The following is a 57,671-nucleotide window of genomic DNA, read 5'->3' as shown; positions in this document are numbered from 1 at the left end:
CGTGCAGTAAATGCTGATTATATTAAAAAGCTTCCGGGGCGCTCAGATAGCCGGTTGTATTAGTCGCGACATGTTTTCTGCCATTGTCAGGTCTTGGACACGCATCACCCGCTTCGCGTCGGCACAGAAGCGTGGCCACGGACGTCTCGACATAGGGACGAACACATGGACATCATAACTGCGTTGGCTAGCGCCAGCCACGTCATCATCGTCCGCCTCAAGCCTTGCTTGAGCTTCTTGCCGTTCCGGTCGCTCAGCGGAACGCCATTGCGATTGCAGGGGCCGCTCCCTCCGAGCATCGCCTCTGCCCTACCTCTTCCGCGTTGCGCTTTCCTGGCTCGCAACGCCGGAGTTTCACGACGAAGCCGGTCATGTCCGGCTGCGGGTCGCGAATAACGCCAGATTGACGATGATGATCGTGGCCAAGAGAGCCGGGATGTGTGCCGGCATGTGCCAGGCCGGTGAACTCTCCCGGATTCCCGCTTTTTTTGTTCTATATCCCCGTGCACAGGTCCTACAGGGACCGCCTGGTGCGAATGTGAGCGTTGTGGGAATTGACCGGCCTCAAGGCCGCTCGGTCGCCACGCGGTGGGCCGGGCAGACTGAAAACGCCGAAGATGCGGCGCCCTCGCCGCTGACCCGGCTACCATCCCAGGCGATGACACGTGATTGATGCCACCGTTCGCCCGGAGGGCCGGCAAGAGCCCGACCGTCGGACTCGAAGGTCGGTGCCTTGGGCGCTGCACGGTCGTGGCCGTGTTCAGTTCCCCGCCAGTGGTGAGGGAAATCGTGATATCGCTGATACGATGAGGCTACGGTCCGAACGCGGCCTGCCGCGCTGAAACGACTCTCTTTCTCGACCTGACGCCGGCTCGAGTATTGGTGTTTTGAGCGCATTGAGGACGTCTGGGCTTCTGCCCGGCCGTTTGTCTGCGCGTTACGGGTTGTCTCGGCGAGCAGACACCGAGCGCGTTAGAGGCGTCCGGGGAATGTTCTTCGCGACGGCGCTTGCAAGTTGCTCATGAGCTTCGCGAAACCTGCTCGTTTGCGGCGACCTTGCTCCGACTTGGTATCAGGGTAGGTGATCAGCGGAGTAGAGCTTGGAACAGCATCGGTGCTACTTCAGAACCGGTCAGCGGGCCAAAAACAGCGGCAAAGACGGCTTGCCAACTATCCATCTCGTCACGCTTCCGAAGAGCCGCTCGCGCAGCCGGCGGCTGCCATAAGCGCCCATGACGATCAGGTCGGCAGACGTGTCGATTGCGTGCTGCCCTAGCACCGTGGCCACCGGTTTGCCACGGCTCGCCAGCCGGTCGACCGACACCCGAGCACCGTGCCGAGTGAGATAGGCAGCGATGTCGGCTCCCGGCTCGGCGCCGTTTCCGGTGCAGGTCGCCTCCGGATCGACGAGTGCGACGCGAACTTCCTCAGCACCGGATAGCAGGTCCAGCGCTTCCCGAACCGAACGGGACGCCTCGACTCGCGAATCCCAGCCGACCAGAACGCGCCGTGGAGACAGAGTCGCCTCAGCGCCCTCTGGCACGACAAGAACCGGCTTTCCGCTGTCGAACAGGCTGCCGTTGATAACAAGGGGACCGACGTTAATGTCGTTGAGAAGTGCGGGGCCGACGATTGTCAGGTCATTGCAGATGGCCCGCTGTCGCACCGCGTCACCGATGCTGGCCTGATCGCAGTTGGCAATATCGACATCATAGCACCGCCACGTGGCTCTCAGCAGTTTGTGAATTTCCCTAGAAGTTTTTTCCAGACTGGTCGCGTCCTGCGAAAATCTCTCGATTTGCCTGTACCGTCTTTCCAGTCTGGCAATGGCCTGTGCGCGTTGCGTAGGCCACGCGGGGATGCCATCGCCTAGCAGCGGAGGCGACATAACGAGCGGCGGAGGCGACACGATCAGGACGGACAAATGTGCGCCGACCTCGGCGCACAAGCTTGCAGCTGTTCTGACGTCCCGATCGGAGTGGTCAGCTCCCGCTACACTGAGTAGGCTTTTGAAGGCCATCTGACTGCTTTCCCCTGAGTATGTCGCGCCCGTAGCGCGTTTCGAAGCCGCAAGACTTGCCTTCCAACGAAGATGGAGAGTGGCACACCAACGTCCGCTATTCAGTCGTCCGGCTTCTCGAGCGAGTAGCCGGCAGACCTGACAGTACGAATGACGCTACCTGGCGAGGCCGCCTTCAGCGCCTTTCTGATCCGGCTGATATGGACGTCGACAGTGCGTTCACCGATATGGATATTGTCCGGCCAGGCCGCGTCGATCAGCTCGTCTCGGCTGAAGACCTTGCCGGGAGCCTCAAGAAATTGCCGCAGCAGGTTGAATTCGAGAGGTCCGAGATGGATGTCGTGGCCATTGCCGCGAACTCGGTGGGCATCGAGCTTCATCTCAAGGCTGCCGCAACAGAGCCAGCTGCCGTTTTTTATCCCGTTTGAACCCGGCTGTGGCAGCGCCAGCTTCATCCGTAGACAGTCAAGCAGCTTGGCCGGCGCGAAGGGCCGCACAAAGCTCTCGTCAATCCCAGCCTTCAAGAGATCGAGGTGCTGGTTCTCGGCGCCGGGCGCGATCAGCGCAATTACGGGCAGGCCGCCGGTCCGGGGCTCCCCCTTGAACCGGGCGCAGATTGTGGAGCCTGTCGCGCTTGCCGGCCCGCAGTCCAGCACTACCGCCTGGAGCTCCCGTTGATCGGCCAATGCAAGTGCTTCCTTCACCCCGCCTGCCGGCTCACTCGTGAAGCCGTCCACTCCCAGAATGTGGCTGAGGAACAGATACAACTCAGCATCTTGCGAACAGATCAGGACCAGTGGCTTCATCAGCGCTACCCCAAGAACCAAATCGGCATCGACCGCCTCGGTTGAGTGGGCTGGCCATCGCATGTCCTCAAGGCCTGACATGATCCCCTTGATCGAAAATCGGTTCCATCACGCCCGCGCCAACTCGGGATAAGCCTCAATGGCTGCGGTGGCATCCCCGGCCAGTTGGGTACCGGCGGCGGCGAGTTTCCAGAACGTCTCGAAGCCGAACCGATGGACGTCGCGCAGGGTCTTTGACAGAACGACCAACCGCCCGGCCGTGAAGAGCACGCGCCCGAAGCCCTCATGGCTCATCTCAATCATCGGCGATGCCATCAGGCCGGAGCGTTCCTCAATCGCAAGCCCGACGGCGGTGTAGAACTTATCGAGCCTCCACAGCACGTCCGGATCGGGATCGCCGATGATTGGAATTGCACGGCGCTGTTCCCTGGTGATGATGAAGTCGCCCAGCAGCTCGGCGTCCGATTTGCCTTCCCACGACCCGTGGGAATCATTGGCACGGATCAGCCGCACGAGGCATTTGACGAACGGGGTGGCAAGGGCCGCCTCGTCCTCGGTGGCGGCAGGGCTACCAGCGCCTTCAAACATTTCGCCCACTCCTCATTTCAGCTTTCGTCCTCGAAGTACGGTTTCTGTTCGGCGACACCTGCCTGCGCCAGCACCTTGCGCAGCCAAGGGGGAGGACACGTCCTGAGCATCATCTGCGTGCGCAAGAGCACCTCTTGGATGGTTTCGGGGTGCGGCACTTTGATCGGATGAATTTTTGCCGAAACAAGTTTGGCTGCCGAAGGTCCGCCGATCGCCAGACAAAACAGGAGATGACAGCCCTTCAGCGCCTCCACCTTCGGGGTGACGCGGTCGTCGCCCTCAGTTCGATGCTTCCCGCTCTCGTCGGAAACGTCATCGAAGGCCACGGCCTCGACGAGATTCCACTCCTCGCGCATCACGTCGTAGACAGCAAAGCGCCTGGCCGATCCGAAATGGGCGTTGAGGTTCTTCATGTCCTGCGTGGCGATGGCCACGCGCAATGCGCCGGCTTGGCGTTCCGGCTTCGGTGCGTGAACCTCGTCAGTGACGAGCGAGAGGCGACGAACGGAGCGCATCTGGCATTTCTCGCTTACGGAGTGGATCAAGCGCCTCAGGCGTCGGCGCGTGCCCGTTGGCTTCGAAAATGTTGGCAATCTCGAAGATCAGGTCGCGGGTCCCTTGGTAGAGGATTGTGAGCTTGTGCTGAGCCCCGAGCCGGTCGAAGATCGGGAAGCCGACCCGCATGAGCGGAATGCCGAGGCGCTGCGCCGACTGGCGGCCGTGGGAATGAGTAACGAGAAGATCAGCGCCGGCGCTAAGCGCTTCCAAATCGCCGAGATCGCCGATTTGAACCGACTGCGCCGGCACTTCCTCCAGAATTTTCGACATAGCGGCCGTTGTGACCGCCGCCGCGATTTCGGAGCCCATGGCGATGAAGAAGCTCGCGAGTTGGTAGAGTTGGTCTGGTTCAGCAGCGATCGCAATTTTCTTACCTCCAAAGTGGAAATGTCCGTCGAGCAAGGCGTCCTGCAACTGCGCCCGGCGACGGCGTACCCCAGCCGGCGCCGCCGCGCCCGAAACCGCCGATAGGTGCGAGACGAACCGGTCTGCGTCCTTCAATCCAGTCAGCGACCGAAACAGCACGTAAGGTACGCCGGTTAACCTGTGCAGCAGCTCGGCCGGGCGGCGCATATGCTCACCGATGGCGACGCATTGCACAGCCGTGCCAAGCTCGCGGATATCCTCGACGCTGGTGCCGCCATAGGTGGTCGTGACCCAGCGGTCGGGCACCGTACCGTCGAGCGAGCCGGAGATGTCCGGCAGAATCACCGGTTTGAGTCCAAAGCTTTCAATCATCTCACGCAAATGCTCGATATCAGCCACAGTGAGGTTCCAGCCAGGCAGGATCACGATCTTGTTGGACTGCCGCGCCTGCTCGCCGGGCCGCGTAATCCTTTCGATCATCGCGGTGACAGCCTTGGCCCAGCCCTCTTCGATCGCGCCGTCGAAATCCGGTGTGTTGGCTAGCACCACCTCCGTACCCGCGAGTTCTTCCATGCGCTCCAGCCTGATATTGGCGATATCTCCTGCGCAGTCTTCGCCCCGGGTTTCCACCAGCGCCGTGGTGCAGACCCCGATCAGCGTTGGCTTTGTGCGGGCCTTGAGGTTGAGTATCGCCTGTTCCAGATGGTCCGCCCCGCCAAGGATCGTCGCCACCTCGTCCATCGCCGTCGTCTGCAAGGGAATGGCTTCCTTGAAATGTCGCACGAAGAGCACGAGGGCGAAGCTGGTGCACCCCTGGCTGCCGTGGAACAACGGCATCGCGCCGTCGACGCCAAGAAAGGCCAAGGCGGCACCCAATGGCTGCGATGACTTCAGCGGATTGACCGCCGCCGCTTTGGTCAGGGGAAGGATGCGGACCATCGACTCTCCTCAACACTCGCCGAAATTGCCGGCCGTCGTGCCTGCGAATTCCTGGACAACATGCAAGGTCGCGGTCTCGCTTTTCGTGCGCGGCAGTTCCTGCCTCACCGCAGGCTGGCAATCCCATGGTGCCGGTTCCCGCACCTGGCGCCAGATCGGGTTATGAATAGCGAGGTCGATCTGGCGTACGAGTTCCACCATGCCGTGATAGCCGGCGTAAGGATGTTGGCGCTCCTGGTTGATATCGAGCCAGGGTGTCTTGGCCTTCAGGGCGATGAACTGCGTGCGCCCGCCCGACAGCATGATATCGGCCTTGTGTTCCGAGAGCATGGCGTAAAGCTCGCGCGCCGCCATCTGGTCGAATATGTGGTTGTCGTCCTTGAGGATCTGCTTGATGCGTTCCTTGTCTTCGACGGTCGACTTCTTGACAGAGGTGCCGACGATCTCGATGCCGATCTCCATCAGCGCATGGACGACCGACCAGGACTTCACACCGCCGGTGTTGAGCAGCACGCGCTTGCCTTCGAGCCTCGGCCGGTAGGCGGCGAGCTTCTTCCAAGCGATCGCCTCTTCCTCGGCAATCAACGCCTCGGTGCGGCCGAGGATCTCCGGATCGGCACCCTTCTTCACCAGCAGCTGAGAGATCTGTCGGAGCGCTTCCGAGGTGTCGGTGATGCCGTAGAAGGAGCCCTCGAAAAACGGGATGCCCCAGCGCTTCTCCATCTTGCTGGCGAGATTGATGAGCGCGGTCGAGCACACCATCATAGCCGCCTGGGCGCGGTGCGCGCCGGCAATGTCGACGTAACGTGCGTCACCCGGAATGCAGGCGCGCACCCGGATCCCGAGCCGATCCAGCAGCGGCTTCACCAGCCAGAATTCGCCGGAGAGGTTGAATTCGCCAAGGATGTTGATGTCGTAAGGACCGGCATCGTCGGGCTCGGCCGTGCCGATGACATGCTCGAGCAACGCCTCGCCGGCAAGCTTGTTGCCAAGATTCTTGGAGCCGACGAAGCCCGGCGCATTGACCGGCACAACGGCCAAGCCGAACTTTTCCGCCGCGCGCTTGCAGACAGCCTCGATGTCGTCGCCGATCAGCGCCGTCACGCAGGTCGAATAGACGAAGATCGCCGGCGGCCCATACGCTTCCTTGATCTCGCGGATCGCTTTGAAGAGCTTCCGCTCGCCCTGCCCCATCACAACATTGAGTTCGGTGAGGTCGGTCGTGAAGCTTGTGCGCCACAGGGTTGGCCCGGACGAAGCCGCACCGCGGTTGTCCCAGGAATTGCCCTCGCAGGCGAGCGGCCCATGGACCAGGTGTGCGACGTCGGTGATCGGCTGCAGTACGATCTTGGCGCCATCGAAGGCACAGCCACCGGCCGCCGCTCCGGGGGTCAGTGGCTTCGAACAGCCCTTTTTGCGCGCCTTGGCAACCTTGTCGCGGTTCTGCTCGCAGGCGGGCTCATTGAAGACATCCTGGATTTTGGCTCTGAGCGAGGACATTGCTTCGGTCTCCAAAGTCCCTCGGGAAGACGATCGGCCAAAGCCGACCGTCAAGCTTAGCGGGTGAGGTCATACGAATAGTCCGTCACGCCCGTCTCGCTTGTCTCGCGATCGAGCTTGTCGAAGATCTTGTCCAGGATCGTCGTCAGTACGCGCAGCCCGCCTTGGTAGCCCATCAGCGCAAACCGATGGTGATGGTGGCGATCGAAGATCGGAAACGTCAGCCGGATCAGCGGCGTGCCCGTGTCACGCTCCAGATACTTGCCATAGGAGTTGCCGATCAGCAGGTCCACCGGCTCGGTGAAGAGCAGCGAGCGCAATGCCCAGAGGTCCTTGCCCGCCCAGACTTGAGCACCCTTGCCGAAGGGCGATGATGCAAGCAGCTCCTTCAACTCTGCTTCCCACGCCGACGTGCCGTTGGTGGCGAGGCAATGGGTCGGCTCGCCGCCCGTTTCCATGATGAAGCGGGCCATGCCGTAGACAAAGTCTGGATCGCCGTAGATGGCGTATTTCTTGCCGTGCAGCCAGGATTGGCTGTCGGCCATGGCGTCAACAAGTCGGCCGCGCTCGAGGCGGATTGCCTCGGGGATTTGCTTGCCGGAAATCGCGGAGACCTCCATCAGGAAGTCGTCGGTCGCCTGGACGCCGAGCGGGTAATGGAACGAGGCCGTCGCCTGCCCTACCCCCTGGCAATACTCGAGTGTTTTTCGGGTGTTGTAACGCTGCAGCGACAGCGTCGCCTCGGCGTTGAGTGCCTTACTCACCTCTTCGATCTTCGTGCCGCCGTCGTACATGCGGTATTCGCCGTCGGACGGCGTGTCGAACTGGTCAGAGGCGTCTTGGATGAAAGTATAGGACACGCCTATTAGATCGAGCAGGCGCTTGAGTTCCCGGTTGTTGCCGACACAGAAGCCGTCGAAGCCCGGAATGATGTTGATGGTTCCCTCGGCTTCCGTTCGCTCCTCGCCCTTCCAGAAATGCTCCAAAATGCCCTTGACCGCAACGTCATAGCCGTCGACATGGCTGCCGACAAAGGCCGGCGTGTGGGCGAAAGGCACGTCGAAGTCGCGCGGGACCGAGCCTTCGTCCTTGGCGTTCTCGATGAAGCTGTGCAGGTCGTCGCCAATGACCTCCGCCATACAAGTGGTCGAGACGGCGATCATCTTTGGGTCGTAAAGTTGGTACGTGTTGGCGAGCCCGTCGACCATGTTCTTCAGGCCGCCGAACACTGCCGCGTCCTCGGTCATCGAGGAGGAAACCGCCGAAGCAGGCTCCTTGAAATGGCGCGACAAGTGCGAGCGGTAATAGGCGACGCAGCCCTGGCTGCCATGGACGAAGGACATGGTTCGCTCGAAGCCTGCGGCCGCGAACACCGCGCCGAGCGGCTGGCAGGCCTTGGCGGGGTTCACGACAAGCGCTTCGCGAGCAAGGTTCTTTTCGCGGTATTCCCACGTCTTGGTGAATTCGCCTTGGTCGGTAACGATCTGGTCCGGGTGAGGACATTCGAAATTCAGCCTCTTCTCGGCGAGCATCTGCCTGTATTCCGGCTCGCGGAACAGGGGCGCGTGGTCGAGAACTTTTTCAGCCGACTGCGGCATGGGTGGTTACCTCTTTCCATCTGGCCCGCCATAGGGCGGCACAGGGACGTCGAAACGTTTCAGGTCTCCCGCGGACAAGCGGCCACAGGCGTTCACTGCCTCCCGGCTTCCGGGAGGCCAGGGTTTCATTCGGCTGCGATAGCCGCCGACGGCTCGGCTTTTTTCTTCCAGGGAGCGTCGTAGAGGTTCCAGACCGGGTTGTTGATGGCCAGATCCATATCGCGGGCGAAGATGGCGAACCCGTCGTAGCCATGGTACGGGCCGGAATAATCCCAGGAATGCATTTGACGGAACGGTATGCCCATCTTCTGGACCGGGTACTTTTCTTTGATGCCGGAGCCCACGAGATCAGGACGGATCCCCTCGATGAACTTCTCCAGCTCGTAACCAGTCACGTCGTCATAGATCAGTGTGCCCTTCTTCACGTAGTGGCCGGTGCGCTGATAGTCGTCGTTATGGCCAAATTCGTAGCCAGTGCCGACGATCACCATGCCCAGGTCCTCGTATGCCGTGACGACGTGACGGGGGCGCAGCCCGCCGACATAGAGCATCACCGTCCTGCCTTCGAGGCGCGGCCGGTACTTGGCTATCACCGCCTCGACCAGCGGCCGGTATTTGGCGATGACCGCCTCGGCCTTGGCCTCAATTTCCGGCCCGAAGTGCTTGGCTATCTTGCGCAGAGAGGCTTCAGTCTGGGAGGGGCCGAAGAAATTATACTCCATCCAGGCGATGCCATACTTTTCCTCCATGTGCCGGCAGATGTAGTTCATCGACCTGTAGCAATGGATGAGATTGAGTTTCGCCTTTGGCGCTCGCTCTATTTCGGCCAGCGTAGCGTCGCCCGACCAGTTGCCGACCACGCGCAGACCCATCTCCTCGAGCAGGATGCGCGAAGCCCAGGCGTCGCCGCCGATGTTGTAGTCGCCGACCACATTGACATCGTACGGGCCGGCCTCGAACTCGAGGTCCTTCTTCTCGAACACCCAGTCGCGGATCGAGTCGTTGGCGATGTGGTGGCCGAGGGATTGCGAGACGCCGCGGAAGCCCTCGCAGCGCACCGGCACGATTGTCTTTTCGTGCTCCTTGGCCTTGTTGCGGGACACAGCTTCGGTGTCGTCGCCAATCAGGCCGATCGGGCATTCGGATTGCACAGTCATGCCCTTGTTCAGCGGAAACAGTTCCTCGATCTCGTCGATGATCCGTTCGAGCTTCTTGTCGCCGCCGAAAACAATGTCCTTCTCCTGGAAATCGGAGGTGAACTGCATGGTGACGAACGTGTCGATGCCGGTCGTGCCGACGTAGTAGTTGCGGCGTTGAGACCAGGAATATTGCCCGCAGCCGACTGGGCCGTGCGAGATATGGACCATATCCTTGACTGGACCCCACACCACGCCTTTCGAGCCGGCATAGGCGCAGCCGCGAATCGTCATCACGCCGGGGATGGACTTGATGTTCGATTTGACCTCGCATTCGGAAAGGACCTCGCTTTCCTCGCCAGCCTCGTCGCCGCTTTTTGCGACGCTGAGGTGCTTTTTGCGGCGCTTCGCCGACTTGTCAGGATATTGCGACAGCACTTCCTCGATAAGCCTCGCATGGAGGCCACCGTCATTCTCGTATTCCAGGCTCATGGGACCCCTTTCAAGGTTCAGGGTGACGCCTCACCGACGAGGCGCCGTTCTTTGAAAGACGCACCAGGTCAGGCGGCGCCTCATGTCGGCAGCGGTCGCTACTGTGCGGCCGCCTTAGCCGCTTCCTTGACCTGAAGCTCGGCAAGCATCTGCTCGTCCGTCTTCATGATGCCGAAGTCGAGCAGCATGTCCTCGAGCTCCTCCATGGTGATCGGGGTGGGGATGGTGCCCTGGCCCGAATTCCCGTGGATCTTCTCGGCCAGCGCCCTGTATTCCCCGGCCTGCTTGGAATCCGGCGCATACTGGATCACAGACATCTTCCTGAGCTCGGCGTGCTGGACGATGTTGTCGCGCGGCACGAAGTGGATAAGCTTGGAATTGAGCCTGGAAGCCAGCGCTTCGGCGAGGTCGAGCTCGCGGTCGGTTTGGCGCTCGTTGCAAATCAGGCCGCCGAGCCGCACGCCGCCCGAATGGGCGTATTTCAGAATGCCCTTGGCGATGTTATTGGCGGCATAGAGCGCCATCATCTCGCCGGACATGACGATATAGATTTCCTGGGCCTTGTTCTCGCGGATCGGCATCGCGAAACCGCCACACACCACATCCCCGAGCACGTCGTAGGAGACATAGTCGACGTCGTCGTAGGCGCCGTTCTCCTCGAGGAAGTTGATCGAGGTGATCACGCCGCGGCCAGCGCAGCCGACACCTGGCTCAGGGCCGCCCGACTCCACGCATTTGATGCCTTTGTAGCCGACCTTGAGTACGTCCGCGAGCTCCAGGTCTTCCACCGAACCTTCCTCTGCCGCGAGATGCAGGACGGTATCCTGCGCCTTCGCGTTCAGGATCAGGCGGGTGGAGTCGGCTTTGGGGTCGCAGCCGACGATGAGGATTCTCTGCCCGAGGTCGACAAGGGCGGCGAGCGTATTTTGGGAGGTGGTGGACTTGCCGATGCCGCCCTTGCCGTAAAAGGCGATCTGACGCAAACCTGACATGTAGCTTTCCTTCCTTCGTTCCATTCATCGCGGCTGCCGCGATATGAATGCCGGTCGGGCAGCTGTAGCCGCCTCGCACCTAAGGTTCTCAAGACTCGTGCCAATTTGGCTGATCGAACCAAAGAATAATTTCACGGTTGCTTTTCAGTGGTTTAGCTTGAGTTCCAAGAAAGGATCGTCGGAACAGCCCGTGTAGCGGACGCGACATTGGCGACACAAAGCGTCGGATCGCGATCCTCAGTCACCGCATTCGTTTGAACCGCATCGTTGTTTTGAGGTGGACGAACAGCATCTCGACCCTCTGCGGGATGCTGCGAACTCTTCTGTGCCCGCGAGCTGACGTGCTTGCTCAACGCGTGTCCAAGTGGACACTCCGCCGACTTTGCGCGCGATCCTAGCATACCACCGATCCACGGCCACTCATCCGGGGCACGGGCGAATAGTTCCGCTATATCAACCCGAGGGACTCGGTTTACTTCTCGGCGCAGGAGTTCAGTATCGGCGTCATCGCCTTCACATGTCCGTCGATCCGCTCGAGCACTTTCGCTGCGACAAGGTCGCGCTCAGGCAGATGCCACCAGTACTCGTTGACGAGTTTGACCGTCTCGACCACTGCTTTCAGGACTGCTGGCTCCGGAAGCCGTGCACGGTTCGCAAATGCTTTCCATCGCGGTGCTGCTAGCGCCTTGAACGAGCGCTCTCCTCCAAGCGACAGCGCCATGGCGTCGGCGGGAATATATGGCACGGTGGACAGGAGGTCGTAGATTGGTGCAAGCGCCGGCTTGTCGCCGTTACCGGGATAGATCAAAGACCAGTTCTTCAGGTGCATGTCGCCATTGCCGGTGATGACGGTCAGTGCCAGGCGGCGGACGAACTCGAGAGCCGCCGTAGGCGAGACGGCCACGCCAAGAGCCAAGGCTATGTCGTGATAAGCAGCCCCCTCATATTTGCGCGAGGGAAAGACACCGAAGACCTGAGCGAAATCCTCGATGTGTATCCTCTCGCCACCGGCGCCGCGATCGAAGCGTTTGACGAGAAGGACCTTGCCGTCAGACAGCGTGTTGAATTCTTCGGGAACGCCCTCAAAATCGGACTTCTCGACCAGTTCGCATTCAGGAACGTCCATGCCGATTGCTGCTGCCAGCGCCAGGTTGGCGAATTCGTTCTCGGAAACGCCCGGAAAGGCCGTCGAAGGGAACTTGGCAATGTACCGGCCCTGCTCGTCGTCCATCGGCAAGGTAAGGCCGCCGCCTTTTCCAATGTTCTTCATGACCGACAGCTTCATCTGCACGCCGGCAAGCGAGAACCGTGCCTTGGGCTGATCCTTTGAAGCATCCTGCGAAACCGCTATCGCGCCGTCACTGGGCAACGCCCGTACGGCTCCCGGCAGATCGGCGCCTAGTGCCGCTAAAAGATCGAAGTCATTGCCTGGCCGCACATTGCCTTCGTGGTGCCTTTCCATCGCCTCCCGCAATTTCTCCTCCGGCAGGAGGTTCGCGAAAAAAGCGGGCAAGGCGCTTGCCAGAGGCTTCGGATCTTTCCGCAATCCTCCCGTCGCTGCCCGGAACGACAGGCTGAGAACCGGAAAGCCGCCCGTCGCGCGGTAGGCCTCATCGAAGTTGAATGCATTGAAATCGCCCGGCGTCCTGACGATTGTGCCGATCTTCACTGCGTTCAAGAGCACGTCCAGCGACGGGATCGTCTTAGGTGCGCGAAAGACTGGAGGCATGATCGTCATCGTCAGGTTGAGAAACAAAGGCGGGTCGATCGTCATCATCATGCGGACGCAATAGAGCCTGGACAGCCGGCACCATGACTTGCGGAACCAGCATCATTTCCAGGCCGAGCGCGCGAGCGACATTCATGAGCGTCGTTGCACGCGCGGCTGCTGCTCCCTTTTCGATGTCGCGATATCGGGGACGGGATATACCCGACAAATCAGCGACCTGCTCTTGCGTCATCGCAGCTGCCAGCCTCGCCTGCCTGAACAGCCCACCGATTTCGCGCAGAATTTCCGATTGAGAGTCCATATGATACGTCAACGATCCATTTCAATGCTAGATGAGATGGGAGGGTATCTTATCCAGCGATCGAGTCAACGACCTCTGATCTGTTAGCGTATCTTCCATAGGTAGAGTGATACGCAAAGAGATCAATCTTCCTGCCTTGGCGTCCCGACGGTGAACGCGGTCCGAAACTAACCCCCGATCAGCGCTCCGAACCCATCGGCATGTTAAATCAAGGCAGTCCGGCAGATGAAGGCGCTCGTCTCTTCGCGTCCATACGACCGACCGGCGCATGACTCGGGATCAATGTGGATCGCTACTCGTTCATTGCAATGGCTTTGTACCATGTACTCCCTGCCGGTCTCCCGCCGCACCTGGTGTTCCGACCTGTCAGGGGCTCAGCTCGGTCGGCGTGACCAATCCCCGTCGAAGCATCGACATAGGAGTCGAATGCGGCTTCACTCTCTGCTGTCCAGTCGGGCGTGGCGGGGCGCTTCCCTCATCACGAAGCAGCACCCTAACAAATCCGCGGCCAGCGCGATTCCCCCCGCATCCGCGACTTTCTGACTCACAGTAAGACTAGGCTCCCGCCGCCACGGGCGCGCGACGGCGGCAATCAACCAGCGGGCAGATGCGCCGAGGGCAACAAGCGGGCCTGACGCAACGCCGCCAGATCAGCCGAGCCGGTGCAGAAGCAGGCGACGGCCAACTCGCGGATGACGATCTCGAAATGCGCGACAACCGCCTCGGTGGATACCGTAGCCGCGCGCAGCACGCCGGCCGCTTGCCCCGCGATGTCCGCGCCGAGGCGGATAGCCTTGGCCATGTCGACGCCGTCGCTGATCCCGCCCGACGCGATCAGCTTCACCGCTGGCAGCGCCCGACGTACCGCCTGCACGCTGGCTGGGGTCGGAATCCCCCAATCGGCGAACGCCATCGCCACTGCGCGGTCGGCGGCATCGCGGGCGCGCTCGCCCTCCACCGCGGCCCAACTGGTGCCGCCGGCGCCGGCGACATCGATCACCGCCACGCCCGCCTCGACGAGCGCACAGGCCACCGAGGCGGACAGGCCCGACCCCACTTCCTTGGCCACGATCGGCACGCCAACGCTGCGTGCGGCGCGAGCGATCTGCGCCAGGACGCCGCGCCAGTCGCGGTCGCCCTCCGGCTGTACCGCTTCCTGCAGCGGATTGAGATGGACGATGAGTCCATCGGCCTCCAGTGCATCCACCGCCCGGCGGGCAAGGTCCAGGCCGTCGGGCTGGCGCAGTTGCGCGGCGCCGATATTGGCCAGCAAGGGAACGTCTGGGGCGAGGCGGCGCAGCGCGCGCGTCAGCCCATGGGAGTTGGGGGATTGCAGGCTCACGCGCTGCGAACCGACGCACATGGCGATCCCCAAGGCTTGCGCTGCCTCGCTCAGATGCCGGTTGATGGACTCCGCGCGTGGCATGCCGCCGGTCATGGAGCTGATCAGCAGCGGCGCGCGCATGGTCTTGCCAACCAGCGAGGCGCTCAGGTCGATCTGCGTCAGGTCCAACTCGGGCAATGCGCAGTGTTCGAAGCGAATGTACTCCCAGCCGGCGGCCTTGGCCCGTGCCGTTCGACTATCCAGCACGATGTCCAGGTGGTCGTCCTTGCGCCGGCTCAGGTTGGTGTCGCTGATGCTCGCTCCATCCGCCGCATCGGGCGACGGCGTTGCGTCGGATCGGACCGACGGCAGCGCGCGCACGCCGGCGTTTCCCGCGCGTTCAGGCCGGCGCACGCTCGCCTCCCCCCGCAGCGTCGCTGCGGTAGCGGCTGGTTGAGGTCTGGTAGTACTGCGCGCGGATGGCCGCCATGGCTTCGATCAACGGTCCCCACGGCGGTGGAAAGGGTTCTTGCGCCATCACCCGGTGCAGCATGCGCGTATGGCCGGCCAGCTCGTCGTTGAGGAACTCCACCACAGGCATAGCCGGATAGCGCTGCAGCAGCAGGATCGCCGCGTTAGCTCCCTCGCCGGCCGACTTATCCTTTTCGCGTCCATGCAGATCGTTCTGCAAGCGCCCTATCGCGGAGATGAGCCGCAGGACCTGGCGAAACGCCGGATGCGCGCGCAAGGTCGCCATGTCCAGCCCCCACAGCAAGGACAGGCAACAGAACACGTTCGTGTAGGCGATCGAATCCACGCCGTTCTGCAAGTACTCGGCGTAGGACCAGCGCTCTGCCCCTGCCGCCTGCGCGTGTCCGGCACGCAGCGCCGCGCAGTAGCACCGGGTATGGTAGAGAAGCTGAGCATAGTCGCGACGATCGTAGGCGAGCGCGGCGAGCGAAGCGCGCAGCACAGCACAGCCCTCGAATCCGGGGAGCGCGCACGGCACGCCTTGCCCGAGCGCCTGCTCCACCGCGGCGAGCTGCTCCGGCGCGATCAGGTCAAGGTCGTTGCAATCGTCGAGCCAGAACAGCAGCGCCAGTTCTCGATAGAACGCCACGATCAGCGTCTCGTCCAGCGGATCGCGGCCGGTGCGGGCGCTGGTGTCGCACAGGCTCGGGTGGATGCGCTGCAGGATGTACTGGCCGCCCCTGACTGCTTCCAGGCCGTGCTCGTCGGTGAACCCAGTCAGGGAACGCCCCCATTCCAGCACCTGCTGCAGCGCGCGATCGGTCGGGATCATGGCCCGGCTCCTGCTCCCTCGGCCGAGACGCGCCGCCCCCAACGAAGCGCCAGCCACAACCCGGCGAGTTCGGCCACGCGCACCACCCGCGTGGGGCAATACAGTTCCTTGCCGATCCACAGCGGCGTCTGGGGCAATACATGCGCCGCGTGGCGAGCGAGCATCCACTTCAGCGCACCCGCCACCGCCTGCGCGATGCGCCGACGCCCTGCCGGCTCTTCGCTCCCGTCCATCACGTGCAACGCGAACAGCGCATAGGCGGTTTCCTCGAATGAGGACGCGCGACCGGCGCCCCAGCCGCCGTCGTCGCGCTGCGCCTGCAGCAGCGCTGCCAGCGCGCGCTCGTCGCGCCACTGGGGCTTGCCTTGCGCGAGCGCAGCAATCGCATGCGCGGTGGGATACAGCCACGAAACGTGCCATTTTTCGTTGTCCCATAGACCATGCGGGTTGCGATTGGCCTCGACGTAGGCGCTGGTGCCGGCGGCGGGCTTTCCCAACATTCGCAACGCATGCAGGGCATGGATGTTGGTCGACACCGAGGCATTGCGCTCGCCGGGGAAGGTGACGAACAGCTCGCCGACTTCGAACTGGCGCAACGCGTCGACCGCCGGGTCGCGGCCTGCAAGGCGAAGGACGCACAATGCAACGGCGGTGTCGTCCGCATCGGCCGCGAAGTGCAAGGCCGGGCCCAGACCGCGCACGCCGAGGCGGGCGTCGAGCTGCGCGATGATCACTTGCACCGCCTCGGCGAGCGCGGGATGCGCGAGCAGACCGGCCAGATGCAGGGTGTACAGCGACCAGCATGGCTCGAACACATTGATCGGCCAGACGTTGGGAACGACACCTTCGATGCCGGTGCGCGTCGCCCGCGATGCCGCCTGCAGATACCCGTCGGTGCGCCCGACCTGCGGCGTTCTTCCCTGTGTCACGGCTTGCGCACGCCACGCCGCGGTGGCGGCCGGACTAATGCCGATGCTGCCGTCGTCGTCCGGGCATGCGGTGGCCGGCGACGTCCCCCAGGCTTCCCAGGAGTGCAGCAACGGATGGCCTCTCGGCAACGTCGCCACAGCCCCCAGCTTGACCAGGCGTGCTTGCCGCAACGGCAACAGCGCCGGGTGGCGCGGAAACGCCAAGCCGCCCAGCAAGGATGCGGCCTCGTCGCACAACTGCGGCAGGATCAGCTCCGCGCCGATGGGCGCGTCTTCCGGCACGGCATGCGCGTAGGGATCGGGCTGGCGCTCGATGAATTGGGTTGCAGCCTCGACTGCGTCGGCAGCGCCGGGAAGAGGCTCGGCACGCTGCAATGCCAACATCGCCGCCCAGGTGGGCGCATGGCGAAACAGCGGGAAGTCCGCACTTCCCCATCCGCCATCGGCCTGTTGCTGCGCGATGAGCCACGTGTACGCGTCCTGCCGACCGGTGACGTTGCCGTGGAACTGCAGAGCTCGCGCCGTGTCGTAGATGGACGGGCCGACGCTGCCGTCGTCGCTCATCTCGTTCAGCAGGTGGCGCAATTCGGAAAGGATCTGTTCGGACAGCGCGTTCACGCGGGATGTTCCTTCTGCAGAGGGCTAACGAGAACAGAAACGGGCAGACGCCGCGCACGTCGCCGCCGACACGGACACAGTGCAGCATGCAGCGCCCGCCGGCCGATCGCACCAGCACAGGGGCGAGTCCTCACGGATGGGCGCGCTCATGCGTATGGCGCGGACAGATAGACGTTGGCCCGCTGCAGCATCTGAGCCAACCCTTCCGCACGCGGCCCCAGAGGGGCGATGGCCTCCCCGGCGTCGTGCAACAAATACAGCGCGAACTGGCGCGCTGCCTGCAGCCCCATGATTGACGCGCAGGTCGGCTTCTGCGCCGCCGCGTCCTTACCGGGGGTCTTGCCAAGAGTCGCGGTATCCGCCGTCGCGTCGAGAATGTCGTCGGCCACCTGCAAGGCCAGGCCAAAACAGGCGGTGTAGCGATCGAGCGCACAGTACAGCGCAGCGTGCGCGGCATCCTCCGTGATGGAGTATAGCGCGCCCATGCGAACCGACGCGCGCACTAGCGCTCCGGTTTTCATCCGGTGCATCGCTAGGATCCTGTCCAGCCCGGCGTGCTTTCCGACCAGGGACAGATCCATGGCCTGCCCGCCTGCGGCACCCTCGGCGGACACCGCCTGCGCCAGTTCGCGCACGAGCGCGATACGGTTGTCGCCCGGCGCATCCAGGCTCGCCAGCGTCAGGAAGGCGTGGGCCTGCAGCGCATCGCCGACCAGGATCGCAGTGGCTTCGCCGAACTTTACGTGCACGGTCGGAAGGCCGCGGCGAAGCACGTCGTCGTCCATCGCGGGCAGGTCGTCGTGGACCAGGGTAGAGGCGTGCATCATCTCGATGGCGGCGCCAACGTCGTCGAGCATGTGCGCCGGCGTGCCCGCCAGTGCGCCGGCAGCCAGACAGAGCAAGGCGCGGGTGCGCTTCCCGCCATGCAAGGTGGCGTAGCGCATGGCCGCCATCAGCTCTGTCTTGCCGTCGTCTTCGGCGCAGAGCAGACGCGCCAGCGCCTGTTCGACCCGCTTTGCGCCGTCCTGCATCCAGATCTCCGGGAGCAGCCCGCCAGATGCGCCGCGCGCCTGCGCGCCCAATCCGCCGAATGCGGAAACGCCAATTCGGTCGCGTGGAGTGGAACCGGTCTGCATGTTGTTGATGTCCTTGTAGCTGAGACGGCCACGGCGAGCGCAAGTCGTCACGGTGTTGCCGGCGTCACACGAGTGCGTGCGCTGAGTGCCGCAATGCCGCGCCCCGCCGGCGCCGCTGCCTTGCCACACAGCGCATGCGATGCCAGCTCATGAAAAGCCTATTCGAATTTTCATTGACGGATGTGCGGTCGGGTAATAGCGCCGGCCTTTTGCGACGTCGCTCAGCAACTGCGGCCGCACCCCGGCCTTGTGCATGGTCAGCGCCAAGGCGATGCAGAACTGCACCATTTCCAGCCATACCAGGTGGTAGCCGATGCAGACGTGTGGGCCGGTACCGAACTGCAGCATGTCCACGGGCCGGATCGGCTCCGTGCGTAGCAGCCACCGCGCCAGGCGGAACTGATCAGGCGCCTCGTGCAGCAGCGCCGAGGTCGAGAAATGCAGCAGCGGGATGCATAGATGGGTGCCCGCGGGAATGCGCCGTTGGCCGAGTTGCAATTCCTGCAGCGCGCGACGCGGCAGGAGCGTGGTCGCCGGATGCAGGCGCAGTGTCTCGCGGAACAGCGCCTCGGCGACCGGACACTGCGCCAGGTCCGCGTGCCGGGTTGGCACCGCGCCCACGCGTTGCGCCTCCTTAACCAGGGCGTCCCACAGCACAGGCTGCCGCGCCAGCTCGATCACAATCCAGGCCATCGTCGAGGCAGTGGTGTCGTGACCGGCAAGCAGCAGCAAGCGAATATTCGCGACCAGGACGTCATCGGAGAGCGGACCGTCGCTGCGGTCGAAGGCGCTCACCATGTCGTTGATCAGCCCGGTGCGCGCGGCATGCGCGCGCGCGTCGCGGACGAACCGGCGCAACTGCGCGTCGATCCAGTCGCGGGCGGCGCGGCCGCGCCGCAAAGGCAGTCCGGGCAGGTCGACCGGTGGCGCGACGATCAACTGCAGCAATTGCCGGTACTTGCGATGCCATCCCGGCAGGTCCTGCGCGGGGATTCCCATGAGGCTGAAGATGAGCTTCAGCATCAGGTCGCCGGTTTCGCGCAGGATGGTTACCTCGCCGCGGGCGCGCCACGCCTGCACCCGCGCCTGGATGACGGGCGCGAACAGGTCGCCGATCCCGGCCTGGGTCAACCCCTTGGGCAAGAACGCTGCCTTGATGGCATCGCGCGCCTGCCGGTGCGCGCCGCCGTCCAGGGCAACCAGCGTTCCGCCAAGCAATTCGGGCGCGATCTCTTCGATCAGCGCCGAGGACACGTCCTTGTGCCTGAGCAGTGAGAATGCGTCCGGATCCACACAGGTCATCAGATGTCCGGCAGGGCCGAAATCCAGCCAGAAGTGGCTGCCCAGCGTCCGTTCTGCGCGCTCCAGCAGGCGCGGCAGGTCGCAGACAATGGCGGGAAGATGCCCGACCAGGGGGAAAGCGCCAGGCATGACCGGGATGTCGCATCGCAGCCGGTGCCGACGGTTGAGTGGGTTGAGCAGCATGTCCATCAGCAGCGCGCCGCCGCCGCCGATTCGGTGTCGCCGGCAGGGCGCGCGGCGCAGCTGTTGCCACCGTCGGCGAATGTCGGCACATGCGCCAGCATGCCGCCATCGATGCACACGACCTGGCCGGTGATGAACGCAGCGTCGTCGGAGAGCAGGAACGCCACCAACGCGGCAACGTCCTCGGGGCGGCCGACGCGCGGCAGGAGCTGGTGCCGGCGCAGATGGCGTTGCATGCACTCGTCCAGCTTGGCGAGGAGACGCTCGGTCATGATAAGACCCGGGGCAACCGCGTTGCAGCGGATCTGCGAGTGACCGTACTGGGTAGCGAGCGAGGCCGACAGCATGTTCATCGCCGCCTTCGACGCGGCGTAGGACGTCTGCGCGGTATCACCGCTGAGCCCCTGGCACGACGACATGTTGACGATCGCGCCACCGCCGCGGGCGATCATCCGTGGGATGGCCTGCCGGCAGCAGAGCAGCGTGCCGCGCAGATTGGTCGCCATGGTCTGGTCCCATACTGCCAGGTCCAAGTCTAGGATGGCGCGGTCGCGCGGGGTCAGATGCATGGCGCTCGCATTGTTCACCAGCAGGTCGACCCCCCCGAAGTGCCGCTCCGCCGTCTCGAACAGCGCTGCCACCGCCTGCTCATCAGCGATATCCATGGCTATGGGCAGCGCGTGGCCTGCTTCGGCCGCGATCTGCGCGGTGCAGGCGATGGCCGCCGGGCCATCAATGTCGGCCACCACCACTCTGCCGCCTCCGCGCGCGATGGCGAGAGCGCATGCCTTGCCGATGCCGGTGCCAGCGCCGGTCACCACGGCCACCTTGCCTTCAAACCTTCCCATCGTGTCTCCTGAATTGCATTGGTCTTTCGCGGCATGCCGCTGGGCCTGCGTCGGAGAAGGCGCCGGGTCGGCGCTGGCGCACTCGTCATGGCCAGCGTCGCTTTCGATGACCCGAATGGCGGCGACCGGGCACTGGTTCGCCGCAAGCCGCACGGCGGCGTGCAGCGCCTGCGGGACCGTCGCAACGCACACTTCGGCCACGCCGTCCGGTTCGCGCTGGCGAAAGGTGCCCGGCAGCGTCAGCACGCACTGCCCGGTCGTTCCGCACAGATCCTGATCGACCAGGACGCGCATCTCAGCCCTCCTGCCCATGCAGCCGTACCGGCAGCGCGCGGAACGTCCTAAGGAACGCGGAGGGCTCCCGGGTCGGCTGCTCGGCCAATGCCAGCGTGGGGAAGCGCGCCTGGATCCGCGGCAGGCTCTCGGCCAACTGCACCCGGGCCAGTTGCGCACCAAGGCAGAAGTGGATGCCGTGGCCGAAGGTCAGCATGATCTTCCCGTCGATCGACATGCCAGGACTGGTGCCGTAGAACCGCACGGCATCGAAGCGATCGGGATCGGCGAAGGCGTCCGGGTCGCGATTGCCGGCCGCGATCAGCACGCGCACGTCCGCGTTCTTCGGGATCACCACGCCGCCCAGTTCGATGTCGCGCTGGGCGATACGCGGAATGGAGCTAAACATCGCGGGCGCGTCATAGCGCAGGGCTTCTTCGACGAAAGCCTTCACCCCCACGGCATCTCCCTTCAGCCAGTGCCGCTGTTCGGGATACGCCAGCATCGCCAGGACCGCATGGCCGATGGCCGCGGCAGTGGTGGCGAAGCCGCCCAGCAGCATGCCCCAAAGCATGCTGATCAATTCCGCATCCGACAGCGTCTCGGCATCGTCGTCGTGTGCGCCGACCAGCATTGACACGATGTCGTGGCGGGAATCGGTGCGCTTGCGCTGTATGAGGTCGCCGAAGTAGGCCTGCACCCTGGCGCTGGCCTCGTCCCCCGCGGCGAGCTGCGGATCGCTGGCGTGCGGGCTCAGGCCTTCCAGAATGGCGCTGATGCCGGTGACGAGCGCGAGAATCTCGTCCGGTGGCATGCCGAACAGTTCGCCGAAAACCAGCATGGGCAAGGCCAGCGCGAATTCCCGATGCAGGTCCACCGCCTCCCCGCGCTCCAGCGCGGGCGCCATGCCGTCCAGGCGCGCTGCGACGATGCGAGCGATGGTCGGCCTCAGCTTGTCGATCTGGCCGATGGTGAAATCGCGCGAGATCAGCCGGCGCAGGCGCGTATGCGTTGGAGGTTCCTTCATCGCCAAAGTGGACGCCAGCAGACTTAGCGACAGGCTGGTCGCCGCACGCGGGAAATAGCGCGCCAGTTCGCCTGGTGCCGGCCCCCGAAAAGCATCGCCAGTGGCTTTAAGCGCCCAGTAGATGTCGGCGTGGCGGCTCAACAGAAAGAGGCCCGACGCCGCGCGATGTACCGGATCGTGCTCGCGCAACCACCGCATGAATGGGTACGGGTCCTGAATGCACGCTGGCGACGCCAGTTCGGCGAAGGCGTCCTGGCATGCTGCCGTGGTTTCTTGCACGTCCATCTTGGTCACCTGTTGGCTGGCTGATCTGATCGGCGCGCGGCAGGCGCGCCGGCAATTCGAGAACATCGCGATTCCTGGTGGCATCCGAAGCATCACCAGAGCACCGGGAACTCCTCGAACCCACCAGTGATGATCTCCTTGCGCAACTTCAGTTCTTCGGGCGCCACGGCCAGGCGCAGCGCGGGAAAGCGCTGGAAGATCGAACCGAACACCGCCTTGAGTTCCAGCCTGGCCAGCGCCAAGCCCACGCAGTTGTGGGACCCGTAGGAGAACCCCAGGTGCGGGTTTTCGTCACGTCCGATGTCGAAGATTTCCGGGTCGTCGAAATGGCGCGGATCGAACGACGTCGCCGGCAGGCCGACCAGCACCTTGCTTTCCGCGGGAACATGCACGCCCGCGATGGTCACGTCGGTCCTCGGATAGCGCATGATGCCGTCCCAGCCGGCGCCCGGCGGGTACATGCGCAGGATTTCCTCCACCGCCTTGTCCACCAGGGATGGATCGCCGAGCAGGCGTTCGCGCTGTTGCGGATGGCGGAACATGGCCAGCAGGCCGAATTCGATCTGCGCGACGGTGCTCTCGTGCCCCGCCACCAGCATGCCCGCCGCCAGGCCGATCGCCTCTTCCTCGGTCGCCTTGCCCTGGTCGACCGCCGCGAGCAGATCCGTCAGCACGTTGTCGCCCGGATCCTGGCGCTTGTCCCGCATCTTGCCGCGAATGTAGGCGCGGAGTTCTTGCCAGGCCAAGCGCGACGCGCTTCGCGGGCCGCTTTCATGCTGGTGCGTCATCACCTCGTCGGACAGCCCGGCGAAAAAGGCATGGTCCTCGTAGAGCACGCCCATCAGCGCGCCAATGACCATGGCGGGAAGCGGAAAGGAGAGGTGGCGCCGCAGATTGGCGGGCTGGGGCTGGGCCGCCAGTGTCTCGAACAACTGCCCGGCGATCGCCTCGACCTGCTGCGCGAGCAGCTTCACCCTGCCGTTGCTGAAGGCTGGCGCCACGATCGTGCGTAACCGCGTATGTTCGCTCCCCTCGTGCGAGACCAGCCATCCTGGCGAACCGAGAATCACCGAATCCGGGGTGAATGCCGCCGGCGGCATTCCCGCGGGCCGGAACGCCGCGTCGGACAACACCGCCTTGGCCTCGTCATAGCCTGTCACCCACCAGCCTGCGTGCCCGGACGGGAAGCGCACGCGGTGGATTGGACCGTTGGCGCGTAGCGCCAACATCTCGGGCGAGGGCTCAATGTGATCGACGCGCCACATCGGCAGCGTCGGCAAAGGTTGTTCGGACATGCTGGCACTTCACTCTATAGCGATGGAAGGGCGGAAGGTGACCGGCGGGCGCTGCGGTAGAGAAGACCTAAGACGGCATGTAGACGACGTCGTCGGAAGGCAGACCGATTATCAGGATCGGCTAACGCTTAACTGTCTAGGCAAACGCGCGGCGAGATGCAGAACGTTATCCTGTACCTTCGAGGTCAGGATAAAGTCGGTGTGGTGGGCCTTTGAGCCGCCGCCGGCCAAGATTTCCGCAAGGGTCGAGAAGGGCGGCGCACTGTTTGGTCTCGCCGGGGGCCCCCTGCCCATAGACGCTATCCGACGCGGATTTGACATTTTGCTTTTCTTTCTTCGTTCCATTCGTGTCATCCACGAAATGAAAGTCGGTCGGCGGCTCCCGGCCCGCAACGAAGGTGCTTCAAATCTCGTGCCAATTTGGCCGCAGCAGAAAAAAATCGTGGCAGCTTCTCAGCGGCTTAGCCTGAGGCCAGAGAAGAACTAGGCGAAATAAGCCGGTGTCGCGGGCCAACAAAGGCGACGGAACAGTGTCGGACAGAACGCCTCGGGCGACCTTTCGGTCGGGCCTGCGACATTCTGGTCCAGTTTCGAACATAAGAGGGCGGCAAACAGACACGATTGGGGAATTCGATCCTCACGGCGCCAAGGCGCTTGCCCAAGAGCGCGCGCTCATGTTGCTGCGAGAGGCGCGTGTTCGCGATAGCCGTGCTGCGCACCCATGAACGCTAGCGGCACACGCTACGACTGGAGTGCCCGCCAGCCTCAGGTGGTGCATCGGCATGGCTTCCGGTTCTTCTTTGCCCAGCCGGGGCTGAAGCGCCGAATATCCGCACCATACAGCATCGTTGTTGCCTATGTGACGAGGCGGCATAGCGCGCTCCCGGTCTTCCAAGACACGGCCTCCGAGAAGAAGGGGGCGGTCCAACAGCACCTCTATTTGAAATGGCACGCCGCTTGCTGCTCCTGGTTAGAGCACCATCAAATTACGATGAAAGCGACTTGCACCATGCCCGACGCGCGAAGCTCTAGACAGTGGCCTGAGGAGACGGTGCCCGTTCCCGCTGAACATCGGGACATCGTCTCCTCCGGAAGGCCGTTCTCGGTGGCCGCTTTGCGCATGGCTGGTCCGATGCCGGCACGCCAACACGGGCCGCTCGCGCAAATGCCGTTTACCAGTTCTGTTCAGCATGGGAGTGCCCAAGGGCCCCGTCAAAGGGTCACCCAAGCCAAGGCCGGCGGGTCACTGCCACATATCGACAACACGCTGAACCAGTCCAGTGACCCGAGTCTGCGTGAAGTGACATTTCAGGTCGCCACATGCTTGCGATATTGGCTACTGCCGGCCGCTATCCCGTTTCCCCGGGCACGATCGCGGGTGACCGATCCCGCTTCCGGCGCCATAGCCGTGGAAAGCAAGCGGCTCGACGGTCTCCAGCTCGCTCAGATCGATTGCGTTCGCGTGGCCAAGACCAGCCGCCAAGACGTTCCCATACGTCGGGATGGAAAAGGAAGTTGCGAGCCGCCGAGGCCCTCATTCCGTACCCGAGCATACGAGCCTTTGCTCGGAATTGCGCCAGCCTATGCCAGAATTCAACGGCAGTTTTCTTCTTTAGGAGCAACTTGATGACAGTTCAAAAGAAAGTTCCCTTCGTCACCTTTCTCGCGCGCGTTCACGATAAGTCAGTCCAGGGGCCAAATCCATATCGCTGGGAAGAAAAGACATCTGACCACTACTTTGCCGGCAAGCGGGTCATCCTGTTCTCGCTGCCTGGCGCCTTCACACCAACCTGCTCGACGTACCAATTGCCCCAGTTCGAAGAGCTCTATGATGAGTTTGAGAAGGAGGGAATTGACGCGATTTACTGCCTCTCAGTCAACGACGCCTTCGTCATGAATGCGTGGGGGAAGTCCTTGGGCCTGAAGCAGGTCGAGCTCATCCCCGATGGCTCAGGCGAGTTCACACGCAAAATGGGCATGCTGGTCGCCAAGGACAATCTCGGCTTCGGGATGCGCTCTTGGCGCTACGCCGCCCTGATCAACAATGGCGTGGTGGAGCACTGGTTCGAGGAGGAAGGTTTCTCCGACAACTGCGAGGCCGACCCCTATGGCGTCTCATCCCCGCAAAACGTTCTCGAAACGCTGAAAGCCGCCGCTTGACCTAGAAAACGTCTCACTGGTGCCAGTGCCGGCCCCAAGAGGCTCCTCGACAGGATTATCGCGCTCACCATGCAATCCTCAGCAAGCCTGCTTCAACGCCAGAAGCAATCCATGGTGGCATCGCCTCAACTCATTGAGTCGATTCGCTTGCTGCAACTGGCGCATACTGAACTGCATCAGTTCGTGGAGCGGGAAATTGAGAAGAACCCGCTCTTGGAATCTGCATCAAGCGATGGCGGGCCTTTTGACGACGTTTCGATTTCGGGAGCGGATCAGCCTGTCGGCCCTGGGGCAAACGCCGTTGAAGGACCGACCGGGGGAGGTTCGCCTGAACGGCTCGGGCAATGGAAATCACTTCGCAACACGACCAACAACCCGCCCGGCAATGGCCCTTCCCTCGACGAGTATGCCACCCTCGCCGAAACATTGCACGACCATGTCGCTCGTCAGATCGCCCTCACTGCGTTCACACCACAGGAGCGGCTGATCGCTGGCCAGCTTGCCGCCGATCTGGAAGACACTGGCTATCTTCGGGCAAACCTTTTGGAGCTGGCCGAGAGCCTGAATGTCCATGAGGCTGTTGTGGAACGGGTTCTCGGAACCTTGCAGCAATTTGATCCACCGGGAGTTTTTGCGCGAAGTCTCAGAGAATGCCTCGAGATTCAGTTGCGCCAGCGAAATCGGCTCGACCCGGCAATGGCAGCTTTGGTTGCCCATCTTGAAAAGCTTGCGCGACGGGATTTTGAGGCACTGAAGCAGCATTGCGGCGTCGATGAAGAAGACCTTCTCGACATGATGCATGAGATTCGGGCGCTCGATCCCAAGCCTGGGAACAGATTCGAATCCGGTGCGTCTGAATCAATCATACCCGACGTCTGGGTCACGCCCTCGCCGCAAGGCGGGTGGCAGATCGAACTTGATCCCGCCACGCTGCCAAAGCTGCTGATCAACCAAACCTATTATGCCGAAGTCACGCGTCAAACTGCCCAAAATTCGAAAGATCAAGCATTTCTCGACGAATGCTTGCAAAACGCGAACTGGCTAATCCGCAGCCTCGATCAGCGCGCCAAGACGATTGTTAAGGTTGCGGCTGAAATCGTGCGTCAGCAGGATGCCTTTTTGGAACACGGCGTCGCCCACCTGCGGCCTCTCAATCTTAGAACCGTCGCTGACGCGATCGGCGTGCACGAGTCGACGGTAAGCCGGGTGACCTCGAACAAGTACATGCTTACCCCGCGCGGAGTTTTTGAACTGAAGTATTTTTTCACCGTCGCGATCGCGTCCTGCCAAGGCGGCGATGCGCACTCCGCCGAAGCTGTCCGGCATCGGATCAAAGCGATCATTGCCACAGAATCTCCCGGCGACGTGCTTTCCGATGAGGACATCGCTGTCCGGCTGAAGGAAACCGGCATTGATGTTGCGCGCCGCACCGTCACAAAATATCGCGAAGCAATGAACATCCCCTCCTCCGTGCAACGCCGCCGGGAAATGCGCTTGTGTTTGTAGATTTGGGTCAAGGCAGCCAACATCACGTTGCATTGCATCAAAGTGGAGACTTCGTTCATGACCCGATCCGCAGCAGGCGTCATGGACGCTGTTCTGCACGACCCAGAAAAGCCGGTCCCACCGTCTGGTCCGGCATGGGGTGCCGTCATTTCGCTTTCCTTGGGCACCTTCGGGCTGGTCACGGCAGAGTTTCTGCCTGTCAGCCTGCTCACGCCCCTCGCGCATGATCTCGGTATCAGCGAGGGAGCGGCTGGACAGGCGATGACGGCGACAGCTATCGTCGGGGCGATCTCGGCGCCGACGGTGGCCATCATCACAAAGCGCCTGGACCGCAGGACCGTCATGTGGACCATGACGCTGCTGCTGATCCTGTCGGACGTTCTGGCGGCCGGCGCCTGGTCGCTGGCGGTTCTCCTAACTGCACGCGTCGTGCTCGGCATAGCGCTCGGAGGCTTCTGGTCGATGTCGGCAGCACTGGCGATGCGGCTCGTTCCAAGCCACCTCCTGCCGCGCGCTATGTCGATCATCCTCACCGGCGTTTCCGTAGCTACCGTCTGCGCAGCTCCAATCGGCGCTTATGTCGGCGATGTCTGGGGATGGCGAAGCGCCTTCATGCTCGCCGCAGCCGGCGGCGTCGCTACACTGCTCGTGCAGCTCCTAACCATTCCGAGACTGCCTCCGATTGGAGTGGCTAGCTTCCGCAACCTGCTGGATGTAGCCAAGATTCCGATGGTCAAAATTGCGCTTTTGGTCGTCCTGCTGGTCGCTTCCGGCCACTTCGCCGGAATCACCTATATCCGCGCCTTCCTCGAGAAGATTCCCGCGCTGGATGTCGAGACGATCTCGCTTGTGTTGCTGGCTTTTGGCATCGGTGGATTCTTCGGCAATTTGGCCGGCGGGCTTCTGGCCGAGTACAATCTCAAGGCAGTCGCGGCCCTTGCACCGCTGCTCATAGCGATAGCCGCTGTTTCGCTGCTGACGGCGGGGGCATCGGCCTTGGCCTCGGCGATTGCTGTTGCCGCGTGGGGGTTTGCCTTCGGCGCGGTGCCAGTGGGATTGCAGACGTGGATGGTACGGAGGGCTGTTCCCGAGCAGGCCCAAAGCGCCGGTGTGCTGCTGGTCACAGTATTCCAAGTGGCAATCGCAGCCGGCGCGATTTTCGGCGGACTATTGGTCGAGAATGCGGGGATTACCAGCGCCATTGCCTACAGTGCTGTTGCCACGTCCGTGGCTGCCCTCATAGTTTTCCTGCTCGGCCCGAAGGGCGAAACCTAGACCGCCTGACAGGAGAGATCTCAGCAGCGCAGCGGGACGAGAGTTCCAATCGCATGCACGGCGCGGCGCGATCCTCCGCACGATTACGCATGGACCAGCGCAAGCGCCTCGCCGGCTTCACCTCCGGCCCACGCGACCTTCCCCGCCAGACACGCGAACCTCGCCGGCACCGGTTTCCATTTGGCGACGGTGAGCGCTGCCGGCGCGATGGAACCCTTGCTGGCGGTCATATACTTCACGACAAGCCGGGATTCTGGGCAAGCGACAGCTACGCGCCGGCCATGCCCGTCAGAACGCCGGTGACGATGCCGCTCCATAGCGCAGACAGGTCGCGAATTGCCAGTCGTGCCAGCGGCGGCCGGATGATCGTCGGCCGCGCGTACCTTGTTTCGGCCGCAGGTTATCGTTCGGCAGCTTGATGATGTTGTTGACCACTCGCCCAGGAGCTATATGGCTTGGGAAGTCGTTTTTGGCGATGAGTTCGATGGGGAGTTCGAGGCGTTGCACTAGACAGTCCAAGATGAGCTATTGGCCTCGGCTAGGCTGCTCGGTGTGTTCGGGCCCCAGCTGGGGCGACCGCATGCGGATACCTTGAATGACTCGTCGTTCGCGAACATGAAAGAACTTCGCTTCGACGCTGATGATGGTGTCTGGCGGGTTGCGTTCGCATTCGACCGGAAGCGGAAGGCGATCCTGCTCATCGCCGGCGATAAGTCGGGCGTGAGTGAGAAGCGCTTCTATAAAAGTCTGATCGTAAAGGCGGACAAGCGCTGTCAAGGGCATCTCGACCGTTTGGCGGCGGCGAAGAAGGAGAAGAAGTGATGGGACGCAAGCTTGACGACCTAATCGCTGCGCTCCCCGAGGATCGTCGGGAGCGGGTCGACGCGCGTTTCGAAGAGTTAAGGGGAGAAGTCGAGAGTCTCGGCGATTTGCGGCGTGCCGCTGGAAAGGCTCAGGCCGAAATCGCTTCGGTCCTCAAGATCAAGCAGCCTTCGGTCTCGAAGATCGAGAAACAAGCCGACATGTACTTGTCTACACTTAAAAGCTGCGTCGAGGCGATCGGGGGGCAACTCGAACTCGTCGTTCGCCTTCCCTCGCGCGCGCCCCTCCGTATAGAGCGGCTCGGCGACGTCGTGGCTCCCAAAGCCGTCCCCGTGCGTAGCGTTAAAAGAGCGGCAGGTGGACGTAATCGCACAAAGGCCGCACGCGCCGGCTGACCTCACTCTGTTCCGGCTAAAGACTACCGATGGGGCGAGATGCTCTCGTCGATGCAAGGAGTAGGTATGAGCAATGTCCTAGTTAAGCCAGCTCGCGGCAAGGTAACGGACGCCGACATAGGTGTGAGCTGCGGATGCCGGCGACTTTGGCTGCCTCCTGGACTTCGCGGTGCAATTGCCTCGATGAGATCGGCGCGGTGAAGCTGCGCCCCGGGGAACAGTCAGCCATGGGGGAGCATCACCCCGCGCCACCTGCCTTCGCGCCACCACAGCCGGAGCAGTTCCAGAAGTTGCAGCGACAGCATGGCGTTGCGGTCCCTGCGTCCCTTGCCCTGTTCGACGCGGATCAGCATGCGTGTCGAGTCGATGTCGTCGATCTTGAGGTGCGCAACTTGGACACGCGCAGGCCCGCGCCATAGGCGACGCCGAGCGCGGCCTTGTACTTGATGCCGGGTGCGGCTTCGAGCAGCCGCGCCGCTTCCTCCACGCTCAGCACCTCGGGCAGCTTGCGCTGATACCTCATGATCACCAGCGCACGCGCCAGATCCCGACGTTTCAGCGTCACGAGGAACAGGAACCGCAGTGCCGAGACCGCGCCATTGATCGTCGCAGGGCCGACGCCGCTCTCATGCTGATGCAGCTGGAATCGACGGATGTCCTCAGCTGTCGCCGTGTCGAGCGAGCGGCCAAGGAACTCAGCGAAGCGCCGGACGTGACGAACGTAGTCCGGCTGGGTATGGGAGCCCAGGCCACGCATGAGCCATGTCGTGCTGCATGCGCTGGCGAAGCGGAGAGATTGGTGCATCGGTCGACAGGGTAGCCATGGCGAGTTCCTCTCGTTGAAGGGACCTCCATGGCCAGATCGACGCCTCTTCCCGCTCAAGTCAAATGGCAGTCGCGCCATCTCAGGCCGAGGCGCAATCTACTAAACGAGGCAGTTGCTTCCCGCTTCGCGGAATGATCGGGACGGCTCGGTGCGTCCTGTAAGAACGCTGTTGGTTGAATGGCCTGACGGAATCCTCGCAGGGAGCGTCTTAGATCAGGCAGCGGCGTGCGTTCCTACGTGCGGATCGAACAGCTCTCCCGTCCGGAGCATTGCATGCTGATCACTGCCAGCTTGCGCGCCAGGGCCACGGCCGCTCGCTTTGAAGCCGAGCCGATCTTTCAGCTCCAACGCCCAGGTTCGCAGGGCGCTTTTCTCCGTCGACTGGTTCGGGATGACTGCGGCCGCCTCGTATAGCAGTCCCCGCAACTGATTGTCGCCACGGCGCGAGATATGGCCGTCATGATCGACCTCGCCGGACTGGTAGCGTCTCGGGGTCAGGCCTATCCATGCACCCACGGCGCGCGAGTTCCTGAAGTTCGCCGGATCCTCCACGGCTGCGGCAAAGGCTCTGGCTGGGACGGTGCCTACACCGGGCACTGACATGAGCAGATGGCAGTGCTGGTCCTCACGCGCCATAGCGGCCAGTTGCTTGCTCAGCTCCGCTATTTGGCATCGGATATCACCCCACGCCTGAAGCATTGGCCACAACGGCCTCGTCGTGCCCAAAGGCGCTCGAACACCGCTTCCGGCGCGCCCGACGCGTAGGACGATGCTAGGAAATCGCGCTGCGGACGAGACGGCACCCGAGGCAATGTTGCCGTTCTTGTTGGACGAGGCCGCCCCGAAGCCAATCTACGATCCGCATCATCCACAAACCAATGTCTCAATTAGAGCCAGCTTCATGAAGAAGCTCTACGTGGCTGCGAGCCGCGCACGTCATGTCGTGTGCATCGCAATGCACAGAGACCGGATTACCGAGGAGCAGCGCATCAACATGCAGGAATTGAAGGGCTGGTCCGGGATTTCGCTTGCCCACCAGAACCGTAGGGGTTGATGTCCCCTGGCAACGCGCCGCGCGCGTGGACGGAACTCACCATGTCGGGTTCATTGGCGAGAAACTGGAGCCAAAGAGCTTGGCACTGGCTAAAGGACGCGGGCAGTAAACCTTTGCGAATTCGCCTGGAAATGGCCCTTAAAAGACAAAGCAATATCCAATTAAATCTAACATTTAGATGGTTAATTGTTCCGAAAGCTCTCCGGCGTAACCAGTGTGCGTGTACGGAGATATGCGGCGTGAATGAGTGGGGTTTTGCGGCTGAGGTTAGCAAGTGGTGGGAGCAGGCCGCCGCTGCCAATCCGGCGTGGCGATTTCACAAAGTGAAAGTTGAGGAACATGTACCGGGCAGCAGGCAGCGGAGCGACCTGATCATACAAGGGGATCAAGCGGCGCTATGTGGAGAAATTCGGCTTCCTGATCACGCCAATCCCTCGCCGCTCGATTTTGAAAATCTCCGAGACGCCGTGTCCAAAGCTCTGGCGCACGGATGCCGATGGGCGTTCACGTCCGATGCTAAATCGCTCTACCTGATCGACACCCAGCAAACCGGTTCCCTTATTACAAAGATCGTTCACAAGGAGGTGCTCGGGGAGGCCTTTCTCCGCGAGGAGCTTTATGATCCTATCGTTCTCACCCGGATGTCCAAGGCCTGGGTAAGAGCGCTTCACGATCTTGCCCCTATCATTACCGGGCTCTCGAAACCTGCCGGAATGGCTCCTGATGAGCTCTTTGTCGAAGCCTTGCGCGAATTGATGACTGCTCCCGTCGCAGCGATACGAGATGCGATGCATGCGCAGCGCGCATCCGATCCTGCATTCCAAGGCGCATTGATTCAATGGATGGTAGACGAGCAAGGATGGACGCACGATCCTGCCAAATGGGAAGCCGAAGTTAATCGCGCCGCAAAACTGACAGCTTATGTCTTCGTTACCCGCTGGTTGTTCTATGAAGCATTGAGGCGATCAAAGCCTGGATTAGAAGCGCTGTCTTTACCTGCACCTCCTTCCACCAATGCAAAGCTGGCAGCCCAGATGCTAAGCTTCCAATTTGAAGTGAGTGTGCGGGCGTACGCGGAAGTCTATCCTGAATCTTCAAAGCCACTGTCGCAGCCTCGACTTCCGCTTGGCAGGCGATCGAGTAACCAACCTTCGCATCCGTCGCCGCCGGACAGGCTGCGCCGAGAACGCGCGTTTCTAGGCGTTGCTGAAGTCGGCAGAGTACCTGCGAGACATGCTGCGCCCGCAACCAGTCTCTTAGCAGCGCAAGCGCCGGATCTGCTTCGTCGGAACGAACAGATCTTTTTGTAGCCTGCTCGCCACCTCCCCCGAGCGTGACGGAAGACAAAGTCATGCTATTGTCGGAATCAGATGGGGTATTCGGCTTGAGCCCCATCTTCAACGGTGAAGCAAGAAGGTGCAGCGCTTCGAGCTGATGGTAGAACGTGGTCTGTCCAACAGCCACAAGCATCAGGAAAGGAAGCGCAATATGAAGCACTTTGTCGGTCTCGATGTCTCGGTGAAGGAAACCGCCGTTTGCATTGTCGACGAATCCGGCAGGATCTGTCGTGAAGTGAAGGTGGTCAGCCACCCTGACGATCTCATTGTGGTGCTGAAGGCCTCGACTTGGAACATTGAACGGATTGGGCTCGAAGCCGGCCCCTTGTCGCAGTGGTTATTCGAGGGGCTGGCCAGGGCGGGGTTGCCGGTCATCTGCATCGAAACACGTCATGCGAAAGCATTCCTGAAGGCGCAGCCTAACAAGACGGATCGCAATGATGCGCGCGGCATAGCCCAGATGATGCGGGTCAACCTGTTCCGCCCGGTGCATATCAAGACGCTGACGAGCCAGAAACGTCGGGCGCTGCTGACGGCCCGCAAGATCTTGCAGGAGAAGGCGATCGCGATCGACAACGACATCCGCGGTCTTCTGCGCAACTTCGGGCTTAAGGTTGGCGCCGCGGGAACGGCGAAGTTCGAGGACCGCATCCGTGAGCTCGTCGAATGTATGCCCGATCTCGAACAGATCATGGAGCCACTGCTGGCCGCCAGGCGAAAACTGCGCGAGGAATTTGCTCACCTGCACAGACAAGTGCTGGCGATCGCCAGGGACGACGCGACCTGCCGGCGCTTGATGACGGTTCCTGGTGTCGGCTCCATAGTGGCGCTCGCGTACCGCGACGATCGACATTCCACAGCGGTTCAGAAATTCCAAGGCGGTAGGGCCGATCCTGGGGCTGACACCAATGCTCAATGAGTCCGGCGAGAGCAAGCGCGTCGGATCCATCTCCCTCTGCGGGGATGGCATGATGCGAACATTGCTCTATGAGGCAGCCCAAGTCATGCTGACGCACGTGAGGAAATGGTCATGGCTGAAGGCTTGGGCGATGAACGTCGCCAAGCGGCGTGGCTTGCGAAAGGCGACAGTCGCGCTCGCACGTCGCCTGGCGGTTGTCATGCACCGTATGTGGCTGGACAATACCCAGTTCCGCTGGACCCGGGAAACCATGGCGTCAGCCGTCTGACAAAAGGCCGGGAAGAAGAGGTAGAGAGTTCCGCCCAACGGCGGAAGCATGTCCTTCGCGGGACGACGGATGAGGTGAGTTCGCGATCATGGGCGTACCGGTCATGTCTTGCTGGCCAGGACGCGAATCAGATTGTTCCGCCTTATCCTCTGATCCCATCAAGGGAGGGCCAACGGCCGATCCCGAAGAGAAGCACGAACCCGCGAATGACGTCAGACGTTGGTAAGGCGGAAAATGACAAAAGCGCTTGACCCCAAGCCGCCGAATAGAGAAGCCATGATCCGAGCTCCACAACAGCTTGCACGTGGCCAGGCCGGATCGGTGTTGCATCACCTAGCCGAAGGCGGCACCTGCCGGCGGCATTACGGATTATCTGTTTCCGATCAATCAGCAATGCGCCTCATTCCCGCTGTTCACGGTGATCGTCGTGACCCCGAAACACGCCGCTCCAGCTGACCGCATCTGCACGCACTCCGCAGCATCGCTGCTAAGACTTGGCAATCCCGAAACCGTTCGACATCAGCGGTCACTTTGTCCGAAGCCGGATACTCCTAGCAACTCGAAGCCAGAGCCCTCTTGCAAGGGCGGTGCTCCTACCGGCATATGCTTCTAGATGGGGCGAAGTTGGCGATATGGTAGTGTTCCAGAGCTTGGTTCGCACCCATAAACCAAGAGTTCGATATTGACGGAAGTATAGTAGACATGGCTGATTTTGCATTTCGATTTCTCTTATGGGATAATGATCAGCCATATCAATCGTCTAAATGCTTCATAATCGCCGATCCGGCCATTAACGACCGTAAACAGTGGACGCTCCAACTGGAGCGCCCAGACGATGCGTCGTGGTTTTATGAAATCGATGACATCAAGGACTGGATGTTGCACGGTAACCCAGTGCGGAAGATTTTTTACGATCGGGCGGATCCTCGCACGCCGTTCCGACAGTTCGAACGAGACGAAGTCTTTCGAGAATATCTCCGCAAGATCCTCGACAGGATACCCGCCGAATATCAGTCGCGGCGCAAATTTGCCCTCATGCCGTCGATCGCCGATAGTGACGCTAGAACGCGATACAAGGATGGTATAGAGGCTGCCATTCCGGGTGTCACAGTTCTCCCAGAACCAGAGATGGTCGCGGAGTATTTTCGTCTTCTCAAGCGCAGTCTGAAGCTCGAGGCAGGCGAGAACAATGTCCTCCTCGTCGTGGACGCCGGCGCCTCGACCGCCAACATGACCCTGATCGTCAGTCGCCGCGATAGTACCATCCTCAACATAGACAAGACGGGTGCCCAGCGCGACCTGCGGCTTCGCGCGCTGCGTGGGGATAGCGATGATCATGCCGGTCGATGGGTCGATCGGCGACTGGCCGAACGTCTTGGCCTGAATGTTACGGACACGGTCCTGCGCGACATCGAACGGGCCAAAGTGCAAGCTAGTTTGGGCAAAACTCAGGACTCCTACGCCCACTCGTTGCCGCAGACATCGCTTGCAATTGACCCAGCCATGCTGGCCTCCGTTTCTTCAGAGCTTTGGGCGGAGTTGCGTCCATTGTTCGAAAAGCTATGCGAACGGCTTTACGAAAATCAAATCTCTTCGCAGGACGCCCGTCTAAAGAGCGAAGAACGTCTCCATGAACGCGACGTGAATGCGCCTAGTGACGCGCACCGTCTGATAGACACGATCCTGCTGGCGGGTGGAACAAGCCTCCTGCCGGGCTTTGAAGAGGCGATGCTGGCGACGCTCTTCCCGGACGGTCATCGCCCCAACGTGCTGCGTGTAGGAAGCTCTTTCGCCGTCGCAGCTGCAGCTGGCGGCCTTGCACATATTCTGCACAATTACGCTCCGCCCCGCCTTCGAGAGGCTAGTGGACCGAGCAGCGAGCTCTTCACGGCTTCACTTGAGGCCACTCTCCCCCATCCGTTGCTATTGGGTGTCAAGGAGGCGGCGGAGCGGGAGCGTTATGTCACCGTGCTTGATCCAAACGACCCGTTTGTAGATGACGGTGGGGAACGCCTGATCGAAGGCCTAGCCGCTCTGGCCCAAGGCGCTGAGCCCAAGGCGCGGCTGGTACCCGCCCTCACTGCCGGGGTCGAGGCCCGCCGCGGCCGACGCTTTATGCCCATACAAGTCCGCCATTCGCCTGGTAGGATGCGGCTGGTGTGGGACCCGGCAGCCGAGCGGGCGTCCATAACCTCGGAACAGGTGGACGGAACGGGGCATCTCTGGATCGACGCCAGCAAACTGCGAAAGAGAAAGGAAGCTGCGCTCAATCCCTTCGACGAGCCTCTGCCGACGAACGCGCTGGCAGTCGACACTGCCGATGACATCATTATTGATCTCGGCATGTCTAAAATCGTCGCGGTCACAGCCGAACGCGGATGGGTCTCAATCGAAGAGCTGGAGCGGCTTATCAAGGAAGGGGACCCAGCCGCTGCGCGTCTGATGGCCGGAATCGATGTCGACGACGATCCGCATACGGACGATGATCGCGAAGCAGACGTCGCAATTGGTCGCGACGGCCGACCTGTTCGCCCCCACGTTGAGGACGCGTTTCTCACGTCGGATGACGGCATTGATGCCGCCGAACCGTTGGCTGATGTGGTCGTCAGCGAGATGAGACTCGTCGACGGCGCTCCTCCGGCCAAGGCGGGACCGGTAGTCGCCGCATCCGGTCCGCTCTTACATTCTGCCCGATCCGAGCGGGATGGCCGCTCGGACTGGAGTATTCGGATCGCAGACTCTGATTTCTCCCACGCTTTGACGACCTTGCGCGACGTCCTTAAAAGTGAGGCTCCTCATCTCCACTTCGATGACATCGTAGTGTCGCTTCTGGCGCTCTCTGTCCGACCGATCGTGCTACTCGCCGGGCCACCCGGCTGCGGGAAATCGACGCTCGTACGGTTGATCGCCCGTCTCTTGGGCAAGAACGCTGGAGAAGACTTCCATGATGTCGCCGTGCAGGCGCATTGGGCGGACGACGAGCCCCTTTTTGGCGACAAAGGCATGCTGAATGCTTTGCGCACGCAACGGGAGATGGCCCATCTGGTCCTGTTCGACGAATTTAATCTGACGAGGCCAGAATATTATCTATCTCGGCTCTTCCATGCTCTCGATAGCGGGACTGGCACGCTGACTCGAGATCAGCCGATCGCGGCCTGTCGGGTATTCGGGACGCTGAACATCGACGAATCGTCCAGGCCTCCCTCCCCAAAGGTAATCGATCGCTGTTTTCTGTTAGAGCTATCGCAAGTCCCCTATGATCGAGAAATACCGTCCGAGCTTACGATCTTGCGTTCTCTCACGCCGCTCCCAGGTCTGCCGGCAGTCTCGATGACTGGTGCGAGCACCGATGAACGAATTGATGGCGTGTTGAGCGCGCTTCACAAGGCGGTCTATCACCATGATCTTCGTCAAGATCTGCTGCCCTCGCGCCGGGTGCTCTCCGACATCAGGGCATCGCTTAGTCTGCATCACCGGCTTGATCTCCAGGGCAAGGAGCTCTTGGATCGCAGCGATCTGGTGGATCGCCTCATCGCAAGCCGCATACTTGTGAAACTGTCGGGTGCCTTCGATCAGCTCGCCCCCGCGCTCACGGCGATCGAAGCTTTTGTCGAAGATGGCGAGGATCTGCCCAGAACACGACGTCGCCTCAAACTGGCGCGCCAGCAGGCGCACCTCGGGTTCGTTTCCCCGTGGCAGTGAACCAGACGACCATCGAAGAGGTGCGCGTCAGGGACGCGGACGGGACGGGTGTCAAATACCCCTGGAAACCGGACGCATGCTATCTAATCCGAGACGATCATCCCTATCTGGATTTCTTAACCCGGGGCCACCCCGCGCAACCTAGCCACCGTGAAACGAAGGTTTCGAAGCTGTCCGAACTTTGCGAGGACGGTATGCAATGGCAGCGATGGGACCTGTCAGAGGAATTGTCGAGACAGCGGCGGCTCGGCGAAGTCAGCGCCGTGTTAAAATTCCCCAAGGACAGTGTGCTGCGCTGCTATGTCATCCCGACGGCGCTTATCAGCTATCGCGATGTGGTTGCGATGGCGGAGGATATCGAAAGTGAACTAGGGTTCGCAGCCGTGTGGGACATGCTGGCCGACCGGCCCGGCCGGACATGGAGCCGGCCCGTGAGCGGGCCGCGCTCAAGCACGCCGGCCGAGATCATGAGTCTGCTCGAAGACGAGATCCGTGCTGCAGGCTCGATCCGCAATGATCCCTTCACGGAATTGGCGCCTCACTCGAGACAGGATGTGCCGCTCGCAGAAAACGCCCTAGTCTCCCACTGGGCGACTCGCCGTTCCGGTCAAGTATGCGACCTTGCCAAGGTTCTACAGCGTGCGCTTGAGACCATGGCGGCCAAAAGTGGTCGGAAAAATCCTGGTAATCGTCAGACAAAGATCAATGCGGAAGTCGAGCGCCTGAGCTCAATCTTGCGTGGACTCGGCGATGTGAGGACGAGGCTTGCTGGTTTCGTGAGGGACATTGAGCTTGGTACACGAATCCACCCGAGCCCGCTTTTTCAGCGAGATCACAGAGTTCGATCGCTGCTACGCGCTTTCGCGCCGACCCCGTCAGAGGCGATTTCTGAGGTTGAATCGGCGCGATCTCATTACCCACCGCTCTTCCTCAATCGTCTTTGGGAGCTTTGGGGAATTGTTTGGATCGCAAAAGAGCTGCGCCGACAGGGATTCTCCGGCCTGTGCACCGTTGAGGTGGTCGAGAGTGTGAAACGAAGCTCTTGGCATCTCACGAGAGGTGAGGTTGTCATCGAATTGGACTTCGAGGCTGAGCCCGTCTTCATCGACTATGACCGGATCCCCCCGGCACATGAGCGCGCTACGCCCGCGCTGGAGTGGGCGGCGCGCCATCAGGACCTTGATGTCGAGCGCCCTTTTATAGGAACAGAGCTCAAGTGTTCGCCTGACTATCTGGTTCGGATAACAACGCCGACTCAAAAGGCGCTGTTGGTAGGGGACGCTTGCTTGGCCAGTTCCGAGCATCATGGAAAGTCGGGCGAGATTACGAACTCGAAACCCTATACCGTCGAGAAGTATAGGAGAACCATTGGTTGGTCCACTGAGGACCAGGTCGTCAGATGTCATCCCATGGGTGGATTTGTTGTGTTCCCCCCACCCGCCCGCGCGTGGAGCAGCCTCGAGACAATACCAGGTGCGAGCGACTGCACTCTACTGTGCCCAAGCCCCAATGGTGATACGGAAGCAAGCCGTCGATTGCAAGTTTTGCTAAAGGCCGTCATGCCCGAATTTGGCGAATCGGGAATGGCGGCAACGGTCCCGCCGTACCCTTAAACCGGATGGTCCGCTTCCGGCCCATTGCCAGCCGTTGAACTTGCCTCAGAGATGAGTGTTCAACCTTGACAGCAACGTGCCACTACACCGCCACTAGTCACTGTGTTTTCGTGATGCACTGGTGTGCCATGAGAGAGGATCGGCGATCCATCGCTTGACGTCGGACTCCCTCCATCCAGCCCTGTTGACACTGATCTTGATCTGAGCCGGGAACGTGCCTTCGACGATCTTGCGATAGATGGTTGAACGGGACAGGCCCGTCCGGCCAAGGACGGTTTTGAGGCGTATAATACGATCCGGCTCGGACATCGCTTGCCTGCACCTTACTGGTGGTCGCTGATTTCTGCTGGGACAGACAGGACGAACCCCTGCATCAGGCAATCAGGTTTGTCGCCTCAGCGGCCTGCTGGGTGGAAACGGCGGCAAATAGGCACTCCTTAGATCCCAATGCCCCGGCCCTTACCGATGCCATGGTTGAGTGCCAGTTCCGCGCCCAGGCGGCGACCTGAATCCACGTTGATGCCAAGCTCGCGTTGGCGGTTCGCCAGTAGGGATTCAAGCTGCGGGTCGCGTTCGAGGCTCTTGGCCATATCGGACATGGCCGTGCGCGTTGACTTATAGCCCGACATGTCGCCGGCCTGATATTGCTCCCGTCCGGTCCGGTCGAGCTTTTGCCAACGTTCGACGAACCGGTCGGCTTTGCGGCCGCGATCGATGTCCATCCCGGTGCGGATTTCCGTCTCAAGCTGGAGAGCAAGCACGGTGCGGCTGACCTGGCCGGCCGCCGCCTCATGGACAAGTTCGGGATTTTTCACATAAGCCGCTTCGGCATCGCGCCAGCCATGCGGCCGAACCTTCTCGAAAGAGCTGCGGGCATCCCGCGCATCTGGTCGGGACTGCCCTGCCCATCCGCATTTGCGTTGTGCAACATCGCGTCGAGCGCGCGCGCGTGACGAACAAGCGCCTTGGTGCGAGCGCTGCGCAACGCCGCTTCCGCGTCCACCGGCATATCCGTGTCGCGCGACACTCCCGTGGAGGGAGTTTTCCTTTCGGGCGTCGGGCCTGCATCTCCGATCCGTACCCTAGCGTCTTCCCTTCCCGGCCCAGGTCCACCTTCCTGCATGGGCTCACCGTCTCCGGGCGAGCGCAACCCGTCCAGCAGCTCGCCGATCCTGTCGCGCAGCTTGTCTGGAACGATGCGGCGCACGATCTCGACCACACGCTTGCGGAACGTGATGTCGCGCCGCTCGGCATAGCTCTGCACCGGGTCGATATGGTCATAATCCAACGCCATGTCCTTGGCGCGGTCCCGTGACAGCGTTCGGTTCAGCCGCTCGCGCGTACTGAAGTCGTCGCCGCCATAATGCAGGTCCACCGTGTCTCGATGTCGAGATAGTGCGACGTAGCTGCCATGTGCATCCATGCCTGGCGTTGCGAGCACATGGGTCCGGTCGACGGTCATGCCCTGCGCCTTGTGAATGGTTGCGGCATAGCCGTGGTCGATGTGGGCATAGTCTTTCAGGTCAAAGCGAACCGACCTGCCGTCATCGGTGCGCACGGTCGTGCTCTGTGTGCTGATTTTTTCTATGACGCCGAGCGTGCCGTTCTTGACGCCGAGCCCGCGCTCGTTGCGCAGGAACATGACCCGGTCGCCGCTGGCGAAGGCCCTTGCACCGCGTTCGACATCCACCTGAACATCGTCGCCGAGATCTCCCGCAACGCGCATGCGCTCGCGCGCTGCCTGGTTCAGCGCCCGCACCTCGTCGTTTATGTGGGTGGCCGAGAAGTCCTGAACACGATCGGTCCGCTCGTCGCGCAGCCGCGACGCCGAGCGGTAGGCGGCGGACGCGACAGCGCTGCTCCCAGCCTTGCGGCCAATGACCTTGACGTGAAGATGATAGATCGCCATCGCGACAGGATCATTTGCACGACAAAGCGTACGTCGGCACGACGTATAAGCGCGCCCTCCCTCGAAAAAATCTCGGGATGGACCAGCCCGTCCCGGGCTGTCTCGGCAACCTAGAAGCCTTCCGGCAGCCGCTCCCCTATCATCCAGAGATCGACAACCGATGGAGACAACTATGCGCAAACCACGGGACTTCGACGCCGAACTTCACGCCCTGGAAGAAAAAGCGCGCGAGCTCAAAACGCGAAAGGTGCAGCAACTTGGCGAGCTAGTGATCACCACCGGCGCCGATGAGCTCAGCACCGACGAACTGGCCGGCGCACTGGTCACGATCACTGAGACGAAAGACACCGCAAAGCGTGAGGCATGGGCCAAGCGTGGGGTAACGTTTTTCGAAAGCAGGTCCCGGCGAACTGCTCCGCCATCTCGGCGCAACGTTCAAAGCGATCCAGCGCAACAAGGCAGCTCACAATCGCCGGCAGGCGGCACGGGCTCGCAATGACATGCGCACGTGGCAGGTCGAGCGACGCAAGCGCACTCGACATCTGATCGAACTCGGCGGGCTCGTCGTCAAGGCAGGCATCGTTGACCTGACCAATGACGATCGCGCTACTATCTACGGCGCGATGCTCTGGATGGCCGCCAAGCTGCAGAGCCACGAAGGTGAGCATGCGCGCGACCTTTGGAATGCGAAGGGAAACAACGCGTTTGAGGCGGGACGGCATGAAGACCATAAGCGCCATCGATCATAGCGGTGTTTAGCTAGCGGCCGGCGCTCCCAGGCCCTCCATTTGGTCACACCCGGGCAACAACCGCGTCAGTGTGAAATGGGTATTACACTGAGAAAGCTGGCCAGCAGAGAATTAGAATCCCGCTCTCTCCGCCAAATGTGTTTGCAAGTCATTCAAAAGCTAACAATTTCGTATATTCGAATCGCGCAACCCGCTTTCCACCCACATTTTATTATGGATATATGAGGACATCCCTGGACATCTCTGGCGATCAAACATTGGATAGTGACACGTGAAGGCCCGAGAGCATCGGGCGCCTCTGGTAAAACAAGCCGCCGTTGCTATGCTCGGCGGCTCGGTTTGGTGAGATGCCGATATCCGCTATGAATGCTGCGTTACGTCGAATGAGATTCACCAATACGGGAGACTGAGCCGCTCAACAGAATGACGGCTTGGGCCCACTTCGGCCTTTGAAGCAGGCCTCGACAGAACCTCGGAGCCGACATGAGCAATCTCGATTGATGGTGCTTGGCCATCGGGATATCGGAATTTCAAGGTTTCGTTCGAGGAGTAAGGAGTTGACGATAACTGCAGTTGCAATTCGTCGTTGCGGCAATCCGTAATCCGCACCACAGTTTATTTAAAATATTTGCCGGCTCGAAATGGGTTAGGCCAAGCGGGGAACCATGCAACGTCTCGACCCAACGATTGAAGCTGTTTCGCAAGAATACGTCCTCATCCAGGCATGGAAAAAGGCCTCTGCCTGGATCCGGTACCACAACTGGTTCTCGGATACCTTGGAGCTGGATTTCGCCACCGCGAACCTTCCTGACTTCCTGCAATCAATAGGCGACGAACTGAGGACGGGGAAGTGGACTACGCTGCCGCTCCGGCTCGTGCCAGCTCCCAAAAGCCAAAAGTGGGCGGCGGCCAGGTCCGATATCTGGGGGCCAAAGAACCCTGGGGAGGTAAACTTGCGGCCTCTGGCCCACGTCAGCCTTCGCGACCAGGTCGCGGCTACTGCCGTAATGCTCTGCCTGGCAGACCGCGTCGAATCGCTACAGGGCGATCCGCACCCGTCCGAAGACAAGGAAGAAGCATGGAGTTCCGTCCTGTCCTACGGCAATCGACTCTTTTGCGACTCGGATGGTTTCGGTGGCCTTCAGCATCGTTGGGGGTCGTCAAAGCTATACCGGTCATTCTCTATCGATTATCGAAGCTTCATAGGCCGCCCCGAAGAAATCGCCCAGAGGCTGGAAATTGATGGCCACCGAGTCGTAATCGTAAGCTCTGACCTGAAGCAGTTTTACGACCGCGTGCGGCCGGCCATGCTCATGGAAAAGCTCGAGGGTATCAAACGCGAAGGCGACGATCCCCGGTTCTACGAACTCGCTGCTAATGTTTTGCATTGGACATGGCATGAAGACGACCGGTCCGATGTTGAGGAATACGCCAGGAAGGGAGAAGAAGTTCGCGGATTCCAAGAGATTTGCCTGCCGCAGGGCCTGGTTTCTGCCGGCTTCTTCGCGAACCTTGTCTTGCTTGATTTCGACCACCAGGTCGCCGCCAGTAGGGAAACGACGATCTCCGCCGGTATTTCGCTCCGCGATACAACCCGTTACGTCGACGACGTGCGCTTGGTCGTGACCGTCCCACGAGACCGGGATCTGGAAGAAATCAGACTCTCGGTCTTCGCCTGGTTGGCAGGGGTTCTTGCCGACGCGGCGCCGGGCCTTCTGGTGTCCGATGACAAGACGCAGGCCGCTAACTTTAGTGGTGAAAATCGTCCACTGCTCCGTCAGGGGCGGAAGATGGCCCGGATTCAGAGCGCACTTTCGGGTGGCTTTGACGCTACGAGGGGCGAGGAAATAATTGACGCCGTGCAGAGCCTCGTGCGTGCGCAGGAGCACTACAATCAAAGTAGGAAAGCCAGTAATGATCGAATGCTTCCGGTTCCAGACGTAAGGGACGCAACCGTGGCCCGCTTCTCGGCTGCGCGTTTCAGAACCACGTTCCGATCGCTGCGGCCCCTTCTGGACGGTGGCAGGGCAATCGGCGTCGAAACCGACCCAACGGTGGACGAAACGCCCTTCCGAGGAGCGGCGATGACGCGGTCCGAACTCGACGACGAGGCGCGTAATTTTGCGCTGAGTCTCGTCCAGCAATGGATCGACGATCCATCAAACGTGCGGCTCCTGCGCATCGGTCTGGACATCTGGCCATCGACCGAAGTTCTTAGGCTGGTGCTGGACCTTCTGCGCCCATACCTCAAGCGAACGCGGGGTCAGCCGCGCCTTGTTGCCCTGTACTGCCTCTCCGAGTTGTTCAAGGCCGGTGCAACCGAGACCGGCTTCGTGGAGGATGACGAGTGCCTGCCTAGCAACGTCGATGTCGAGGAATACCGGGCATTGCTGGCGGCCGAAGCCCTTCAAGTGGTGTCATTCGCCACTCGGACGACACCTTGGTACCTAAGGCAGCAGGCAGTCCTCTTGTTGGCGGTAATGAGGGAGAAAACGGACAGGCGCTGGACCGAGCGTGTTAGGATGCCGGAGACTCGGCTCTACTTAGAGTTTCTTTCCTTTCTGAACGGAGATCGGAAGTCCTCGACATATGCCGACTTCGCGACACTTGCGGTTATGGCCAGGCGGTCGGTCCTCGACGAAAGTGAAGCAAGGCAACTTATAGCTGGTTCGATAGATACGAATCTATTCGAGGAAATCGCGATTCGCGATCCTGCCTTCGCCGCCGAATTGCAGCCGTCATGGATACTCAGGGATCAGCCAAGTCCAACGCACGACGGCTGGACGTCATTGTCGCGGTGCAAATCCCCACGTGCACCCACGGACCCCGATCTCCGGAATGAGATAGGAGTCCTGAGCTTCATGTATGCATTCGCCAAAATGCTGCTGACCGAAAAGCAACCTTACGCAATGCCGCCTTCATCCATCGAGGTAAAGCTATCGAGCGATCGCAGACACACCGAGATTGTGGAGGTTCGGATTGCTGACAAAGCGTATGCGCCATCAGGGGTCCTGCAGGCGCTCTATGAACCTCCGATCTGGTGTGACTCGGGTCTACGCTGGAAATTCCAAATGGGGTACCTTGTCAGGTTCATACTTACCGGAAACCTCGATTTCACCGAAGTCCGTGTGCCATCATGGCGAGAGACGAGGACTATCTACCGGCAGGTGCGCAGCCATTGGTACCAACGTTCCTATGGCCTCCACAATGGACATGAGGGTTTCGGTGACGACTGGCTTGCCATTTCGCACACGACCGAAGACCTACTCTATTCGATGCTGGCATGGCCGGGGTGCAGGGTCGACGATGGCGAATGGCTAAAGCGAGACCCTGAGCAGCTTGTCCTGTTCCTGCACGAAAAACTGGAGGCAGCGAGACGCCACGTCGGAGAGGCTACAGGCACTCTGATGCTGCCGATATTAGCGCCGCTCCTGGCATATCCAAGAGAGGATAGACCGCTTCGGGGTTGCGTGGTGCAGACCATCACCCCAGAAGCTCATGAAATCGCGGATGGAGATCTCACGCTTTCGGGCACCGCTATCCGACAGAAGCATCGAAATCACCTTTCGACCGCGCTCGCGGCAGTGGAAAAGATGCTGGAACTCCGGGCGACCCATCAGACGCAGGACAAGCGACTAGACTGGCTAATCTTGCCCGAGCTCGCGGTCCATCCACGCGATATCAAGACTCACCTCATTCCGTTCGCGCGAGCCTACAAGACCATCATCCTGACCGGCCTGACGTATGAGGAGGTTGAACCTGGCTTGCCTCCAGTCAATTCGGCAATATGGATATTGCCTCAACTCATGGCCGGCAGGGGCCTCCAGATCAAGACCAGACGCCAAGGGAAGTTTCACCTCGCCAAGATGGAGAAAGCTTGGGAGGCCAAGAAATTGGTCCGTGGCTTCCGACCTGTTCAATGGCTTGTTGGTTACCAATGGACAACAAATCTCTCGGCAGATCCGCTCTGGCTCACTGCGGCCGTCTGCTATGACGCGACCGATCTCAGGCTTGCATCCGACCTTCGTAACAGGTCTGACGTTTTCGCCATTCCTGCGCTGAATCAGGATGTCGGCACCTTCGACCAGATGGCGGCCGCACTACATTATCACATGTACCAGCTAGTGATCGTGGCGAATAATGGAGGCTTCGGGGGGAGTAACGCGCATGTTCCTCGAAAGGAAAATCACCTGAAGCAGGTGTTTCACAGCCATGGACAGCCACAGGCATCGATTTCTTTCTTCGAGATCGAGGACATATCGGAAATGAAGGAGCGCCGTGACCTCGGAAAGGGTCTGTCTCCGGCTCCGCCATATAAAAAATCGGGAAGTTGGAAATACCCTCCCGCAGGTTATTGAGGTTGCCTCGAAGGCCAACATTGCAGGCGTTCCTGAGGCGAAGGCTGGCGATCGCAGCCGGAATAGCAGGCGTCAAACATAAGGCGGAAAAGTGACGCGGCGCACTTGGGTCAAGGTTGGCTTGCTTTGCTCGAGCCATGTCGGTTTCCCGAAAGATGATCTCTCGCCGCGATTGCAGAGCCGGTCGACCCCGGGTCTCAACTCGTCCGGGGACGGAGCTCACATAACATTCCAAACCCCGGTTAACGGTTGCAGGAACGAGACCATCCCTGATATCTTCCTAGATCACGGAATCGTCGAAGCGGCACCGTGACTACTGGCGCAGATAGATCGTTGGCGGTGCTAGAGGCCTATCCTATGAGCCATCGAACGTTCGGGGGATGGCGGGATGAAGTGCTAAACATCGAAATCGGTAATGAATTTTCGGCGTCCGGCACCGCGAAGGTGATTAACCTGGATGCCGCTGCGAACACTGCACCCACTGAGGAAGTGATCGAAGCAGTTATCGCCGCGCTCCGCAGCGGCGCGGCCAATCCGGCGAGCGCCCATGAGCTCGGAGACCGTTCCCGCGCGATCCTCGCGCGCGCGCGCGACAGCGTGCTGTCCCTGATAACCGGCGCGGAAGAGGAGAGCGTGACCTTTACGTCCGGCTGCACCGAGGCTAACAACACCGTCTTTGCGGGCGTTGCCGCGACTACAGTCATCACCAGCACCGTCGAGCACCCGTCGGTGCTCCGCGCGGCCGAGCGCTCCTCGTCGATCGGAGCGACCCTCCATTACCTTCCAGTCGATCGTGCGGGTATCGTAGACCTCGACCGACTTGAAACCTTGGTCAGTGGGGCACGGGGGCCGCTTCTTGTTTCGATCCAATACGCGAATAGTGAGACCGGCGTGATCCAGCCGGTCAAGGAAATCGCTGCGTTGCTGGCGACACGTCCAATGACCACGTTCCACTCAGATGCCGCGCAGGCATTCGGAAAGCTGGCCATTGATCTTTCTCCGGGCGTCGGTCCAGACTTGGTAACAGTTTCGGGGCACAAGCTGCATGCGCCCATGGGGATAGGTGCAATTGTGGCGGCATCGCGAGGCGTGTCGCTCGTACCCCTGCTCGTCGGGGGCGATCAAGAAGGCGCGCTCAGAGCCGGCACCGAGGCCGTTCCCCTGATCGCCGGTTTCGGGGCAGCGTGCAACAAGCGCGCTGATGGGCTGAGCAAATCCGTAGACCAAATGAAGGCGCTGCGCGATCGACTGGAAGCCACACTTCGCGCCGCGATCTCTGATGTAAGGCTTGGAGCCGCTGCGGAACGCCTGCCCAACATCTCCAGCGTGAGGTTTCCTGGGATTGACGGGATGTCACTGATCGCACAGCTGGACAGTCGCGGTGTCGCGGCCTCGCAGGGTTCGGCATGTGCCAGCCGGCGGCCAGAACCCTCGCACGTGCTGATCGCGATGGGGCTGGCAGAGCGCGAGGCGTTTGAGACAGTCCGCTTCTCGCTCTCCGTGCTGAATACAGAAACAGAGATCGACGACGCGGCATTGATCATTGCCGGTTCGGTCGAACACCTGAGGAGCGTCGCGTGGACACGAACTTGATGCGCTTCTCTTATGGCGGGCACGTCACGTTCCCCGTGCGTTACGGCTGGCTGCCAAAAGGCTTGTCGCGCATGCGTCAGGATGGAGCTTTCCATCCCAGTACAGACGTTGGGGACGATCTCGGTCTTGGCTCAAAGATGGTCGAGTCGCTAGGTTTCTGGCTCAAGGCTACCGGCTTGGCGCGCGATGCCGAGGGCGAGGCCCGGACCGGGCGCGTGCCGTCAGAGATCGCGGATCTCGTAATCGCCCATGATCCCTATTGTGAGCTGCCAGGCACCTGGTGGTTCCTTCATCTCGCTCTTGCGACGCGCGAGGGCACGATCTGGTCTTGGTTCTTTAACGACTATTCCGAGCGCATATTCGATCGCGCTGCCTGCGTCGAAGGTTTTCTCCAGTTTACCCGCACCAGGGCGATGCGACCAGCAAGTGAGGCAATGGCGATCAAGGACGTGGCCTGCCTTCTGAGCGCCTATGGCGCGCGACCGGGGGTTGATGTCGTTGATCCCGACGATGTCGGGGCATGTCCGTTCCGTGAACTGGGTCTCATCATTCGTCATGAACTCGTGCGGCGATACGAGCGCACTCGGACACCAGTCGGCCTGCCGGCAGAGGCCTTCCTCGCCTGCTCGTCCCTACTGGCCAAGGAAACCGGCAAAGATGCAGTCTCCCTGCGGGAACTTGCGACGCTCCGCTTCGGACCAGGCCGCGTTTTCTGCGCCGGACTTGACGCCGTCGACGAGATGGTCGGCAAGGCAGCCAGTGCCATGTGGACAAAGGGAGTTGTCGTCGAGACGCTCGCTGGAGAGCGGTATCTGCGCGCCACGATAAGGCCCATCGAGCAGTGGCTTCGCGATTACTACTTTCGCCTTGAGGCGGGAGCATGATTGGCGCTGACTTCTTCCGCTCGCTCAGTCTTATCGAGGATCTGGAGCATCCTGACCGGTTCGGGCACTATCGTCCGACCCGCCGTGCGCTTCCCATCATCACCGCGGTAGCCGAACGCGGTTCCACAACGATGGTCATCGCGCCGTATGGTAGCGGGAAGAGCCTGGCTGCGGGTGTCGCGGCGTTGGCGGTCCGCAACTCGGCTGACGACCGCCGCGCGCTCGCCGCCGTTTTGGAGCGCACCGATCAAGTCGATCCTACAGTCGGCGAGGCGTTGCGCCACCGCATCTCGACGTCTGTTCAGGGACGCGTCATCGTCCTGTCGGGGATGGTCGACGATCCGACCGCCGCGCTCGCGGAGGCGTTTGGAATGGCTCAGGCGCCAAAGACCTTCGATGGGTTCGGCAAAGCGATGCGCGACGGCGGGTGGAATCATGTCGCGATCATATGGGATGAGTTCGGCCGACATCTCGAAGGGCTGGTGGCTGATGGGAGGTCGGGCGAACTAGACGTCGTCCAGCGTCTCGCTGAACGCGTGGCGCGTGCATCTGGCCCCACTATGAGCCTCACGCTGCTCCTCCACCAGAACCTCCTCGCATATGCCACACGCCTGAACGAGACCTCGCGTAGCGAGTGGCGCAAGATCGAAGGGAGGTTCCGACCTTTTCGGATGATCGAGGACAGCCAGGAGTTTTACCGACTTATCGCCGACGTCGTCTCGGAGATGCGTCCGCCGAAGATAGCAGATATCATGGCTCCCGTTACTGAGGCCCTTGCTGACGAGGTAGTCAAGTGGAAGTGGCTCGACGGCATCGAGGATGCAGGTAAGGTGCGTGCGATACTTGACGACGTCAGGCCGTTATCAGCCGGAGCGTTGCAGGTGCTGCCGACGCTGGTCGCCCGTGTGGGGCAAAATGAACGCAGCCTATTCTCCTTCCTGCGTGAGATAGACCTAACGCGCAAGGTCGACATTGAGGCGGTGTACACGGCGTTCTCGGACGCCATGCGGACCGACGTGGGCATCGGCGGTACCTATCGGCGCTGGATCGAAACCGAAAGCGCGCGATCGAGGGCGGACACCGCGCTCAAGCGGATGCTCCTGGCGGCTGCCTGCCTTCTGCAGCTGGGAACCAGTGGCGTACGACAGCGCCTTCCACGCGACGTTCTCCAGCTAGCGGTGGCCGAGACAGAACTCCCCACCGCAGAGGTCGCGGTCGCGGTCGACGAGCTGCTTAATGCCAAGTTACTGCTCTGGCGCCGGCACACAGACGACGTGGCGGTCTGGCACGGCGCCGACGTCGACGTTGCGATCCGCGTACGCGAGGAACGGGAGCGGCGATCGAGCGCGTTCGATCTCCGGTCCTTCCTAGAAGACCGTTTTCCCGCGCCTCATCTTCGTGCACCGAGACATAACGCAGAATTCGGCGTGAACCGCTTTCTGATCGGACGCTACGCCTCAGTCGACGAACTAGCGGGGCTGCTTGAAGACGGTGATCGCGCCGAGAACACAATCATTTACGTGCTTGCGGAGGACAAGACTGACATCGCGGCCGCGCAGAAGCTGGCGAAGAAGTCCAATATGCAGGCGATCATCGTGATTCCCGACAGGCCGCTCGCTGCAGAAAGTGCCGCGATAGAGTTGACATCGATCGAGGCACTTCGCGCCGACAAGGAATTTGTGGCTTCGGATCCGATGGTGACGACAGAGATCGACGAACTCCAGTCGGTCGCATTCGAGGAGCTGGCTACCCTTCTACGGGGACTGCTGGATCCCCGCGCCACCGCTGCGAGCTGGTATGCCCTGGGTCAGCGCCTGGACATTTCGCCGGAACGGCCAGGCTCTATGGCGGCGTCGCGCCTTTTGAGTCAATGGTTCCACAAGACACCGACGATTGCGAACGAGCAGCTGATGCGCAGCACTGCGTCGCGCACGATGCAGACGGCGCGCGTTCGCGTCGTCGGGTCGATCCTCGAACGCTCCGATCGAGTGCGGTTGGGCTATGAGGAAGGCGATCGTAGCGCGGAAGGGTCGATATACCGCACTGTCATCGAAAACACAGGGCTTCGACCCGCAGGATCAACGTGCTTCGCTGATCCCGACGGAATCACTGATCCAGGCCTACAGGAAGTGTGGTTACGCATCGCCGACTTCTTCCGGGTGCCAACCGGCCGTAACAGCGGCCCGTACCGGAACCTGCACACGTTCGTGTCGACCTTGGCATCGGCACCGATGGGCGTTCCCCTAGCCGTCATTCCGGTACTGATGGCTGCAGGCTTCAAGCACTTCTCCCGCGCGGTGGCGCTCTACGACAACGGCCAATACGTCGCCGATACGCTAGGCTTCCAGTTCGACAACATGGTGTCGAATCCGAACGGGTTCTGCGTGCAGGTCCTAGACCCCACGCCGGAACTGAGTGAGTACCTCGCCGAGATCGCCTATATCTTCGCGCACGAGCGGCCAACGGCGAGCGACGAACTCGTGCGCTTCGCCTATGATGCATTGATGCGTTGGCTACTCACCGTTCCCGACGGGTCGAGACGCTCGCAAAAGCTAGGGCTGTATTCGAAAGGGTTGCTGCGGACAGTCGGAAGCACCTCTGACCCCGTGAAGCTCCTATTAGAATCCCTGCCCGCAGCGCTTGGTGCCAAGCAAGCCTCCCCGACGCTGATCGCGAAGCTTGAGATCGCGAGGAATGAGATCGATCATCTTCGCGACGAATTCGCGCAGGAAGCTGTCGAGGTGATCGCGGAAAGCTTTCGATCCACGTATCTCGGCATGGATCCACTAGAGGCGGTGACAGCATGGGCGGGTTGTTTCGACGCCGGATCGCTCGACCGTCGCGACGACCTCCGCATCGTCGACCGAGCTGTGCTACGGAAGGCCGTCGAGGCAGTAAATGGCCGCTTCTCACCCAAGTCGCTCGCGAACGCTCTTAGTTCCATTCTCCTCCAGCGCAGTTTAGACAAGTGGGACGATCGCACTTCGGCGCAGTTCAGGTCGGCCCTGCGCGACGCACGGGAGCGGATCGAGGCGGCCGCTCTTGATACCGAGACCCCCACGGCCGCGCTGAGGCCAATTGTACAGGCCAGAGTGGAAGAACTCACTCGAATGCTTGTTAAAATCGACGAGACCGAAGACAGTCAGGTTCGCAGCCTACAGGCCTCGGGGGGAAAAAGATGAGCTTACTAGCCACCAACGTCGACGACGCAGTGAAAGACACTGAGGCGCGACACATCGTGCCTGTCTCTGGCGGCAAGGACTCGTCCGCGCTTGCGGTATACCTTAAGCAACGAAACCCTGAGGTGAATTTCGAATACGTATTCTCCGACACCGGCGTCGAGCTTCCCGAGACTATCAGCTATCTCGACCGACTTGAGAACATCCTCGGCGTCAGGATACATCGCGTCTCAGCGATGGAGATGTTCGACGTGGCAGAGAAGCCAGGGCGCACGGCATTCGATGTGGCGCTGTTTGAACACTTCGCGGGTTTCCTTCCCAGCCCACGCGCCAGGTGGTGCACGCGGATAATGAAGATCGCCCCATTTGAGCGCTTCATCGGCGGCGATAGGGCGTACTCCTACATCGGCATCCGCGCGGACGAGAACCGAGCTGGCTACCTCGGGACCGGCACGGCCGGTAGTAAACCCGTCGTAATCTCGGAAAAGCCTAATATCACGCCCGTGTATCCGTACCGCGACGACGCGATCGACATCGCGGAGGTCGGACGGATCCTCGACAGTGCGGGCCTGGGCCTGCCGGATTACTACGAGTGGCGCAGCCGTTCGGGCTGCTACTTTTGTTTCTACCAGCAGATCGGCGAATGGCAGGGGCTCAAGGAGCGCCACCCGGAACTATATGAGAAGGCGAAAGCGTACGAGACGATGAAGAAGGGTCGCAAGTATACTTGGGTCGACGGCCGCTCACTGGATGACGTAGAGAATATGCCACGCCGGGCAGTCCGGTCGAAGGCTGAGGACGGCTGTGCCGTCTGCCATCTCTGATGAACGCGCAGGTCCCTAACAGGCTGGTAGACTTCCTTGCGACATACGGGCCCGTGGCCACGTCCGACAGCCTGTGCGACGAGAACGTGCGGCTGGCCGAGGGCGAGTACGGCATCGCCAGCATCAGCACGCAGGCTCCACGCCTTCAAGACATCGCTGCGGAGCTTGCCGGCGACGGTGCAAGGAACGTCATCCTCACAGGAACGGCCGGGGACGGGAAGACCTACCACATCCGGCGGTTCCTCGAGGACCACTACCCGGCCGCCCTGATTGGCTGGCCTGGAGCTGAGGGGGTGCTTCGGATCACGACGCTTGACGGCAGGGAACTCCGCGTCATCCGCGACCTGAGCGAGATATCGGATAGCGAGAAAGTTGCCGAGCTCGCTAGCTTCGCTAGCTCCCTTCTCGGAGAAGCTGACGAGCGCCTGTATCTAGTGGCCGCGAACGACGGGCAGTTGCTGAAGTACTTCCGCGACGCCGCGCGGGCTGGAGGGCCCGAGGCGGAACGCTATCGCATGCTGCATGAACACATAACCGAAATGCTGCGGGCGGAGAGCGAGACCGCCAATGGCGTATCGCTGCGGCTCATGAACCTCAGCAGGACGTGGAGCAGCGCGACCGTAGACGCCATCTTCGACGCCGTCCTCGACCATCCCGACTGGGATAGCACCTGCTCCGGATGTGCAGTCGCTACTGGCAACAACCCCTGTCCCATTCAGCTGAACCGATCGCTGCTGATGGATTCCAAAGGGGTGCCGTCCTCGTTCCGCCGCAGGCTACGCGAGTCCCTCCGTTTAGCTGCGGCCAACGATCAGCATGTGCCGATTCGGCAGTTGCTGACTCTCGTCGTGAACATCATCCTCGGCGACGCGAAGAACGCCGATCGACCACTGCTAGACTGCGCTACTGCAAAAAAGCGCGCTGCAGCCTGTGACTATGGCAGCACCAACCCATACAACAACGCGATGGGTCGCAACCTGCGGGATGACCGGCGCCGTGCGAATCGCGTGTTTGGAATCTTCGAGGTCCTCGGCGTCGGGTTTGAGACCAACAACCTGGTGGACGCGATGCTCGTCCAGCGCGAGCCTAAGCAGCTCTACGATACCCTATTCGGGCAGGAGCCGACGTACGGCTCGAACCTGTTCGACCCCCTTCGGCGAGAGTATCTCGGTGGGGGTGGTGGCGATGTGGCGATCCGAAACTTCCGCCGCGGCCTCGAGGCGCAGCGCCGACGTGCGTTCTTCTTGTTTCCCGACCACTCGAACTTCGAGGCGGCGACACCTTGGCGGCTCACGATCTTCCATCATGGTGGAGAGTATCTTGGGCTGTTGGACGCCCTTGAGGCCAATGCAGGACGGGACGTCACCGACGTGTTCACCCGTCACCTGGTGCGTGGGCTCAACCGAGCGCTCACGGGCATGATGGCGTCGGACGACAACCACCTTTGGCTGTCCGGCACGATCGGTAAGACGGACGATCCGTCCGGGCGCGTCGCGACGGTCGAGGCCGTCGACCGCACCTCCTCCACCAACCTCTCGGTCAAGCTGTCACGCGATCCAGTCACTTTACGGCCTTCCCTCGGCGTCGCTGTTCCCAAGCTCTGGGAGCAGTCGAAGATGCCGCAGCTGGATCTGCGGCCGCTTCTGTTCGAGTACTTGATGCGCGTGGCGAACGGCAGCTTGCCCGCAAGCTTCTCCCGGCAATGTCATCAGGAGATACGCCACTACGCGCTGGTGGCTACCGCTTCTATCCGCGCGATGCATGTCGAAGACGAACCTAGCCCAGAGGTCGTGCGCATGCTGTCGCTCGGTTCCCAGGGCGAAGTTCAAGCCAACAGAATCGAGATCTGATGACAATTCGGAATCAGCTCCTGCAGCTCGCCGAAGGCGCCGTTCGGGTGCCCGAGACCCAGAACCTCTCCAGCGTGAAACTATGGTGCGAGTACGCGATCTGGGGCCTGCTGTTCTACGATGACCAATCCCCCTGGCTCACGGTGGTCGAGGCGCTGCACATCTGCTTCCACCGCAAGGGACAGGGTGACCCCGTGTTTACGGCCGTAGCTTCCGTTACGTCGGCAGAGCACGAGGCCATTACCTACAGACTCCGGCTTAACAACGAGCTTCGGCACATGCTGTTCCGCGATCGCGAGGTTATCCGCATCGCCAACGGCCAGTCGGTCGATGAGAAGGCGCGCTGGCATGGATGGCTAGAGACAGTCAGCCGAGACTATACAGGCCTCGAGCTCGGGTATCTCCAAGATGAGTTTGACACGTTTGGCGAGATGGCGCGGTCGGTCGAGCTCCTGCGTACCGCTGAGATTGAGGCCCAGTCGGCGAAGCGGTGGACGTCACGGCACATCCTACCGCTCGGCCCCGACATGCTGTTCGCGGACGTCAACGACAAGAATTCGCTCGACCGTAAGTTTATGCGGCGCACGGGCGAGATGTTGTACTTGATGCTTAACCGCGCATCGCTGCGAGACGAGCTCGGCCGTCTGATCGAGACGCGCCTGCTCAACTCTGGAAGCCCCTGGAACCGACTGGCGCGCCGTATCGGAGGACCGACGACAGCATCGGTTGGTGACACGCACATCGGATATCTTCCGATGTCCAGCGCCTCAAGCTACGACCGCCTTGCTCAGGATTGGATCGCCCTGCTGTCGCTGCGGAACATCCCGGTCGAGAGCCTACTCGATCCGCTGGAGCGCGTTAGCGGGCTGATGCAGATCCTCTACATCCTGGAACGCGCCCAGGAGACCATCGGCGACAACGTCCCGGTACCGCCGTTTTTCCTTGACCTTCTCGGGGCGCCCGGCAACAACCCCATACGCAAGCTTTCCGCCAACCAGTTCAAGCGCCATCGGTCGATGCAGATCGAGGCGATCGGCGCCTTCATCGACGCCTTCGCGGATTCCGATCACTGGAGTGCCGTCCTGGCCAGTGCGGCTGGCGGGAAGGAAGCGATGGATCTCCTCGCCACGCGCTTCCGGTGGAAGCCTAGCCGATCACCCAATCCCGACTGGATGCCACCGCCCGAGGAACAGCTGGCGGAGCTGCGCACACAGGCACAGAACAGCAAGGGGCATTCGATCACCTCCACCTTCTCGAACCACGCGAAACACATCGGGATGCTCAGGGCGCAACGAAGCTCGGGCACTTGGTATGCGCCTAGCGACGCGTTTCTCGAGGCACTGGTGCTGGCCAACATCACGACACCGATGGAGTTCGGCGACTTTCTCCACCGCTTGATGACGAGATATAATATTGTCGTCGGCCCGGAAGAGGTGCGCGTAGCCTTCAACGTGAAGACAAGCGCCCTTCCAGCGCCGCTCGCAGATTTGAAGGAAAACGAGCGACGGCTCGAGGACAGGCTCCGCGTGCTCGGCTTTCTTGATCGGAAGTCCGACGACTGCGCTTTTGTCATCAACCCATTCCACAACGCCACGACGACCAGCGGAGCAGCACAACTTGTCTACGCTTGAACTGATCGGGCAGGTCGCGGCACGCCGTCTCTCCGAGGTGCGGGATTCGTCGAACGGCAGGGCGTTCTACTGCATCATCGGAATGGACGCCGCGATTACGAGCGCTATCGCGAAGAGCGTAGCGAAGGACGCCGCCGAGCACGGTGGTGGGGTCGAGGTCTTCGTCCATCCTCAACTCGCGGTCGGCGACATATCGCCTGCGATCGTCTCCGACCAGACAGCGCCTTGGCACCGGAACCATGCCACCCCGGGAATTAAGCTAACCGTTTGCACCGTTCCGCCGGATATGGTGAAGGCGACCGAGCCAACGCTGGCGCACAACTCGAAGATCGATGAGGCGTGGCTACTGCAGAATTCTGCGATCTGGTCGGCGGCGGCTCTTAAGCATAGTTCTGACGAAATCCGCAATAAATTCACCAACGTGCTGGACGGCGTGCTCGGCGCGTTCGTCGCACACGACGCAGAAACCATCGGCAACTTCGTGTCGCGCGTCGTCTTCTACTTAATTGACAAGGGCCTCGCGCCGGAGAACGCCGTCCGCGCAGCGCTGCCCGCACTGCGGCTTCCGCGCGACAGTGGCGATCCGCGTATGAAGATTACGGAATCTCCAGAGACGGCAGCGCGCTTTTTCCGCAAGATTGTCGAAGATGCGCAGCCGGCGATTTACCTGCGCGCGAAGGACGGCGACCCGCTCAACAGGGGCGAGCTGCGCCAGCGCCTGGCAGACATGAAGAGGGATGGTACCCTCAACGACGATGTGCATGACAAGCTGCAGGCACTCGTCGCAGATCGAGGCGTCCATGACGGTCAGTGGACCCCGAGCCAGCAAGCGGTTTCCGAACTCGGATGGGATCGCATTGAGCCGTTCTTCAGCGACGCAAAGCGCAAGCCGAAGCAATCGTTCGGTGGCGAGACGAAGTCGTTCTTTGATCGTCAGTATCCGGGAACCCTGAAGGCAGTGGAGGACGAGCTGCTCGCAGATCTGGCGAAGGAAAATCTCAAGCCTTCCGAGTTGGTGGATGACTTCTTCGCTAGGCATCGTCCACGGCTTCAAACGGATCCGAAGCTCTACAAACGGTGGGAGCGAATGGTTTTCCGCGCTCCGATCGAGACGAGAGACCTCGGGGAAGGTATGCTGCGCCTTGCGCATCGCGCCTTCCCTGAGACGGATGACGCCGATGGTGACGATGTCAAACGCGTTTTGTTCATCAGACTCCGGAACGCGGAGAAGATGGACTTCTGGGCATCGGAAAAGAACACGCGCATCCT

General features: G+C 61.3%; 42 protein-coding genes and 5 pseudogenes (1 of these 47 only partly in view). 20 read left to right on the top strand and 27 right to left on the bottom strand.

Annotated elements, in window-relative coordinates:
* Nucleotides 1–1,132: 1,132 nt before the first annotated feature.
* The 20 genes and pseudogenes from NKI73_RS16250 to NKI73_RS16155 all read right to left on the bottom strand — a co-directional run bounded on the left by NKI73_RS16250 (nt 1,133) and on the right by NKI73_RS16155 (nt 23,548).
* Nucleotides 1,133–2,020 carry a universal stress protein gene (locus tag NKI73_RS16250; RefSeq protein ID WP_023784648.1) on the bottom strand — a complete coding sequence of 296 codons (888 nt, stop codon included), beginning with the start codon at nt 2,018–2,020 and terminating at the stop codon, nt 1,133–1,135.
* Between the two features lie 101 nt (nt 2,021–2,121).
* Nucleotides 2,122–2,826 (bottom strand): response regulator transcription factor, encoded by a 705-nt coding sequence (locus NKI73_RS16245; protein WP_435054082.1) that lies wholly within the window; start codon nt 2,824–2,826, stop codon nt 2,122–2,124.
* A gap of 108 nt (nt 2,827–2,934) precedes the next feature.
* Nucleotides 2,935–3,414: a NifX-associated nitrogen fixation protein gene (locus NKI73_RS16240; protein WP_031241596.1), complete on the bottom strand. Its 480-nt coding sequence runs from the start codon at nt 3,412–3,414 to the stop codon at nt 2,935–2,937.
* Between the two features lie 17 nt (nt 3,415–3,431).
* Nucleotides 3,432–3,929, bottom strand: coding sequence for a nitrogen fixation protein NifX (nifX, locus tag NKI73_RS16235; RefSeq protein WP_352631330.1), 498 nt, complete (start codon nt 3,927–3,929; stop codon nt 3,432–3,434).
* Nucleotides 3,895–5,277 (bottom strand): nitrogenase iron-molybdenum cofactor biosynthesis protein NifN, encoded by a 1,383-nt coding sequence (nifN, locus tag NKI73_RS16230; RefSeq protein WP_352631329.1) that lies wholly within the window; start codon nt 5,275–5,277, stop codon nt 3,895–3,897. The genes nifX and nifN overlap by 35 nt, the downstream gene beginning before the upstream one ends.
* Nucleotides 5,278–5,286: 9 nt before the next feature.
* Complete coding sequence (gene nifE, locus NKI73_RS16225) at nt 5,287–6,777, bottom strand: nitrogenase iron-molybdenum cofactor biosynthesis protein NifE (protein ID WP_352631327.1); 1,491 nt, start codon at nt 6,775–6,777, stop codon at nt 5,287–5,289.
* A 56-nt stretch (nt 6,778–6,833) separates the two neighbouring features.
* Nucleotides 6,834–8,375, bottom strand: coding sequence for a nitrogenase molybdenum-iron protein subunit beta (gene nifK, locus NKI73_RS16220; RefSeq protein ID WP_352631325.1), 1,542 nt, complete (start codon nt 8,373–8,375; stop codon nt 6,834–6,836).
* Between the two features lie 125 nt (nt 8,376–8,500).
* On the bottom strand, nt 8,501–10,003 hold the full coding sequence (gene nifD / locus NKI73_RS16215; protein ID WP_352631323.1) for a nitrogenase molybdenum-iron protein alpha chain: 1,503 nt from the start codon (nt 10,001–10,003) through the stop codon (nt 8,501–8,503).
* Between the two features lie 98 nt (nt 10,004–10,101).
* Nucleotides 10,102–10,995: a nitrogenase iron protein gene (gene nifH / locus NKI73_RS16210; protein WP_023706403.1), complete on the bottom strand. Its 894-nt coding sequence runs from the start codon at nt 10,993–10,995 to the stop codon at nt 10,102–10,104.
* Between the two features lie 472 nt (nt 10,996–11,467).
* Nucleotides 11,468–12,724, bottom strand: a complete 1,257-nt coding sequence (locus NKI73_RS16205) for a type II toxin-antitoxin system HipA family toxin (RefSeq protein WP_352631321.1) — start codon at nt 12,722–12,724, stop codon at nt 11,468–11,470.
* A complete protein-coding gene (locus NKI73_RS16200; RefSeq protein ID WP_352631343.1) occupies nt 12,699–13,025 on the bottom strand; it encodes a helix-turn-helix domain-containing protein in 327 nt (108 codons plus the stop codon). The genes NKI73_RS16205 and NKI73_RS16200 overlap by 26 nt, the downstream gene beginning before the upstream one ends.
* Nucleotides 13,026–13,617: 592 nt before the next feature.
* Complete coding sequence (fni, locus tag NKI73_RS16195) at nt 13,618–14,721, bottom strand: type 2 isopentenyl-diphosphate Delta-isomerase (RefSeq protein WP_502909565.1); 1,104 nt, start codon at nt 14,719–14,721, stop codon at nt 13,618–13,620.
* Nucleotides 14,722–14,749: 28 nt separating this feature from the next.
* Nucleotides 14,750–15,652, bottom strand: a complete 903-nt coding sequence (locus NKI73_RS16190) for a terpene synthase family protein (protein WP_352631319.1) — start codon at nt 15,650–15,652, stop codon at nt 14,750–14,752.
* The gene (locus NKI73_RS16185; protein ID WP_352631317.1) at nt 15,649–17,199 is read right to left on the bottom strand and encodes a hypothetical protein; all 1,551 of its coding nucleotides are present in this window, start codon (nt 17,197–17,199) and stop codon (nt 15,649–15,651) included. The genes NKI73_RS16190 and NKI73_RS16185 overlap by 4 nt, the downstream gene beginning before the upstream one ends.
* Nucleotides 17,200–17,345: 146 nt before the next feature.
* On the bottom strand, nt 17,346–18,335 hold the full coding sequence (locus tag NKI73_RS16180) for a polyprenyl synthetase family protein (protein WP_352631315.1): 990 nt from the start codon (nt 18,333–18,335) through the stop codon (nt 17,346–17,348).
* Nucleotides 18,336–18,482: 147 nt separating this feature from the next.
* Complete coding sequence (locus NKI73_RS16175) at nt 18,483–19,826, bottom strand: cytochrome P450 (RefSeq protein WP_352631313.1); 1,344 nt, start codon at nt 19,824–19,826, stop codon at nt 18,483–18,485.
* Complete coding sequence (locus NKI73_RS16170) at nt 19,826–20,668, bottom strand: SDR family oxidoreductase (RefSeq protein ID WP_352535988.1); 843 nt, start codon at nt 20,666–20,668, stop codon at nt 19,826–19,828. The genes NKI73_RS16175 and NKI73_RS16170 overlap by 1 nt, the downstream gene beginning before the upstream one ends.
* 168 nt (nt 20,669–20,836) lie before the next feature.
* Nucleotides 20,837–20,962: pseudogene (locus NKI73_RS33660) on the bottom strand (ferredoxin); the annotation flags it as partial.
* A gap of 1 nt (nt 20,963) precedes the next feature.
* Nucleotides 20,964–22,253 carry a cytochrome P450 gene (locus NKI73_RS16160; RefSeq protein WP_352631338.1) on the bottom strand — a complete coding sequence of 430 codons (1,290 nt, stop codon included), beginning with the start codon at nt 22,251–22,253 and terminating at the stop codon, nt 20,964–20,966.
* Between the two features lie 92 nt (nt 22,254–22,345).
* Entirely contained in the window at nt 22,346–23,548 is a 1,203-nt protein-coding gene (locus NKI73_RS16155; RefSeq protein WP_352631311.1) for a cytochrome P450, read from the bottom strand.
* A gap of 1,626 nt (nt 23,549–25,174) precedes the next feature.
* Here NKI73_RS16155 and NKI73_RS16150 point away from each other — a divergent pair.
* The 3 genes from NKI73_RS16150 (at nt 25,175) to NKI73_RS16140 (ending at nt 28,489) form a co-directional block, all read left to right on the top strand.
* A complete protein-coding gene (locus NKI73_RS16150) occupies nt 25,175–25,708 on the top strand; it encodes a peroxiredoxin (RefSeq protein ID WP_352631309.1) in 534 nt (177 codons plus the stop codon).
* A 69-nt stretch (nt 25,709–25,777) separates the two neighbouring features.
* Nucleotides 25,778–27,214 carry an RNA polymerase factor sigma-54 gene (gene rpoN, locus NKI73_RS16145; protein WP_352631308.1) on the top strand — a complete coding sequence of 479 codons (1,437 nt, stop codon included), beginning with the start codon at nt 25,778–25,780 and terminating at the stop codon, nt 27,212–27,214.
* 57 nt (nt 27,215–27,271) lie between these two features.
* Nucleotides 27,272–28,489 (top strand): MFS transporter, encoded by a 1,218-nt coding sequence (locus NKI73_RS16140; protein ID WP_352631307.1) that lies wholly within the window; start codon nt 27,272–27,274, stop codon nt 28,487–28,489.
* An 83-nt stretch (nt 28,490–28,572) separates the two neighbouring features.
* On the opposite strand, the gene NKI73_RS16135 is transcribed toward NKI73_RS16140, so the two are convergent.
* Complete coding sequence (locus NKI73_RS16135) at nt 28,573–28,719, bottom strand: hypothetical protein (protein ID WP_352631305.1); 147 nt, start codon at nt 28,717–28,719, stop codon at nt 28,573–28,575.
* 58 nt (nt 28,720–28,777) lie between these two features.
* Nucleotides 28,778–28,996, bottom strand: a complete 219-nt coding sequence (locus tag NKI73_RS16130; RefSeq protein WP_352631303.1) for a hypothetical protein — start codon at nt 28,994–28,996, stop codon at nt 28,778–28,780.
* 18 nt (nt 28,997–29,014) lie between these two features.
* Between NKI73_RS16130 and NKI73_RS16125 the strand changes: the two are divergent.
* Both NKI73_RS16125 and NKI73_RS16120 read left to right on the top strand, forming a co-directional pair.
* A pseudogene (locus NKI73_RS16125) lies at nt 29,015–29,311 on the top strand (type II toxin-antitoxin system RelE/ParE family toxin); the annotation flags it as partial.
* Entirely contained in the window at nt 29,311–29,706 is a 396-nt protein-coding gene (locus tag NKI73_RS16120) for an XRE family transcriptional regulator (protein WP_352631302.1), read from the top strand. The pseudogene NKI73_RS16125 and the gene NKI73_RS16120, both read left to right, overlap by 1 nt.
* A gap of 221 nt (nt 29,707–29,927) precedes the next feature.
* Here NKI73_RS16120 and NKI73_RS16115 read toward each other — a convergent pair whose 3' ends face one another.
* From NKI73_RS16115 to NKI73_RS16105, 3 genes and pseudogenes are all read right to left on the bottom strand, one after another.
* Nucleotides 29,928–30,059, bottom strand: coding sequence for a hypothetical protein (locus NKI73_RS16115; protein ID WP_023760407.1), 132 nt, complete (start codon nt 30,057–30,059; stop codon nt 29,928–29,930).
* On the bottom strand, nt 30,053–30,463 hold the full coding sequence (locus NKI73_RS16110; protein WP_352631295.1) for a tyrosine-type recombinase/integrase: 411 nt from the start codon (nt 30,461–30,463) through the stop codon (nt 30,053–30,055). The genes NKI73_RS16115 and NKI73_RS16110 overlap by 7 nt, the downstream gene beginning before the upstream one ends.
* A 282-nt stretch (nt 30,464–30,745) precedes the next feature.
* A pseudogene (locus tag NKI73_RS16105) lies at nt 30,746–31,234 on the bottom strand (IS110 family RNA-guided transposase); the annotation flags it as partial.
* A gap of 199 nt (nt 31,235–31,433) precedes the next feature.
* Here NKI73_RS16105 and NKI73_RS16100 point away from each other — a divergent pair.
* From NKI73_RS16100 to NKI73_RS16080, 5 genes and pseudogenes are all read left to right on the top strand, one after another.
* Nucleotides 31,434–31,586: a hypothetical protein gene (locus tag NKI73_RS16100; RefSeq protein WP_352631281.1), complete on the top strand. Its 153-nt coding sequence runs from the start codon at nt 31,434–31,436 to the stop codon at nt 31,584–31,586.
* A 239-nt stretch (nt 31,587–31,825) separates the two neighbouring features.
* Nucleotides 31,826–32,896 carry a hypothetical protein gene (locus NKI73_RS16095; RefSeq protein WP_352631279.1) on the top strand — a complete coding sequence of 357 codons (1,071 nt, stop codon included), beginning with the start codon at nt 31,826–31,828 and terminating at the stop codon, nt 32,894–32,896.
* A gap of 178 nt (nt 32,897–33,074) precedes the next feature.
* Nucleotides 33,075–34,110 (top strand): annotated as a pseudogene (locus NKI73_RS16090) (IS110 family RNA-guided transposase).
* A 702-nt stretch (nt 34,111–34,812) separates the two neighbouring features.
* The gene (locus NKI73_RS16085) at nt 34,813–37,812 is read left to right on the top strand and encodes an AAA family ATPase (RefSeq protein ID WP_352631277.1); all 3,000 of its coding nucleotides are present in this window, start codon (nt 34,813–34,815) and stop codon (nt 37,810–37,812) included.
* Nucleotides 37,803–39,425 (top strand): hypothetical protein, encoded by a 1,623-nt coding sequence (locus NKI73_RS16080; protein WP_352631275.1) that lies wholly within the window; start codon nt 37,803–37,805, stop codon nt 39,423–39,425. The genes NKI73_RS16085 and NKI73_RS16080 overlap by 10 nt, the downstream gene beginning before the upstream one ends.
* 93 nt (nt 39,426–39,518) lie before the next feature.
* Here the strand turns inward: NKI73_RS16080 and NKI73_RS16075 are convergent, their stop codons facing one another.
* On the bottom strand, nt 39,519–39,734 hold the full coding sequence (locus NKI73_RS16075; RefSeq protein WP_352631273.1) for a helix-turn-helix transcriptional regulator: 216 nt from the start codon (nt 39,732–39,734) through the stop codon (nt 39,519–39,521).
* A gap of 128 nt (nt 39,735–39,862) precedes the next feature.
* Nucleotides 39,863–41,202: pseudogene (locus NKI73_RS16070) on the bottom strand (Ti-type conjugative transfer relaxase TraA); the annotation flags it as partial.
* A gap of 304 nt (nt 41,203–41,506) precedes the next feature.
* Here NKI73_RS16070 and NKI73_RS16065 point away from each other — a divergent pair.
* From NKI73_RS16065 to NKI73_RS16020, 10 genes are all read left to right on the top strand, one after another.
* Nucleotides 41,507–41,833 (top strand): conjugal transfer protein TraD, encoded by a 327-nt coding sequence (locus NKI73_RS16065; RefSeq protein ID WP_352631271.1) that lies wholly within the window; start codon nt 41,507–41,509, stop codon nt 41,831–41,833.
* A 1-nt stretch (nt 41,834) separates the two neighbouring features.
* A complete protein-coding gene (locus NKI73_RS16060) occupies nt 41,835–42,083 on the top strand; it encodes a conjugal transfer protein TraD (RefSeq protein WP_352631269.1) in 249 nt (82 codons plus the stop codon).
* 665 nt (nt 42,084–42,748) lie between these two features.
* Nucleotides 42,749–46,441: an RNA-dependent RNA polymerase family protein gene (locus NKI73_RS16055; protein WP_352631267.1), complete on the top strand. Its 3,693-nt coding sequence runs from the start codon at nt 42,749–42,751 to the stop codon at nt 46,439–46,441.
* Between the two features lie 357 nt (nt 46,442–46,798).
* The gene (locus tag NKI73_RS16050) at nt 46,799–48,034 is read left to right on the top strand and encodes a cysteine desulfurase family protein (protein WP_352631265.1); all 1,236 of its coding nucleotides are present in this window, start codon (nt 46,799–46,801) and stop codon (nt 48,032–48,034) included.
* Nucleotides 48,019–48,918, top strand: coding sequence for a DUF4007 family protein (locus tag NKI73_RS16045; RefSeq protein WP_352631263.1), 900 nt, complete (start codon nt 48,019–48,021; stop codon nt 48,916–48,918). The genes NKI73_RS16050 and NKI73_RS16045 overlap by 16 nt, the downstream gene beginning before the upstream one ends.
* Nucleotides 48,915–52,100 (top strand): hypothetical protein, encoded by a 3,186-nt coding sequence (locus tag NKI73_RS16040; protein WP_352631261.1) that lies wholly within the window; start codon nt 48,915–48,917, stop codon nt 52,098–52,100. The genes NKI73_RS16045 and NKI73_RS16040 overlap by 4 nt, the downstream gene beginning before the upstream one ends.
* Nucleotides 52,097–52,921 carry a phosphoadenosine phosphosulfate reductase family protein gene (locus NKI73_RS16035; protein WP_352631259.1) on the top strand — a complete coding sequence of 275 codons (825 nt, stop codon included), beginning with the start codon at nt 52,097–52,099 and terminating at the stop codon, nt 52,919–52,921. The genes NKI73_RS16040 and NKI73_RS16035 overlap by 4 nt, the downstream gene beginning before the upstream one ends.
* Nucleotides 52,922–52,974: 53 nt before the next feature.
* Nucleotides 52,975–54,771: a hypothetical protein gene (locus tag NKI73_RS16030; protein WP_352631257.1), complete on the top strand. Its 1,797-nt coding sequence runs from the start codon at nt 52,975–52,977 to the stop codon at nt 54,769–54,771.
* Nucleotides 54,771–56,402, top strand: coding sequence for a hypothetical protein (locus tag NKI73_RS16025; protein ID WP_352631255.1), 1,632 nt, complete (start codon nt 54,771–54,773; stop codon nt 56,400–56,402). Before NKI73_RS16030 ends, NKI73_RS16025 begins: the two co-directional genes overlap by 1 nt.
* A protein-coding gene (locus tag NKI73_RS16020) for an FtsK/SpoIIIE domain-containing protein (protein WP_352631253.1) crosses the window boundary here: on the top strand, nt 56,389–57,671 show its 5' end (the start). Its footprint extends 4,069 nt past the window's final position; the window shows 1,283 of its 5,352 coding nt (coding positions 1–1,283); its start codon is at nt 56,389–56,391; the stop codon falls past the right edge of the window. Before NKI73_RS16025 ends, NKI73_RS16020 begins: the two co-directional genes overlap by 14 nt.

This window comes from Mesorhizobium sp. M0496, assembly GCF_040321205.1.
GTDB lineage: Bacteria > Pseudomonadota > Alphaproteobacteria > Rhizobiales > Rhizobiaceae > Mesorhizobium.
Note: the sequence above shows the minus strand (reverse complement) of the source record. Positions and strands in the feature narration are given on the sequence as shown.

Bases quoted from the DNA above. Each gene is read 5' to 3' on its own strand.
- NKI73_RS16250 (WP_023784648.1), bottom strand. From the start codon at position 2,020: ATGGCCTTCAAAAGCCTACTCAGTGTAGCGGGAGCTGACCACTCCGAT.
- NKI73_RS16245 (WP_435054082.1), bottom strand. From the start codon at position 2,826: ATGAAGCCACTGGTCCTGATCTGTTCGCAAGATGCTGAGTTGTATCTG.
- NKI73_RS16240 (WP_031241596.1), bottom strand. From the start codon at position 3,414: ATGTTTGAAGGCGCTGGTAGCCCTGCCGCCACCGAGGACGAGGCGGCC.
- nifX (WP_352631330.1), bottom strand. From the start codon at position 3,929: ATGCGCTCCGTTCGTCGCCTCTCGCTCGTCACTGACGAGGTTCACGCA.
- nifN (WP_352631329.1), bottom strand. From the start codon at position 5,277: ATGGTCCGCATCCTTCCCCTGACCAAAGCGGCGGCGGTCAATCCGCTG.
- nifE (WP_352631327.1), bottom strand. From the start codon at position 6,777: ATGTCCTCGCTCAGAGCCAAAATCCAGGATGTCTTCAATGAGCCCGCC.
- nifK (WP_352631325.1), bottom strand. From the start codon at position 8,375: ATGCCGCAGTCGGCTGAAAAAGTTCTCGACCACGCGCCCCTGTTCCGC.
- nifD (WP_352631323.1), bottom strand. From the start codon at position 10,003: ATGAGCCTGGAATACGAGAATGACGGTGGCCTCCATGCGAGGCTTATC.
- nifH (WP_023706403.1), bottom strand. From the start codon at position 10,995: ATGTCAGGTTTGCGTCAGATCGCCTTTTACGGCAAGGGCGGCATCGGC.
- NKI73_RS16205 (WP_352631321.1), bottom strand. From the start codon at position 12,724: ATGCCTCCAGTCTTTCGCGCACCTAAGACGATCCCGTCGCTGGACGTG.
- NKI73_RS16200 (WP_352631343.1), bottom strand. From the start codon at position 13,025: ATGGACTCTCAATCGGAAATTCTGCGCGAAATCGGTGGGCTGTTCAGG.
- NKI73_RS16190 (WP_352631319.1), bottom strand. From the start codon at position 15,652: ATGATCCCGACCGATCGCGCGCTGCAGCAGGTGCTGGAATGGGGGCGT.
- NKI73_RS16180 (WP_352631315.1), bottom strand. From the start codon at position 18,335: ATGCAGACCGGTTCCACTCCACGCGACCGAATTGGCGTTTCCGCATTC.
- NKI73_RS16175 (WP_352631313.1), bottom strand. From the start codon at position 19,826: ATGGACATGCTGCTCAACCCACTCAACCGTCGGCACCGGCTGCGATGC.
- NKI73_RS16170 (WP_352535988.1), bottom strand. From the start codon at position 20,668: ATGGGAAGGTTTGAAGGCAAGGTGGCCGTGGTGACCGGCGCTGGCACC.
- NKI73_RS16160 (WP_352631338.1), bottom strand. From the start codon at position 22,253: ATGGACGTGCAAGAAACCACGGCAGCATGCCAGGACGCCTTCGCCGAA.
- NKI73_RS16155 (WP_352631311.1), bottom strand. From the start codon at position 23,548: ATGTCCGAACAACCTTTGCCGACGCTGCCGATGTGGCGCGTCGATCAC.
- NKI73_RS16150 (WP_352631309.1), top strand. From the start codon at position 25,175: ATGACAGTTCAAAAGAAAGTTCCCTTCGTCACCTTTCTCGCGCGCGTT.
- rpoN (WP_352631308.1), top strand. From the start codon at position 25,778: ATGCAATCCTCAGCAAGCCTGCTTCAACGCCAGAAGCAATCCATGGTG.
- NKI73_RS16140 (WP_352631307.1), top strand. From the start codon at position 27,272: ATGACCCGATCCGCAGCAGGCGTCATGGACGCTGTTCTGCACGACCCA.
- NKI73_RS16135 (WP_352631305.1), bottom strand. From the start codon at position 28,719: ATGACCGCCAGCAAGGGTTCCATCGCGCCGGCAGCGCTCACCGTCGCC.
- NKI73_RS16120 (WP_352631302.1), top strand. From the start codon at position 29,311: ATGGGACGCAAGCTTGACGACCTAATCGCTGCGCTCCCCGAGGATCGT.
- NKI73_RS16115 (WP_023760407.1), bottom strand. From the start codon at position 30,059: ATGCTGATCCGCGTCGAACAGGGCAAGGGACGCAGGGACCGCAACGCC.
- NKI73_RS16110 (WP_352631295.1), bottom strand. From the start codon at position 30,463: ATGCGTGGCCTGGGCTCCCATACCCAGCCGGACTACGTTCGTCACGTC.
- NKI73_RS16100 (WP_352631281.1), top strand. From the start codon at position 31,434: ATGAAGAAGCTCTACGTGGCTGCGAGCCGCGCACGTCATGTCGTGTGC.
- NKI73_RS16085 (WP_352631277.1), top strand. From the start codon at position 34,813: ATGGCTGATTTTGCATTTCGATTTCTCTTATGGGATAATGATCAGCCA.
- NKI73_RS16075 (WP_352631273.1), bottom strand. From the start codon at position 39,734: ATGTCCGAGCCGGATCGTATTATACGCCTCAAAACCGTCCTTGGCCGG.
- NKI73_RS16065 (WP_352631271.1), top strand. From the start codon at position 41,507: ATGCGCAAACCACGGGACTTCGACGCCGAACTTCACGCCCTGGAAGAA.
- NKI73_RS16060 (WP_352631269.1), top strand. From the start codon at position 41,835: ATGCGCACGTGGCAGGTCGAGCGACGCAAGCGCACTCGACATCTGATC.
- NKI73_RS16055 (WP_352631267.1), top strand. From the start codon at position 42,749: ATGCAACGTCTCGACCCAACGATTGAAGCTGTTTCGCAAGAATACGTC.
- NKI73_RS16050 (WP_352631265.1), top strand. From the start codon at position 46,799: ATGAGCCATCGAACGTTCGGGGGATGGCGGGATGAAGTGCTAAACATC.
- NKI73_RS16040 (WP_352631261.1), top strand. From the start codon at position 48,915: ATGATTGGCGCTGACTTCTTCCGCTCGCTCAGTCTTATCGAGGATCTG.
- NKI73_RS16035 (WP_352631259.1), top strand. From the start codon at position 52,097: ATGAGCTTACTAGCCACCAACGTCGACGACGCAGTGAAAGACACTGAG.
- NKI73_RS16025 (WP_352631255.1), top strand. From the start codon at position 54,771: ATGACAATTCGGAATCAGCTCCTGCAGCTCGCCGAAGGCGCCGTTCGG.